General features: G+C 72.9%; 38 protein-coding genes, 1 rRNA gene and 1 pseudogene. 31 read left to right on the top strand and 9 right to left on the bottom strand.

The window, feature by feature from the left end; translation table 11 throughout:
• The 3 genes and pseudogenes from rrf to ACFVXJ_RS09720 all read left to right on the top strand — a co-directional run.
• Nucleotides 1–105: ribosomal RNA gene (gene rrf, locus ACFVXJ_RS09730) — 5S ribosomal RNA — on the top strand; the annotation flags it as partial.
• Nucleotides 106–319: 214 nt separating this feature from the next.
• Nucleotides 320–1,141 (top strand): annotated as a pseudogene (locus tag ACFVXJ_RS09725) (tetratricopeptide repeat protein); the annotation flags it as partial.
• Nucleotides 1,142–1,558: 417 nt separating this feature from the next.
• On the top strand, nt 1,559–2,401 hold the full coding sequence (locus ACFVXJ_RS09720; RefSeq protein WP_389661032.1) for a hypothetical protein: 843 nt from the start codon (nt 1,559–1,561) through the stop codon (nt 2,399–2,401).
• Between the two features lie 80 nt (nt 2,402–2,481).
• Here ACFVXJ_RS09720 and ACFVXJ_RS09715 read toward each other — a convergent pair whose 3' ends face one another.
• A complete protein-coding gene (locus ACFVXJ_RS09715; RefSeq protein ID WP_389660979.1) occupies nt 2,482–3,753 on the bottom strand; it encodes a DUF1015 family protein in 1,272 nt (423 codons plus the stop codon).
• A gap of 110 nt (nt 3,754–3,863) precedes the next feature.
• Between ACFVXJ_RS09715 and ACFVXJ_RS09710 the strand changes: the two genes are divergently transcribed.
• The 4 genes from ACFVXJ_RS09710 to ACFVXJ_RS09695 are packed head-to-tail and all read left to right on the top strand — an operon-like array spanning nt 3,864 to nt 7,894.
• Complete coding sequence (locus ACFVXJ_RS09710; RefSeq protein ID WP_389661030.1) at nt 3,864–4,898, top strand: HAD-IIA family hydrolase; 1,035 nt, start codon at nt 3,864–3,866, stop codon at nt 4,896–4,898.
• Between the two features lie 49 nt (nt 4,899–4,947).
• Nucleotides 4,948–5,994, top strand: a complete 1,047-nt coding sequence (locus ACFVXJ_RS09705) for a FecCD family ABC transporter permease (RefSeq protein ID WP_389660977.1) — start codon at nt 4,948–4,950, stop codon at nt 5,992–5,994.
• Nucleotides 5,991–7,067, top strand: a complete 1,077-nt coding sequence (locus tag ACFVXJ_RS09700; protein WP_389660975.1) for a FecCD family ABC transporter permease — start codon at nt 5,991–5,993, stop codon at nt 7,065–7,067. The genes ACFVXJ_RS09705 and ACFVXJ_RS09700 overlap by 4 nt, the downstream gene beginning before the upstream one ends.
• Entirely contained in the window at nt 7,064–7,894 is an 831-nt protein-coding gene (locus tag ACFVXJ_RS09695) for an ABC transporter ATP-binding protein (RefSeq protein WP_389660973.1), read from the top strand. Before ACFVXJ_RS09700 ends, ACFVXJ_RS09695 begins: the two co-directional genes overlap by 4 nt.
• Before the next feature lie 66 nt (nt 7,895–7,960).
• Here ACFVXJ_RS09695 and ACFVXJ_RS09690 read toward each other — a convergent pair whose 3' ends face one another.
• Nucleotides 7,961–8,308 carry an SCP2 sterol-binding domain-containing protein gene (locus ACFVXJ_RS09690; RefSeq protein ID WP_389660971.1) on the bottom strand — a complete coding sequence of 116 codons (348 nt, stop codon included), beginning with the start codon at nt 8,306–8,308 and terminating at the stop codon, nt 7,961–7,963.
• Between the two features lie 64 nt (nt 8,309–8,372).
• On the opposite strand from ACFVXJ_RS09690, the gene ACFVXJ_RS09685 reads away from it, so the two are divergent.
• The 5 genes from ACFVXJ_RS09685 to ACFVXJ_RS09665 all read left to right on the top strand — a co-directional run bounded on the left by ACFVXJ_RS09685 (nt 8,373) and on the right by ACFVXJ_RS09665 (nt 13,499).
• Nucleotides 8,373–8,624, top strand: coding sequence for a hypothetical protein (locus ACFVXJ_RS09685; RefSeq protein ID WP_389660969.1), 252 nt, complete (start codon nt 8,373–8,375; stop codon nt 8,622–8,624).
• A 7-nt stretch (nt 8,625–8,631) separates the two neighbouring features.
• Nucleotides 8,632–9,447: a TlyA family RNA methyltransferase gene (locus ACFVXJ_RS09680; protein WP_389660967.1), complete on the top strand. Its 816-nt coding sequence runs from the start codon at nt 8,632–8,634 to the stop codon at nt 9,445–9,447.
• Nucleotides 9,444–10,400, top strand: a complete 957-nt coding sequence (locus ACFVXJ_RS09675) for an NAD kinase (RefSeq protein ID WP_389660965.1) — start codon at nt 9,444–9,446, stop codon at nt 10,398–10,400. Before ACFVXJ_RS09680 ends, ACFVXJ_RS09675 begins: the two co-directional genes overlap by 4 nt.
• A 93-nt stretch (nt 10,401–10,493) precedes the next feature.
• A complete protein-coding gene (recN, locus tag ACFVXJ_RS09670) occupies nt 10,494–12,239 on the top strand; it encodes a DNA repair protein RecN (RefSeq protein ID WP_389661028.1) in 1,746 nt (581 codons plus the stop codon).
• Between the two features lie 132 nt (nt 12,240–12,371).
• Nucleotides 12,372–13,499 carry a glycosyltransferase family 4 protein gene (locus ACFVXJ_RS09665; protein ID WP_389660963.1) on the top strand — a complete coding sequence of 376 codons (1,128 nt, stop codon included), beginning with the start codon at nt 12,372–12,374 and terminating at the stop codon, nt 13,497–13,499.
• A 210-nt stretch (nt 13,500–13,709) separates the two neighbouring features.
• Here ACFVXJ_RS09665 and ACFVXJ_RS09660 read toward each other — a convergent pair whose 3' ends face one another.
• The gene (locus ACFVXJ_RS09660) at nt 13,710–15,341 is read right to left on the bottom strand and encodes a PucR family transcriptional regulator (RefSeq protein WP_389660961.1); all 1,632 of its coding nucleotides are present in this window, start codon (nt 15,339–15,341) and stop codon (nt 13,710–13,712) included.
• A gap of 183 nt (nt 15,342–15,524) precedes the next feature.
• On the opposite strand from ACFVXJ_RS09660, the gene ACFVXJ_RS09655 reads away from it, so the two are divergent.
• Nucleotides 15,525–17,060 carry an APC family permease gene (locus ACFVXJ_RS09655; RefSeq protein WP_389660959.1) on the top strand — a complete coding sequence of 512 codons (1,536 nt, stop codon included), beginning with the start codon at nt 15,525–15,527 and terminating at the stop codon, nt 17,058–17,060.
• A gap of 50 nt (nt 17,061–17,110) precedes the next feature.
• Entirely contained in the window at nt 17,111–18,739 is a 1,629-nt protein-coding gene (locus tag ACFVXJ_RS09650; RefSeq protein ID WP_389660957.1) for an FAD-dependent oxidoreductase, read from the top strand.
• 17 nt (nt 18,740–18,756) lie between these two features.
• On the opposite strand, the gene ACFVXJ_RS09645 is transcribed toward ACFVXJ_RS09650, so the two are convergent.
• On the bottom strand, nt 18,757–20,139 hold the full coding sequence (locus tag ACFVXJ_RS09645) for an FAD-binding oxidoreductase (RefSeq protein ID WP_389660955.1): 1,383 nt from the start codon (nt 20,137–20,139) through the stop codon (nt 18,757–18,759).
• 119 nt (nt 20,140–20,258) lie between these two features.
• Entirely contained in the window at nt 20,259–22,064 is a 1,806-nt protein-coding gene (locus ACFVXJ_RS09640) for a glycoside hydrolase family 15 protein (RefSeq protein WP_389660953.1), read from the bottom strand.
• Between the two features lie 473 nt (nt 22,065–22,537).
• On the opposite strand from ACFVXJ_RS09640, the gene ACFVXJ_RS09635 reads away from it, so the two are divergent.
• From ACFVXJ_RS09635 to ACFVXJ_RS09575, 13 genes are all read left to right on the top strand, one after another.
• Nucleotides 22,538–24,208 (top strand): CTP synthase, encoded by a 1,671-nt coding sequence (locus ACFVXJ_RS09635; protein WP_389661026.1) that lies wholly within the window; start codon nt 22,538–22,540, stop codon nt 24,206–24,208.
• A gap of 120 nt (nt 24,209–24,328) precedes the next feature.
• Nucleotides 24,329–24,958 carry an NUDIX domain-containing protein gene (locus ACFVXJ_RS09630; protein WP_389661024.1) on the top strand — a complete coding sequence of 210 codons (630 nt, stop codon included), beginning with the start codon at nt 24,329–24,331 and terminating at the stop codon, nt 24,956–24,958.
• A gap of 141 nt (nt 24,959–25,099) precedes the next feature.
• Entirely contained in the window at nt 25,100–27,064 is a 1,965-nt protein-coding gene (locus ACFVXJ_RS09625; RefSeq protein ID WP_389660951.1) for an AAA family ATPase, read from the top strand.
• Nucleotides 27,065–27,216: 152 nt separating this feature from the next.
• Entirely contained in the window at nt 27,217–28,332 is a 1,116-nt protein-coding gene (ald, locus tag ACFVXJ_RS09620; protein ID WP_389660949.1) for an alanine dehydrogenase, read from the top strand.
• Between the two features lie 449 nt (nt 28,333–28,781).
• Entirely contained in the window at nt 28,782–29,819 is a 1,038-nt protein-coding gene (locus tag ACFVXJ_RS09615) for a ParA family protein (protein ID WP_329194072.1), read from the top strand.
• The gene (locus ACFVXJ_RS09610; protein ID WP_389660946.1) at nt 29,804–30,313 is read left to right on the top strand and encodes a hypothetical protein; all 510 of its coding nucleotides are present in this window, start codon (nt 29,804–29,806) and stop codon (nt 30,311–30,313) included. Before ACFVXJ_RS09615 ends, ACFVXJ_RS09610 begins: the two co-directional genes overlap by 16 nt.
• 749 nt (nt 30,314–31,062) lie before the next feature.
• Nucleotides 31,063–32,196 (top strand): segregation and condensation protein A, encoded by a 1,134-nt coding sequence (locus ACFVXJ_RS09605; protein WP_389660944.1) that lies wholly within the window; start codon nt 31,063–31,065, stop codon nt 32,194–32,196.
• Nucleotides 32,193–32,831 (top strand): SMC-Scp complex subunit ScpB, encoded by a 639-nt coding sequence (gene scpB / locus ACFVXJ_RS09600; protein WP_389660942.1) that lies wholly within the window; start codon nt 32,193–32,195, stop codon nt 32,829–32,831. The genes ACFVXJ_RS09605 and scpB overlap by 4 nt, the downstream gene beginning before the upstream one ends.
• Nucleotides 32,831–34,120, top strand: a complete 1,290-nt coding sequence (locus ACFVXJ_RS09595) for a pseudouridine synthase (protein ID WP_389660940.1) — start codon at nt 32,831–32,833, stop codon at nt 34,118–34,120. Before scpB ends, ACFVXJ_RS09595 begins: the two co-directional genes overlap by 1 nt.
• A 182-nt stretch (nt 34,121–34,302) precedes the next feature.
• Nucleotides 34,303–34,914 carry a nicotinamide riboside transporter PnuC gene (pnuC, locus tag ACFVXJ_RS09590; RefSeq protein WP_389660938.1) on the top strand — a complete coding sequence of 204 codons (612 nt, stop codon included), beginning with the start codon at nt 34,303–34,305 and terminating at the stop codon, nt 34,912–34,914.
• The gene (locus tag ACFVXJ_RS09585) at nt 34,911–36,050 is read left to right on the top strand and encodes an AAA family ATPase (RefSeq protein ID WP_389660936.1); all 1,140 of its coding nucleotides are present in this window, start codon (nt 34,911–34,913) and stop codon (nt 36,048–36,050) included. Before pnuC ends, ACFVXJ_RS09585 begins: the two co-directional genes overlap by 4 nt.
• Nucleotides 36,047–36,778, top strand: coding sequence for an NUDIX domain-containing protein (locus ACFVXJ_RS09580; RefSeq protein WP_389660934.1), 732 nt, complete (start codon nt 36,047–36,049; stop codon nt 36,776–36,778). The genes ACFVXJ_RS09585 and ACFVXJ_RS09580 overlap by 4 nt, the downstream gene beginning before the upstream one ends.
• Nucleotides 36,775–37,824: an ADP-ribosylglycohydrolase family protein gene (locus ACFVXJ_RS09575; RefSeq protein ID WP_389660932.1), complete on the top strand. Its 1,050-nt coding sequence runs from the start codon at nt 36,775–36,777 to the stop codon at nt 37,822–37,824. Before ACFVXJ_RS09580 ends, ACFVXJ_RS09575 begins: the two co-directional genes overlap by 4 nt.
• Before the next feature lie 6 nt (nt 37,825–37,830).
• On the opposite strand, the gene ACFVXJ_RS09570 is transcribed toward ACFVXJ_RS09575, so the two are convergent.
• The 3 genes from ACFVXJ_RS09570 to ACFVXJ_RS09560 all read right to left on the bottom strand — a co-directional run bounded on the left by ACFVXJ_RS09570 (nt 37,831) and on the right by ACFVXJ_RS09560 (nt 39,464).
• On the bottom strand, nt 37,831–38,535 hold the full coding sequence (locus ACFVXJ_RS09570; protein WP_389660930.1) for a DNA polymerase beta superfamily protein: 705 nt from the start codon (nt 38,533–38,535) through the stop codon (nt 37,831–37,833).
• Nucleotides 38,536–38,563: 28 nt separating this feature from the next.
• On the bottom strand, nt 38,564–39,025 hold the full coding sequence (locus ACFVXJ_RS09565; RefSeq protein WP_389660928.1) for a Rieske (2Fe-2S) protein: 462 nt from the start codon (nt 39,023–39,025) through the stop codon (nt 38,564–38,566).
• Between the two features lie 97 nt (nt 39,026–39,122).
• On the bottom strand, nt 39,123–39,464 hold the full coding sequence (locus ACFVXJ_RS09560) for a DUF952 domain-containing protein (protein ID WP_389660926.1): 342 nt from the start codon (nt 39,462–39,464) through the stop codon (nt 39,123–39,125).
• 96 nt (nt 39,465–39,560) lie between these two features.
• Here ACFVXJ_RS09560 and ACFVXJ_RS09555 point away from each other — a divergent pair, with 96 nt between their 5' ends.
• The 4 genes from ACFVXJ_RS09555 (at nt 39,561) to der (ending at nt 43,696) form a co-directional block, all read left to right on the top strand.
• Nucleotides 39,561–40,649: a prephenate dehydrogenase gene (locus ACFVXJ_RS09555; protein WP_361313950.1), complete on the top strand. Its 1,089-nt coding sequence runs from the start codon at nt 39,561–39,563 to the stop codon at nt 40,647–40,649.
• Between the two features lie 159 nt (nt 40,650–40,808).
• Nucleotides 40,809–41,516: a (d)CMP kinase gene (cmk, locus tag ACFVXJ_RS09550; RefSeq protein WP_389660924.1), complete on the top strand. Its 708-nt coding sequence runs from the start codon at nt 40,809–40,811 to the stop codon at nt 41,514–41,516.
• Nucleotides 41,517–41,572: 56 nt separating this feature from the next.
• On the top strand, nt 41,573–42,160 hold the full coding sequence (locus ACFVXJ_RS09545; RefSeq protein WP_389661022.1) for a lysophospholipid acyltransferase family protein: 588 nt from the start codon (nt 41,573–41,575) through the stop codon (nt 42,158–42,160).
• Nucleotides 42,161–42,235: 75 nt separating this feature from the next.
• Nucleotides 42,236–43,696, top strand: coding sequence for a ribosome biogenesis GTPase Der (gene der / locus ACFVXJ_RS09540; protein ID WP_389660922.1), 1,461 nt, complete (start codon nt 42,236–42,238; stop codon nt 43,694–43,696).
• Between the two features lie 26 nt (nt 43,697–43,722).
• Here the strand turns inward: der and ACFVXJ_RS09535 are convergent, their stop codons facing one another.
• On the bottom strand, nt 43,723–44,148 hold the full coding sequence (locus ACFVXJ_RS09535) for a hypothetical protein (protein WP_389660920.1): 426 nt from the start codon (nt 44,146–44,148) through the stop codon (nt 43,723–43,725).
• Nucleotides 44,149–44,319 lie beyond the last annotated feature (171 nt).

Genomic DNA, 44,319 nt, shown 5'->3' with positions numbered 1-44,319 from the left:
AGCGTTAGGGAAACGCCCGGTTACATTCCGAACCCGGAAGCTAAGCCTTTCAGCGCCGATGGTACTGCAGGGGGGACCCTGTGGGAGAGTAGGACACCGCCGAACAATCTTTCAAAGGACCCTTGGTCCAGCGTTCAACGCTGGACCAAGGGTCCTTTTTGTTTTTGTATCTCTTTACGCCGAAGCGCGGCCATGGGTTGGTTGCGCGAGAATGACTAGCGGTACCCCGAAGACAGGAGTCACACCCATGTCCAACTCTCCCGACGATCGTCCGGAGCGCGAGCCTCGTCGCAATGACGGCGGTGACAGGGGCGGCTACCGCGGGGGCCGTGACGACCGTGGCGGTGACCGTGGTGGTTTCCGTCGCGACGACCGCGGTGGCCGTCCGACCGGTGGTGGTGGCGGCGGCTTCCGCCGTGACGACCGCGGTGGCCGTCCCGCCGGTGGCGGTGACCGGCCCTCCGGCGGTGGCTACGCCCGCCGTGATGACCGTGGCGGCGACCGCCCCAGCTACCCGCGTCGTGACGACCGTGGTGACCGTCCCTCCGGTGGTGGCTTCCAGCGTCGTGACGACCGTGGCGGCGACCGTCCGAGCTACCCGCGTCGTGACGACCGCGGTGACCGTCCCACGGGTGGTGGCTTCCAGCGTCGTGACGACCGTGGCGCGGACCGTCCTACCGGTGGTGGCTACCCGCGCCGAGACGACCGTGGTGGCGACCGCCCCTCGTTCCGTCGTGACGACCGCGGTGACCGCCCCAGCTACCCGCGTCGCGATGACCGCGGGGACCGTCCGAGCTACCCGCGTCGCGATGACCGTGGTGACCGTCCCTCCGGTGGTGGTTTCCAGCGTCGTGACGACCGTGGCGGCGACCGTCCGAGCTACCCCCGTCGTGATGACGACCGGGGCGGGCGTCCCAGCTACCCGCGTCGTGACGATGACCGTGGTGGTTTCCGCGGTGGCCGTGACGACCGTGGCGGGGACCGTCCGAGCTACCCGCGTCGCGATGACCGCGGTGACCGTCCCTCCGGTGGTGGCTTCCAGCGTCGCGATGACCGTGGTGGCGACCGCCCGAGCTACCCGCGTCGCGATGACCGTGGTGACCGTCCCACGGGTGGTGGCTTCCAGCGTCGCGACGACCGTGGCGGCGACCGCCCGAGCTACCCGCGTCGCGATGACCGCGGTGACCGTCCCTCCGGTGGTGGCTTCCAGCGTCGTGACGACCGTGGCGGCGACCGTCCGAGCTACCCGCGTCGTGACGACCGGGGCGACCGCCCCAGCTACCCCCGTCGTGACGACCGCGGCGACCGCCCCAGCTACCCCCGTCGCGATGACAGGGGTGACCGTCCCACGGGTGGTGGCTTCCAGCGTCGCGACGACCGTGGCGGCGACCGTCCCAGCTACCCGCGTCGTGACGACCGCGGTGACCGCGGCGGCGACCGTGGTGGCTACCGTGGCCGCGACGACCGTGGTGGCGACCGCGACTTCCGCGCCGACCGCGACCCGGTCAAGCGGCTTCCGATCGACGAGGACATCACCGGTCACGAGATCGACGCCGATGTGCGCCAGGAGCTCCTGAGCCTGCCCAAGGGTCTGGCCGAGGAGGTCTCGCGCAACCTGGTCATGGTGGCCCGGCTGATCGACGAGGACCCCGAGCAGGCGTACGCGTACGCCCGTATCGCCCTGCGCCTCGCCTCCCGTGTCGCCGCCGTCCGTGAGGCCGCCGGTTTCGCCGCGTACGCCACGCAGAAGTACAGCGAGGCGCTCGCGGAGTTCCGTGCCGCCAAGCGCATGACCGGTTCCGTCGAGCTGTGGCCCGTCATGGCCGACTGCGAGCGCGGTCTCGGCCGTCCGGAGCGGGCGCTGGCGATGGCCGGTGAGCCCGAGGTGCAGAAGCTGGACAAGGCCGGTCAGGTCGAGATGCGTCTCGTGGCCGCGGGTGCCCGGCGGGACATGGGCGAGCTGGACGCCGCGATCGTGACCCTGCAGAGCCCCGAGCTGGCGTCGAACTCCGTGCAGCCGTGGACCGCGCGTCTGCGGTACGCCTACGCCGACGCCCTGCTGGCGGCCGGTCGTGAGGACGAGGCCCGCGAGTGGTTCGCCAAGACCGCCGAGGCCGACAAGGACCAGGCGACGGACGCCTCGGACCGGCTCGCCGAGCTCGACGGGGTCGAGTTCGTCGACGCCGCCGTGCCGGACGACGAGGACGGCGACCTCGAAGACCTCGCGGACGACGACGTCGAACAGGACGACGAGGACGACGAGGACGTGGACGACGCCGAGGTGGCGGCTGCCGAGCGCGCCGCCGACCAGGCCGAGTACTACGACGAGGACGACGAGGAGTACGAGCCCGTCGACGCCGCCGCCGACGCGGAGCGCGCCGAGGGCCGCGACAAGGCCTGACGACTGAACTGAAAGGGCGGTACCCCTTCCCGGGGTACCGCCCTTTCGCATGTCCGGGGCCGGTGGCGCCGCGGGCGGGGTCAGTCCAGGCTGCGCAGCACCAGGCCCGTCGCCGGCTTGGGGCCGAAGGACGTGGACTTGCGGGGCATGGTGACGCCTTGGCGGGCCAGGTCGCGGACCACGTCTTCCCGTACGGGGTGCAGCAGTACCGCCGTGCCGCCGTGGCGTTCGGCCATCTCGACGGTGGCGGCGGCGTCGTGGATGTAGGAGATGTGCTCCGGCTCGTCGGGGATCCGCCACAGCGTGTCGAGGAGGGCGGCGTGCAGGACCGTCGCGTCCAGTCGACGCCAGGCCTCGGGGCGGTCGTGGCGGACGGTGCGTTCGATGAGGGCCGGGTCCGGGTCGGTGACCAGGTGGAAGGTGCCGTCGCCGGTGAGCAGGAAGGCGTTGCCGCGTTCCGACGCGTCGGTGAGGGCCTCCAGGGCGAGCGGGAGCGGGCCCTCGATCGGGCGGACGCGGAACGATCCGTCGAGCGCGGCCAGCGCCCGCGGCTTCGGCAGCCGGCGCAGCATCCGGTGGATGGCGCGGACCTGGAGCGGGTAGCGGGCGGTGTCCACGAGCAGTACGAGGCCGAAGTCCCAGGCGGTGGGCGACGGGTGCTCCTGTTGGAGGCGCAGGTACGTCGCCCAGCGGTGGTGTCCGTCGGCGATGAGGGCCTGGCGGTGGCCGAGGTCGGCGGTGACGGCGGCCAGGTCGGCGGGGTCGGTGATGGCCCACAGGCTGTGCCGGAACCCGTCTTCGGTGACCGTGGACAGCAGCGCCTCGCGCTCCGCGGTGCGTTCGATGACCGCGGCCGCACCCGTCGCGGGGTCGCCGCCGCGGTAGGTGAGGAGGAGGGGTTCGAGGTTCGCGGAGGTGGCGCGCATCAGGCCGGCGCGGTCCGTGACCACGTGCGGCATGACGTCCTCGTGGGGGAGCACGATCCCGTCGTCGGCGGTGGTCAGGGCCAGGGCGCCGATGACGCCGCGCTGGAGTACGCCGGGCTTGCGCTGCTCGTAGACGTACAGGGCGGGCTCGGGGTCGGCGCTGAGGACGCCTTCGGCGAGCCAGTGGCGCAGGGTGCGCGCGGCCTGTTCGTTGCGGGCGGCGGGGGTGTCGGCCTGGGGGAGGATCAGGCGGACGATGTTGTGCGGGTCGGCGGATTCGAGGTAGTCGACTCCGTCGGGTCGTACGACCACGTCGTAGGGCGGTGACGTGACGGCGGCCAGGCTGCCGACGCGCTCGGGGTCATAGCGCAGTCCGTGGAAGGGGATCAGGCGCAGTCCTCGGCCCGCGTTACCAGGTGTGGTCATTGGTGCATGGTAAGACGCGTCTCACGGTGCGGGATGATCGGGGGAGTGCCTGGGCAGGGCACATGCAGACGGATTCGATCGAGGATCGAGTGGACGAGGGAGCGGACACGATGACCCGGCAGAGCAGGACCAGTCCCGCGGGCAGTGAGCGGAGTCTGCACCAGGCGTACGACACGGCCCTGCTGGACCTGGACGGGGTGGTGTACGCGGGCGGTCGGGCCATCGCGCACGCGGTGGAGTCGCTGGGCACCGCCCGCGCGGAGGGCATGCACCTCGCCTACGTCACCAACAACGCGCTGCGGACCCCGGACGCCGTCGCCGAGCACCTGTGCGAGCTGGGCATCCCGACCGAGGCGGGCGAGGTGATCACCTCGGCGCAGGCGGTGGCCCGGCTGATCGCCGATCAGGTGGCGCCGGGGTCGAAGGTGCTGGTGGTCGGCGGCGAGGGGCTGCGGGTCGCGCTGCGCGAGCGCGGGCTGGTGCCGGTGGAGTCCGCCGACGAGGAGGGATTGGCGGCGGTCGTGCAGGGGTACGGCGGCCCGGACCTGGCGTGGGGGCGGTTCGCGGAGGCGGCGTACGCGGTCAACCGCGGGGTGCCCTGGTACGCGTCGAACACCGACCTGACGATCCCGGGGGCGCGCGGGATCGCGCCGGGCAACGGGGCGGCCGTGGAGGTGGTGCGGATCGCGACGGGCGCGGAGCCGCAGGTGGCGGGCAAGCCGCTGCCCCCGATGCACCGGGAGACGGTGCTGCGGACCGGGGCCGAGCGTCCCCTGGTGGTGGGGGACCGGCTGGACACCGACATCGAGGGCGCGTTCAACGGGGACGTGGACTCGCTGTTGGTGCTGACCGGGGTGACGGACGCGGCGCAGTTGCTGCGGGCCGAGCCCAGGCACCGGCCGACGTACGTGGACCGGGACCTGCGCGGGTTGCTGACCGGGCAGCCGGAGGTGGTGTCGGCCGGGGACGGGTTCCGCTGCGGTGCTTGGACGGCGGTCGCGTCGGACGGCGTACTCACCCTGCGCGGGGAGGACGGTGACCCGCTGGACGGGCTCCGGGCGCTGTGTGCGGCGGCCTGGACGGAGGCCGGGGAGGGCTCTTCGACGCTGGACGCGGGGAAGGCGCTGGCGCGGCTCGGGCTGTAGGCGCTACCGGGGGGACTCAGCCGGTGCAGGGTAGGCTAACCTAACTTGCGTGTTGGTCGAGAGTCCCCCCGAACCGAGTGCCGCGCCCGTCGCCGCCTCCCGCGCCCGCCATGGCGCCCGCGCGGCCGGTCTGTCGGCCGCGCTCGCGGCGCTGGCGCTGGTCGCGGTCGCGAGCATCACCGTCGGCGCCAAGCAGATGCCCCTCGACCAGGTCTGGCACGGCCTGTTCCACTACGCGGGGACCCCGAGCGACGTGGTGGTGCGCGACCTGCGGGTCCCGCGGACCCTCCTCGGGGTGCTGGTGGGCCTCGCCCTCGGGCTGTCCGGCGCGGTGATGCAGGCGTTGACCCGCAACCCGCTCGCGGAACCCGGCATCCTCGGCGTCAACGCGGGCGCCGCCGCCGCCGTCGTCTCGGCGATCAGCTTCCTCGGTGCCTCCTCGCTCAGCGCGTTCGTGTGGTGGGCCTTCCTCGGGGCGGCCGTCGTCTCGGTCGTCGTGTACGTGCTCGGCGGCAGCCGCGGCGCGACCCCGGTACGCCTCGCGCTCGCCGGTACCGCGGCCAGCGCCGCCCTCGTCGGCTACATCAACGCCGTGCAGCTGATGGACAGCAAGGCCCTGGACAAGCTCCGCTTCTGGACGGTCGGTTCGCTGGCGTCGGCCACCATGGACACCGTCCGCTCGGTCGCCCCGTTCCTGCTGGTCGGGGCGGTGCTCGCGCTGTCGCTCGGCCGGTCGCTCAACGCCATGGCGATGGGCGACGACACCGCCCGGGCGCTCGGCGCGAACCTGACGCGGACCCGGATCGGGGCCATGGTCGCCATCACCCTGCTGTGCGGGGCGGCGACCGCCGCCTGCGGGCCGATCGTCTTCATCGGGCTGATGATCCCGCACCTGGTACGGCTGTTCACCGGCCCGGACATGCGCTGGGTGCTCGCCTATTCCGCCGTGCTGTCACCCGTACTGCTGTTGGGCGCCGACGTCATCGGACGGATCGTCACCCGCCCCGCCGAGTTGCAGGTCGGCATCGTCACCGCGCTCGTCGGCGGCCCGGTCTTCATCCACCTCGTCCGGCGCAAGAGGATGGCCCAACTGTGACGCGGACGACGGTGACGAAGGCCGAGAAGTCCCCGCGGAGCCGGTCGCGGGTGCTGCGCGGACCCGGCGGGACGGCCCTGCGCGTGCAGCCGCGGGCCCTGGCGGCCGGGCTGCTCTTGGCGGCCGTGGCGCTGGTCATGGCGGTCGTATTGATCGGCACCGGCGACTTCCAGATCGCGCCCTGGGACGTGGTACGGACGCTGCTGGGCCGGGGCAGTCCCGCCGACGACTTCATCGTCAACGACCTGCGGCTGCCACGGGTGTCGGTCGCGTTGCTCGTCGGGGCGTCGCTCGGGATGGCCGGCGCCGTCTTCCAGTCCGTGTCCCGCAACCCGTTGGGCTCCCCGGACCTGCTGGGTTTCGGCTACGGGTCGGCGGTCGGCGCGCTCACCGCCATCATCGTCTTCCACGGCGGCTCCACCGCGGTGGCGGCGGGGGCGGTGGTCGGCGGCCTGCTGACGGGCGCCGCCGTCTACCTCCTGGCATACAAGCAGGGCATTCACGGCTACCGGCTCGTGCTGGTCGGCATCGGCGCCTCCGCGATGCTCATCGCCCTCATCCAGTACCTGCTGACCAAGGCGAAACTCGTCGAGGCGACCCGGGCGATGGTCTGGCTGACCGGCTCGCTGGCCGGCCGGGACTGGTCGCAGGTGTGGCCGCTGCTGGCGACCTGCGCGGTGGTGTTCCCGCTCGTCCTCGGGCAGGGCAGGGCGCTGCGGATGATGGAGATGGGCGACGACGCCGCGCACGCCCTGGGCGTCAGGGTGGAACGGAGCCGGCTGCTCTTGATGGCGGCGGCGATCGTACTGACCACGGCCGCGGCCGCCGCGGCCGGCCCGATCAGCTTCGTCGCGCTCGCCGCGCCCCAGTTGGCCCGGCGCCTGACCCGCTCGCCGGGGCCGAACCTGCTCACCGGCGCGCTGATGGGGGCCGTGGTGCTGCTGGTGTCGGACTGGGCCTCGCAGCGGGCCTTCGGGGCGGACCGGTTGCCGGTGGGCGTGGTGACCGGGCTGGTCGGCGGTGTGTACCTGCTCTGGCTGCTCGTCACCGAGCGCAAGGCGGGACGTGTATGAGCGACGCAAGGAGTGGGCAAGTGCAGCAACGGCTGACCGCGCGGAACGTGACCCTCGGCTACGACCGGAGGGTCATCGCCGAGGACCTCTCGGTGGAGATCCCCGACAATTCCTTCACGGTGATCGTCGGGCCCAACGCCTGCGGCAAGTCCACGTTGCTGCGCGCCCTGGCCCGGATGCTGAAGCCGTCGGCCGGGCAGGTCCTGTTGGACGGCCAGGCCATCGCCTCGCTGCCGGCGAAGCAGGTGGCCAAGACCCTCGGCCTGCTCCCGCAGTCCTCGATCGCGCCCGACGGGATCACCGTCGCCGACCTCGTCTCCCGCGGCCGCCACCCCCACCAGGGGCTGCTGCGGCAGTGGTCGCGGCAGGACGAGCGGATCGTCGCCGAGTCGATGGCCGCGACCGGGGTCGCGGAACTGGCCGGCCGGGCCGTGGACGAGCTGTCGGGCGGCCAGCGCCAGCGCGTGTGGATCGCGATGGCGCTGGCCCAGCAGACCCCGCTGCTGCTGCTCGACGAGCCGACCACGTACCTGGACATCCAGCACCAGCTCGACGTGCTCGACCTGTGCGCCGAACTGCACGAGAACCAGGGGCGGACGCTGGTCGCGGTGCTGCACGACCTCAACCACGCCGCCCGCTACGCCACGCACCTGATCGCGCTGCGCGGCGGGGCCGTCGTGGCCGAGGGGCCGCCGACCGAGGTGGTCACGGCCGAGCTGGTGGAGGAGGTGTTCGGGCTGCGCTGCCAGATCATCGAGGACCCGGAGACCGGTACGCCCCTGGTGATCCCGGCCGCCCGGAAGGCGCGGGCGCGGCAGTCGGCCTGAAACGGGGTCCGGGGCGGCGCCGGGCCCGGACGGGGAGCGGGGCTCGGGCCGACCCGGCCCCGGGGCTCAGAGCAGGCTCTTGAGGCGGAGCAGGTCACGGAAGCCGGCCTCCAGCCTGATCCGGCCCGAGGCCCAGGCACGGGCGAACCTCAGCTCGCCCGCGACCATCGCGACCAGGTCGTCGCCCGTCATCGCGAGCCGGATCTCCGCCTTGCCGGCGGGCGGCCCCGGGGTGAGCGCGTCGACCCGGATCCGGCCGCCTTCGAGCCGGCCCGTGAACGTCTGGTCCAGGTCGGTGATGTGGCAGCTGAGCGAGCGGTCGAGCGCGACCGCGCCGCGCACGTCGCCGTCGGCGCCGGCCAGGTTGTCTGAGAGTCGGTCGAGTGCTTCGCGGCACTCCTCGGTGGTAGCCATCGTGATCACGACCGTACCGCAGAGCCATACGTGGTCGCGGGGCGCTTCGCGGTAGCGTCGGAGCATGACCGACGAAGCACCGGAAGCCGCCGCGGACGCCCCCGAGGCCCCCGCCGAGCCCGCGCCGCTGGGCGTCGAACGCACCGCCACCGGCCACGCCGGGGTCGACGGTCTCCTGGAGCGGCTGGCGGCCGTCGACCACCTGACGGCGGACGGACACGTCGAGGTGTACGAGGATGTGCACAGGGGGTTGCGCGACGCGCTGACCGCGCTGGACGCACCGCCCGTCCCCGGACCGTACGAAAACAGGAGCTGAACCGAACGTGGCAGGAGTGGCACGCCGCCGCCTGGACGCCGAACTGGTACGCCGCAGCATGGCACGCTCTCGGGAGCACGCGGCCCAGCTGATCGCCGCGGGCCGGGTGACCGTGGGCGGCACCACCGCCACCAAGGCGGCCACCCAGGTCGAGACCAGCGCGGCCCTCGTCGTCCTCAAGGACGACAGCGACCCCGACTACGTCTCCCGGGGCGGCCACAAACTGGCCGGCGCCCTCGCGGCGTTCCAACCACGGGGCCTGGTCGTCGAAGGCCGCCGGGCGCTGGACGCCGGCGCCTCCACCGGCGGTTTCACCGACGTGCTGCTGCGCGCCGGAGTCGCCCACGTGATGGCCGTGGACGTCGGCTACGGGCAGCTCGCCTGGTCCCTGCAGAGCGACGACCGGGTCACCGTCAAGGACCGCACCAACGTCCGCGAGCTGACCGTCGAACTGCTCGACGGCGCCGCGGTGGACCTCGTCGTCGGCGACCTGTCCTTCATCTCCATCGGCCTGGTGCTGCCCGCGCTCGTACGGTGCTGCGCGCCCGGCGCGGACCTGGTGCTGATGGTCAAGCCGCAGTTCGAGGTCGGCAAGGACCGGCTGGGCAGCGGCGGGGTGGTGCGCAGCCCCGAGCTGCGCGCCGAGGCCGTACGGGACGTCGCGGCGCAGGCGTGGAAGCTGGGGCTGGGGGTGCTCGGGGTGACCGCGAGCCCGCTGCCCGGGCCGTCCGGCAACGTCGAGTACTTTCTGTGGCTGCGGGCGGGGGCACCGGCACTCGACCCGGGGGATGTCGATCGTGCAGTGGCGGAGGGGCCGCAGTGACCGATGCAGCGGGAACGTCAGAAGCGGGTACGTCGGGAGCGGGCGGGACGGGTTCGACGGCGGGGCGCACCGTCTTCCTCGTCGCGCACACCGGGCGGCCGGCGGCCATCCGCAGCGCCGAGCTGGTGGTGCAGGGGCTGCTGAAATCGGGGCTGGGGGTACGGGTCCTCGCCGACGAGGCGGTGGACCTGCCGCTGCCGCCCGAGGTGGAGCTGGTGCCCGAAGGGACGCCCGGGGCCCTGGAGGGGTGTGAGCTGCTCATCGTGCTGGGCGGCGACGGGACCCTGCTGCGCGGTGCGGAGTTCGCGCGCGGCTCGGGGGTGCCGATGCTCGGCGTCAACCTGGGCCGGGTGGGATTCCTCGCCGAGGCCGAGCGGGACGACCTGGACAAGGTCGTGGACCGGGTGGTGACCTGCGCCTACGAGGTCGAGGAGCGGATGACCCTCGACGTGCTCGTGCGGACCAACGGCGACGTGGTCCACCGGGACTGGGCGCTGAACGAGGCCGCCGTCCAGAAGGTGTCGCCGGAGCGGATGCTGGAGGTGGTCCTGGAGATCGACGGGCGTCCGGTGTCCGGCTTCGGCTGCGACGGGATCGTCTGCGCGACGCCGACGGGCTCGACGGCGTACGCCTTCTCGGCGGGCGGGCCGGTGGTCTGGCCGGAGGTGGAGGCGCTGTTGATGGTGCCGATCAGCGCGCACGCGCTGTTCGCGAAGCCGTTGGTGACCTCGCCGAACTCGGTGCTGGCGGTGGAGGTGCAGACCGGCACCCCGCACGGGGTGCTGTGGTGTGACGGACGGCGCACCCTGGAGCTGCCGGCCGGGGCGCGGGTGGAGGTCCGGCGCGGGACGGTCCCGGTGCGGCTCGCCCGGCTGCACCACGCGTCCTTCACCGACCGGCTGGTGGCCAAGTTCGCCCTGCCCGTGTCGGGCTGGCGCGGGGCGCCGCATTAGCCCGTCATTAGCACATCCGTTCGGGGAACTCTCGGAGGGTGACGTCACATGGCACCGATGAAACCTCGGTATCGTCGTCCCGTGCTTGAGGAGATGCGGATACGGTCGCTCGGGGTCATCGACGACGCGGTGGTCGAGCTGTCGCCCGGTTTCACCGCGGTGACCGGCGAGACCGGCGCGGGCAAGACGATGGTCGTCACCAGCCTCGGGCTGCTGCTCGGCGGTCGCGCCGACCCGGCCCTGGTGCGGATCGGGTCCAAGGCGGCCGTGGTCGAGGGTCGCGTCGTGCTGCCGCCGGGCGCCCCCGCCGCCCTGCGGGCCGAGGAGGCCGGGGCGGAACTCGACGACGGCGCACTGCTGATCAGCCGGACCGTCTCCGCGGAGGGCCGCTCGCGCGCCCACGTCGGAGGACGCTCCGTGCCCGTGGGCCTGCTCGCCGAACTCGCCGATGACCTCGTCGCCGTCCACGGACAGACCGACCAACAGGGACTGCTGCGCCCGGCCCGGCAGCGCCAGGCGCTCGACCGGTACGCCGGGGACGCCGTCGCCGTCCCCCTGGAGAAGTACACCGGTGCCTACCGGCGGCTGCGCGCGGTCGCCGTCGAGCTGGAGGAGATCACCACCCGGGCCCGGGAACGCGCCCAGGAGGCGGACCTGCTGCGGTTCGGTCTGGACGAGATCGCGGCCGTCGAACCGCTGCCCGGCGAGGATGCCGAACTGGCGGCGGAGGCCGAGCGGCTGGGCCACGCCGAGTCGCTGGCCTCGGCCGCGCAGGCCGCGCACGCCGCCCTCGCCGGCAACCCCGAGGACCCCGAGGGCATCGACGCCAACACGCTGGTCGCGGGCGCGCACCGGGCGCTGGAGTCCGTACGGGCCCACGACCCGGCGCTCGGCGCGCTCGCGGAACGCATCGGTGAGCTGGGCATCCTGCTGGCCGATGTGGCCGGGGAACTCGCGGGGTACGCCGACGACCTCGACGCCGACCCGCTGCGGCTGGCCGCGGTGGAGGAACGCCGGGCGGCCCTCACCCAGCTCACCCGCAAGTACGGGGACTCCGTCGACTCCGTTCTCCAGTGGGCCCAGCAGGGCTCCGCGCGGCTGCTGGAACTGGACGGCGACGACGAGCGGATCGCGGAGCTGACCGCCGAGCGGGACGGCCTGCGGACCGAACTCTCCCAGCTCGCACAGGCGCTGACGGACGCCCGGGTGGAGGCCGCCTCGCGGTTCGCCTCCGACGTCACGGCCGAGCTGGCCTCGCTGGCGATGCCGCACGCCCGGGTCACCTTCGACATCCGCCAGACCGAGGACCCCGAGGGGGTCGAGGTCGACGGGCGGTCCGTCGCGTACGGGCCGTCGGGCGCGGACGAGGTGGAGCTGCTGCTGGCCCCGCACCCCGGCGCGCAGCCCAGGCCGATCGCCAAGGGCGCCTCGGGCGGTGAGCTGTCGCGGGTCATGCTGGCGGTGGAGGTCGTCTTCGCCGGGTCCGACCCGGTGCCGACGTACCTCTTCGACGAGGTCGACGCGGGCGTCGGCGGCAAGGCGGCCGTGGAGGTCGGGCGGCGGCTCGCGAAGCTGGCCCGCTCGGCGCAGGTCGTCGTGGTCACCCACCTGCCGCAGGTGGCGGCCTTCGCCGACCGGCAGCTGCTGGTGGAGAAGACCGTCGACGGATCGGTGACGCGCAGTGGGGTCACCGTCCTGGAGGGCGAGGACCGGATCCGCGAACTCTCGCGGATGCTGGCCGGCCAGGAGGACTCCGAGACGGCGCGCGCGCACGCCGAGGAACTGCTGGCGGCTGCCCGCGCGGACGGCCAGGGGGTGTCCGGCCCGTCACGGGCGTAGCCCGTGTGGGTGAGGCTGGGGGGCGTACGGCGGTATCTCCGGCGGGATCCGCACCCGTATGGTCCCGGAACGCGCGTGCGGACTGGCATTCTGGGCGACGTCTCTGACTCCCTCACCCTGGAGCTTCGGCCCGTGAGCAGCTCCCCGGTTTCGCCACCCGCCCCCGCGCAGCCGTACGGGCGGGAACCGCTGCGTACCGTCCAGGTCCTCGGCGGCGCGGGCGCGGGGAGCTGTGCGCACGTGCGTTCCCTCGCGACCGGGCTCGCCGCCCGGGGCGTACGGGTGACGGTGTGCGCCCCCGTCGAGGCGGAGGGCACGTTCGACTTCACGGGCGCCGGGGCCGAGTTCACGCCCGACGCGGCAGCCGCCCTGCGAGCCGCCTGCGCGGGGGCCGACCTGGTGCACGCGCACGGGGTGCGGGCCGGGATGCGGGCCGCGCTGGCGCTGCGCGGGGACCGGCGGGGGCGACGGGTACCGCTGGTGGTGACCTGGCACGGCGGCGCCCCCGAGCCGGCGGGCCCGCTCGGGCGGGTGAGCCGGCTGCTGGAACGGCACGTGGCGCGGGCGGCGTCGGTGGTGCTGGGCGCCTCCTCCGACCAGGTGGACCTGGCGCGGTCGCGCGGGGCGCGGGACGCACGGCTGGCGGCGGTGGCCGTACCGGCGGCGGCGGGGCCGGAACCGGTGGAGCCCGAGAAGATCCGGGCGGAACTGGGCGCGGTGGAGCGGCCGTTACTGATCGCGGTGGGCAGCCTGGTGGCGCGGCGCGGGTACGGGTTGTTGCTGGAGGCGGCGCGGGAGTGGCGGGCGCTGGACCCGGTACCGCTGCTGGTGATCGCGGGGGAGGGGCCGTTACGGGCGGAACTGTCCCGGCGCATCGAGGCGGAGGCCCTCCCGGTGCGGCTGCTGGGGCGGCGTCGGGACGCCGACCGGCTGCTGGCGGCGGCGGATGTCGCGGTGCTCCCGAGCCGCTGGGAGGGCCGGTCGCTGCTGGCGCAGGAGGCCCTGCGGGCCGGGGTGGCACTGGTGGCGACGCGGGTCGGGGGAGTCCCGGAACTGGTGGGCGACGCGGCGGTGCTGGTGCCGTTCGGGGACGCGGGGGCGCTGGCGGACGCGGTGACGGGCCTCCTCGCCGACCCGGGCCGCCGGGCGGGGCTCGCCGAGGCGGGGCGGGTCCAGGCGGCGACGTGGCCGTCCGAGGACGAGACGGTGGCGCAGGTCCTGTCGGTGTACGACGAGCTGATGGACCGCCGGCGGCCCTAGCCGGCCGGTGCGGGTGCGGGTGCCCTGCGGGGCTGTCCCCTACCCGCCCTTCCACCGTTCCCCGGGGCTCCGCCCCGGACCCCGCGCCTCAAACGCCGGCGAGGCTGAAATGGCGCCCCCGCCGGACGGAGTCCCGCGCCTCAAACGCCGGCGAGGCTGGAATGGCGCCCCCGCCGGACGGAGTTCGGGTCACGAAGGCGCGGGGGCGCGTCAGGAAGAGGCCGGCGTGGCCACATGGCGGCGGGCGCGGAGGGCGAGGCTGAGGGAGAGGACGGTTTCGGGGTCGTCCAGGTCCGTGCCCAGGAGCTCCGAGATGCGCGCCAGACGGTTGTAGAGCGTCTGACGGTTCAGGTGGAGCTCGCGCGCCGTCTCCGCCTTGCGGCCCGCGTGGGCCAGGTACGTCTCCAGCGTCGGCAGCAGCGGCGGGCGGGAGGCCGCGTCGTGGACCCGCAGCGCCCCGATCGCGCGGTCCACGAACGCCGCCAGGTCGGGGTGTTCCCGCAGCCGCCACAGCAGCAGGTCGATGTCCAGGCGGCGGGCGTCGTACCAGGGTCGGGCCGGCAGGCCGTGGGCGGCCGTGGCCGTCTCCGCCGCGTGCCGCAGGCCCGCCGAGGCCGCGGTCCAACCGCCGGGCACGCCGACGACCACCGCCGGCGGCGCCCCCGCCCGGTCCAGGCCCGCGCGTTCCACGCCCGCCCGCAGCGCGGCCGCCACCCGGTCGGCGACCGCCGTGCGCTCCGACTCGGCCCGCAGGGACACCAGCAGCGGCACCCGGCCCTCCACCGGCCGCACCCCCAGCAGCACCGGCACGCCGACCGCCGACAGCTCCTCCAGCACCGCCCGGGCCAGCACCGCCCAGTTCCCCGACGGGCCCAGGTCGGAGGAGAGCCGCATGACCACCGGCAGGAGCGGCCCCGCCCCGGGCTTGAACCCGAGGACGCGGGCCTGGGCCGGGGCGTCCTCCGCCGAGATCCGCCCCTCGGCCAGGTCGGTCAGGAAGTCGCCCCGGCCGCGCGCGGCCAGCTCGTCCTCCTGACGGGCCTGCATCAGGACCACCGCCAGCACGCCCGCCGTCCGCTCCGCCGCCATCCGGTGCACCGGCAGCAGCGGCGACGAGACGCCCAGCAGGACGACCCGCGCCCGCACCGAGCCCGTGCCGGGGCCGCCGCCCGGGACGTCGACGACCACCGTGTTGGCGGACGGCTGCGCCTCGCGCTGACCGCGCAGGCCCTCCCACACCTGGAGCGGGTCCGCGGCGGCGTCGCCGCCCGCCGGACCGGCCGCGTACAGCAACTGCCCGTCCGGGGTCTCCAGGAAGACGGGGTTGGCCGTGAAATCGGCCAGGATGCGCAGCACCTGGGGGATCCCGCCACCGCCCAGCAGCGCCTCCGTACATCGCCGGTGGACTTCCTCGGCGCGCTGGAGCAGGGCGTAGTGGCCGTTGACGATCTCGGTGTGGACCTCCTCCGTCACCGTCACGAAGGGGACTTCCCGGTGGAGCTGGACGAGCGGCAGACCGGCGACGCGGGCGGTCTCGACGATCGTCGCGGGCAGCCGGCTGAACCGCGGTCCCAGCTCGACGACGAGCGCGGCGATCCCCCGGTCCGCGAGGCGCCGTACGAAGGCGCGCTGCTCGGCGGGCCGGGTACCCAGGCCCAGGCCGGTGGTCAGCAGCAGTTCCCCGCCCTTGAGCAGGGACGCGATGTTGGGGACCTCGCCCGCGTGCACCCAGCGCACCGTACGGCCCAGGCGGTCGGCGCAGGCCACGACCTCCGGCAGTCCGCTGCGCAGTCCCGGCAGTTCCAGCGCCCGCTGAACCGTGATGCCGCCCTGATTGTCCATATCGCGGGACGGTACCGCCCGCCGCGTTCCGGGCACATCACCGGGCGGTTTCGAAGCCCGATCTGTCCCCTTCCGGCCCGACAACTCGTATGACACGCAAGGAGATTATCGGACCGCTTGCCGATTGTGGTGTGCGTCACTCGCCGACAGAGTGGCGCCCCACCCGACAGGAACGAGGACGGCATGAGCAAAGACCTCACCGGCACCCCATCCACGGCCGCCGCGGCACCCCAGGTCCAAAGACTGAAGGCCAACTCCGTCGGCTTGGTCGGGGTGGTCTTCATGGCCGTCGCCACCGCCGCGCCGATCACCGCGATGACCGGCAACCTCCCCATCGCGGTCGGCTTCGGCAACGGCACCGGAGCCCCCGCCGGCTACCTCTTCGCGACCGCCGTGCTCACCGTCTTCGCCGTCGGCTACGTCGCCATGGCCAAGCGGATCACCGCCGCCGGCGCGTTCTACGGGTACATCTCGCACGGCCTCGGCCGGATCGCCGGGATGGCCTCGGGCATGCTCGCGGTCCTCGCCTACATCGTCTTCGAGGCGTCGATCGTCGGGGTGTTCTCCTACTTCGCCAAGACGACCGTCCACGACCAACTCGGCGTCGACCTGCCCTGGGTCCTCTACGCCGCCGCGATGCTCGCCGTCACCGCCGCCCTCGCGCACTTCGACATCAACCTCACCGCGAAAGCCCTCGGGGTGATGCTGGTCGCCGAGATCGCCGTGCTCTTCGCCGTCGCCACCGCCGTCCTGCTCGCGGGCGGCGGCCCCGACGGCATCCCCGTCGAGCCGGTCAACCCGAAGAACGCCTTCACCGGAGCCTCGGCCGGCCTGGGCCTCTTCTTCGCCTTCTGGTCCTGGGTCGGCTTCGAGTCCACCGCGATGTACGGGGAGGAGTCCCGCGACCCGAAGCGGGTGATCCCCAAGGCGACGCTGATCTCCGTCGTCGGCGTCGGCCTCTTCTACATCTACGTCTCCTGGATGACCATCGCCGGCAACGGCCTGGCCAAGTCGGTGGAACTCTCCGCCTCCGCGAGCCCGCTGGACCTGTTCTTCGCGCCCACCGAGACCTTCATCGGCGGCTGGGCCGTCAGCGCCTTCCAGTGGCTGCTGCTGACCGGCTCGTTCGCCTGCGGCATGGCGTTCCACCAATGCGCCGCCCGCTACCTCTACGCCATCGGCCGTGAGGGCTTCCTGCACCCCGCCCTCGGCCGTACGCACGTCAAGCACGGCTCGCCCTACATCTCCTCGGTCGTGCAGACCGCCATCGCCACCGCGTTGGTCGCGCTGTTCTGGCTCACCGGCCAGGACCCGTACATCCACCTCTACACGCTGCTCGCCATCCTCGGCACGATGGCGATCCTCATCGTCCAGACGCTGTGTTCCTTCGCCGTGATCGGCTACTTCCGCAAGAACCACCCCGAGGACCGGCACTGGTTCAAGACGTTCACGGCGCCGCTGATCGGCGGGATCGCGATGGCCGCCGTGGTGGTCCTGCTGGTGGTCAACATGGAGACCGCCGCCGGGCTCGCCGCCGACTCGTTCTTCTTCACCCTGATCCCGTGGATCGTCGGCGTCGTCTTCTTCGGCGGCCTGGGCCTGGGCCTGTGGCTGAAGATCAAGGCCCCCGAGCGCTACGAGATCATCGGCCGCGTCGTGCTGGAGGACGCCGCCGAACGCGCCGAAGAGGCCGCCCCCGCCGCGGTGACCGTCCGCTGACCGAAAGCGTCGCCCACCCCAGCGCGCCCCACCGACAAGGAGCCCCCGCCATGGCCCGTACGCCCCAGATGCACGCGCTCCGCCGGCTCGCCGCCGAGCACGCGGCCGCCCGCCGCCTCGCCCTCCCGGTCGAGGAGGTCCGCGGCCTCGGCCGCCGCGAACTGCTCGGCCGCGCCGCCGCCCTCGGCCTCGGAACCGTCCTCGCCTCCTCCGCCGGCGCGTACGCCGCCGAGTCCGCCCCCGCCCCGAAGCCGCCCGTCTCACCGGCCCGCGTCGCCGTCGTCGGCGCCGGCATCTCGGGCCTCACCGCGGCCCTGACCCTCCAGGACGCGGGCGTGGCCTGCACCCTCTACGAAGCCAACCCGAGCCGGGTCGGCGGCCGCATGTACAGCCAGCGCACGCACTGGGCGTACGGCCAGACCTCCGAGATCGGCGGCGAGCTGATCGACACCAGCCACAAGAAGATCCTGGAGCTCTGTCGACGCTTCGACCTGCCCGTCGAGGACTTCCTCGGCGGCGGACCGAACGGCGCCGAGGAGATCCTCTGGCTGAACGGCACCTACTACCCGCGGACCCAGGCCGACGAGGACTTCAAGGCCGTCTACCAGGCGCTGCACCGCGACCTCCAGGACGCCGGCGAGGTGTCCTGGAACTCCGCGACCCCCGCCGGCGTCGCCCTCGACGACATGACCCTCTACGACTGGATCGAGTCCCGCGTCCCCGGCGGCCACTCCTCGCAACTCGGCCGTTTCATCGACGTCGCCTACAACGTCGAGTACGGGGCCGACACCACCCGGCAGTCCGCCCTCGCCCTGGTCCTGCTGATGGGGTACCAGTCCAACCCGGGCAACTTCAACGTCTGGGGCCTGTCCAACGAGCGCTACCACATCATCGGCGGCAACGACCGGCTCCCCAACGCCATCGCCCAGGCCCTGCCCGCCGGTTCGCTCGTGATGGGGCGCGAACTGCTCGCCGTGAAGGTGGCGGCCGACGGCACCCAAACGCTGACCTTCAACGACTCGGGGTCCGTCCGCACGGTCGTCGCCGACCACACCATCCTGTGCGTGCCCCTGCCGATCCTCCAGCGCGTCGACCTGTCCGCGGCGGGCTTCGACCCGCTGATGAAGAACCTGCTGCGCGACGCCCGCATGGGCTACTGCACGAAGCTGAACATGCAGTTCACCGCCCGGCCCTGGCGCGGCACCGGCCCCTGGCCCGGCGTCTCGGCCGGCGACTGCTTCACCGACTCGCCCGTCCAGCAGGTCTGGGACACCACCAAGGTCCAGCCGGGCACGGGCGGCATCCTGCTCCAGTACGGCGGCGGCAGCCTCGCCGGGGCGCTCACCCCCGGCTCGCCGTTCGCCACCGAGACCGACCCGTACGTGCGCGATCTCGCGGGCCGGGTCCTGACCGGCGTCGACGCCTTCTTCCCCGGGACCAAGGCCGTGTGGAACGGGCGCGCCCAATTGTCGGCCTGGCACAAGAACCCGTACTCGCTGGGCGCCTACTCGTACTGGCCGACGAGCTACCTGCACCGGTACGCCAAGTACGAGGGCACGGCGCAGGGCCGCGTCCACATCGGCGGCGAGCACTGCAGCTACGACTTCCAGGGGTTTATGGAGGGCGGCGCCACCGAGGGCGAGCGGGCCGCGCGGGAGGTGATCACCGCCCTGTCGTAGCGACTTCGCACGGGCCCCTAGGTCGGCCTGATGTTGTGGTTGAAGCGGAAGACGTTGTCCGGGTCGTACTCCCGCTTCACCGCACCCAGTCGGGCCAGGTTTTCCGCGCCGAGGCCCGCCGCCACCCGCTCGGGACCCTCGTCGCCGGTGAAGTTGAGGTACACCGCGCCGGTGCTCCACGGCCGGGCCCCGGCGCGGACGTCCTCGACCCACTGCCGGCACCGCTCGTCGTCGGCCGGGTCCTCCCAGATGCCGAAGGGGTGCACGGCCCAGGGCGCGTCGCGGTACGGCACCGGCCAGTCCCGCGGGCCGGAGGCGACGGCGCCGCCCTGCGGCAGGACCAGGTGCTGACTGCCCGTCGGCACCGGCATGGACTCCCCGGCGGCGCAGAAGACGTCCACGAACTCGTCCGGCAGCCCGGTCAGGTACTCCGCCGACCAGTAGTTCCGCATGCCGGGGGGATCGTCGATCATGCACTGGAGATCGGCGTACGGGATGGCCGTCACCATCTCGACCTCGTGCGGGATCGCGAGCAGCGGTTCGGCGAGCTTGCGGACCTCGTCCTCGGGTCCGGTGTAGGTCACCAGCGCGCCCGCCAGCAGTTGCCCGACCAGGTGCGGCGGTACGAACTCCGCGGGCGGCCCGGTCAGGTAGACCGCCGCCCCGCTCACCTCGGGGGGCCCGGCCTCGACGACGTCGCGGAACGCGCGGAGCACCGCGTTCCCGTGCTCGGGCAGGTAGAGCAGGAACGCCATGGACATGACCGGCAGGTCGTGCAGGCGCAGGGTCAGCGAGGTGGCGACGCCGAAGTTCCCGCCGCCGCCGTGCAGCGCCCAGAACAGCTCGGGGTTCTCGTCGGCGGTGGCCTCCACCACGCTGCCGTCCGCCGTGACCAGTTCCGCGCCCAGCAGGTTGTCCACGGCCAGCCCGAACTTCCGGTCCAGCCAACCGCTCCCGCCGCCCAGGACGAAGCCGCCCACCCCGGTCGTGGAGGCCCGGCCACCGGTGGTCGCCAGGTCGTACGGCGCACAGGCCCGGTCCAGGTGGCTCATCGTGGCCCCGCCCTCGACCCGTACGGCCTTCGCCGCCGGGTGGACGGTCACCTCGTGCATCCGGCGCAGGTCGATGACCACACCGCCGTCGTTGACGGACATCCCGGCGACGCTGTGACCGCCGCCGCGCACCGCGACGTGCAGGTCCAGGTCCCGCGCGAAACGCACGGCGGTGACGACGTCCGAGACGCTCTCGCACCGGGCGATGACCGCCGGCCGCCGGTCGATCATCGCGTTGAAGACGATGCGGGCCTCGTCGTAGCCCGGATCGCCCGGGGCGAAGACCTCCCCGGCCAGATCCTCGCGGAGTGCGGCGAGCGCGTCGGCCGCCTTGGAGAAGGGTGCCATGACCCACCCCTCCTTCCCTGGAGGGCGAAGAGGGCGAAGAACGCTTCCAGCCTAGGCGGGGGCCATCGTCCCGGCGCGGCGGAGCGCGCCGGTACGGACGGAGCGCGCCGGGCCGGGCGTCAGCCCCCGTAGGCGCCGCTGGCCGTCAGCCGCAGCGCCGTGTCGATCAGCGGGACGTGGCTGAACGCCTGGGGGAAGTTGCCCACCTGCCGCTGGAGCTTGGGGTCCCACTCCTCGGCCAGCAGACCCAGGTCGTTGCGCAGCGACAGCAGCTTCTCGAAGAGCCGGCGGGCCTCGTCGACCCGGCCGATCATCGCGAGGTCGTCCGCCATCCAGAACGAGCAGGCCAAGAACGCCCCCTCGTCGCCCTCCAGGCCGTCGACGCCGGCGTCCTCGCCGGCCGTCGGGTAGCGCAGGATGAAACCGTCGGGGGTGGACAGCTCGCGCTGGATCGCCTCGATGGTGCCGATGACCCGCTTGTCGTCGGGCGGCAGGAAGCCCATCTGCGGGATCAGCAGCAGGGAGGCGTCCAGTTCCTTCGACCCGTAGGACTGGGTGAAGGTGTTGCGCTCCTTGTCGTAGCCCTTCTCGCACACGTCGGCGTGGATCTCGTCGCGCAGCTCGCGCCAACGCTCCAAGGGGCCGTCCACGTCCCCGCTCTCGATGAGTTTGACCGTGCGGTCCACCGCGACCCATGCCATCACCTTGGAGTGCACGAAGTGGCGGCGCGGGCCGCGCACCTCCCAGATGCCCTCGTCCGGCTCGTTCCAGTGCGTCTCCAGGTAGCGGATCAGCTTCAACTGGAGCACCGACGCGTAGTCGTTGCGGGCCAGGCCCGTCATGTGGCCGAGGTGCAGGGCCTCGGTGACCTCGCCGTACACGTCGAGCTGCAGCTGGTGGGCGGCGCCGTTGCCGACGCGCACCGGGCGGGAGTTCTCGTAGCCCGGCAGCCAGTCCAGCTCGGTCTCGCCGAGCTCCCGCTCGCCCGCGATCCCGTACATGATCTGCAGGTTCTCCGGGTCGCCGGCGACCGCGCGCAGCAGCCAGTCCCGCCAGGCGGAGGCCTCGTCGCGGTAGCCGGTGCGCAGCAGCGAGGAGAGGGTGATCGCCGCGTCCCGCAGCCAGGTGTAGCGGTAGTCCCAGTTGCGGACGCCGCCGATCTCCTCCGGGAGGGAGGTGGTCGGCGCGGCGACGATCCCGCCCGTGGGGCCGTACGTCAGCGCCTTGAGGGTGATCAGGGAGCGGACCACCGCTTCCCGGTAGGGGCCGTGGTAGGTGCAGTGTTCGACCCAGTCCCGCCAGAAGTCGGTAGTGGCCTCCAGGGCCGCCTCGGCGTCGGGACACTCGGGCGCGCCCTTGTGGGAGGGCTGCCAGCTGATGGCGAAGGTCACCCGGTCGCCCGGGCCGACGGTGAAGTCGGAGTACGTCGTGAGGTCCTTGCCGTAGGTCTGCGCCTCGGTGTCCAGCCAGACCGAGTCCGGGCCGGCGACGGCCACGGTGCGCCCGTCCACCTTGTGCACCCAGGGCACGATCCGCCCGTAGGAGAAGCGCATCCGCAGGGCGGAGCGCATCGGGACACGGCCGCTGACCCCCTCGACGATGCGGATCAGCTGCGGGGCGTGGTCCTCGCGGGGCGGCATGAAGTCGATGACGCGGACGGTCCCCCGCGGCGTGTCCCACTCCGATTCCAGCACCAGGGAGTCACCGCGATAGCGCCGGCGGTTGGCCCGGGGGGCCGGGGTGCCGGACGGGACCGCGGGGCCGACCCGCCAGAACCCGTGTTCCTCGGTGCCGAGAATGCTCGCGAAGACAGCATGGGAGTCGAAGCGTGGCAGGCATGCCCAGTCCACGGCCCCGTCCCGGCAGACCAGAGCCGCGGTCTGCATGTCGCCGATCAGTGCGTAATCCTCGATGCGCCCGGACACGTTGCATCTCCAGTCGAACAGCCACGTCCGCCCCTGAGGGCGCTTGCAATGCGCGGATGCGCGGTCTCTTGTGTGTAGGGATCCCCGCGTCGAGCCTAGATTGCCGGATGTGGCGTGGTTACACCGTAGGCCGGACTGCTCGGCGGCGATGTGCAGCGATATTCGAGCAGGATATGTCGGCAGACTAGTGATCTCCTTAAGCCCCGGGACAATACGACTCGGCCGAATGGGTGACCAGGGCGGATACCCCGGTCGGGCGGGTCCCAACCGGGGGCGGCGAGGGGTCGGCGGGCGTCGCCGGAGGCGGACCGGTCCGGGCGCTGATAGGCTGGTACCCCGTGGACCGGTGGTCTGCCTGTGCGAACCAGGAGCCCCGAAACCGCAGCTTCGGCGCCCCCTGAGAACCTTCCGGATCTCCGCGGGACGGCGCCGGACGCACCTCACCTCGCGACCACGGGAGCCCCCTCTTGGCTATGCCGCCCGCTGCTTTTCGAAACAGCACAGCCATGACGACCAAGCACATCTTCGTCACCGGGGGTGTCGCTTCGTCCCTCGGCAAGGGCCTGACGGCCTCCAGCCTGGGTGCGCTGCTGAAGGCGCGCGGCCTGCGGGTCACGATGCAGAAGCTCGACCCGTACCTGAACGTCGACCCGGGCACGATGAACCCCTTCCAGCACGGCGAGGTGTTCGTCACCAACGACGGCGCCGAGACCGACCTGGACATCGGCCACTACGAGCGTTTCCTCGACGTCGACCTCGACGGCTCGGCCAACGTCACCACCGGCCAGGTCTACTCGCAGGTCATCGCCAAGGAGCGGCGCGGCGAGTACCTCGGTGACACCGTGCAGGTCATCCCGCACATCACCAACGAGATCAAGCACCGCATCCGGCGGATGGCGACCGACGACGTCGACGTCGTCATCACCGAGGTCGGCGGCACCGTCGGCGACATCGAGTCGCTGCCGTTCCTGGAGACCGTCCGGCAGGTCCGCCACGAGGTCGGCCGCGACAACGTCTTCGTCGTGCACATCTCGCTGCTCCCCTACATCGGCCCGTCCGGCGAGCTGAAGACCAAGCCGACCCAGCACTCGGTCGCGGCGCTGCGCAACATCGGCATCCAGCCCGACGCGATCGTGCTGCGCGCCGACCGCGAGGTCCCGACGTCCATCAAGCGCAAGATCTCGCTGATGTGCGACGTCGACGAGGCCGCGGTCGTCGCCGCGATCGACGCCAAGTCGATCTACGACATCCCGAAGGTGCTGCACACCGAGGGCCTGGACGCCTATGTCGTCCGCAAGCTCGACCTGCCCTTCCGCGACGTCGACTGGACGGTGTGGGAGGACCTGCTGGACCGGGTCCACAACCCCGACCACGAGGTCAAGGTCGCGCTCGTCGGCAAGTACATCGACCTGCCCGACGCCTACCTGTCGGTGACCGAGGCGCTGCGCGCCGGCGGCTTCGCCAACCGGGCCCGCGTCCAGATCAAGTGGGTCACCTCCGACGACTGCAAGACGCCGGAGGACGCCGCCGCGCAGCTCGGCGACGTCGACGCGATCTGCGTGCCCGGCGGCTTCGGCGACCGGGGCGTCAACGGCAAGGTCGGAGCGATCACCTACGCCCGCGAGAACAAGATCCCGCTGCTGGGCCTGTGCCTGGGCCTGCAGTGCGTGGTCATCGAGGCCGCGCGCAACCTGGCGGGCATCGAGGAGGCGAACTCCACCGAGTTCGACGCCTCCACCCCGCACCCGGTCATCTCGACCATGGAGGAGCAGCTGGCCTTCGTCGAGGGCGCGGGCGACCTGGGCGGCACGATGCGCCTGGGCATGTACCCGGCCAAGCTCGCCGAGGGCTCGATCGTGCGCGAGGTCTACGGCGACCAGGCGTACGTGGACGAGCGCCACCGCCACCGCTACGAGGTGAACAACGCCTACCGCGGCGAGCTGGAGAAGAAGGCCGGCCTCGTCTTCTCCGGAACCTCCCCGGACAACAAGCTCGTCGAGTACGTCGAGTACCCGCGTGAGGTCCACCCCTACCTGGTGGCCACCCAGGCCCACCCGGAGCTCCGCTCCCGCCCGACCCGGCCGCACCCGCTGTTCGCGGGCCTGGTGAAGGCCGCGGTGGAGCGACAGCAGTCGGCGAAGTGATCGCTTGAGCGCATAACGTAGGCAGCCGGGGCACGCGATCGTGCCCCGGCTGTCGCGTTTCTGCGGAAGGTACTGGGCATGGGAACGACCATGGGCAACGACAACGGCATCGGCACCGGCATCGACATCGCGGACACACCGGAGTCCTGGGAGGTCGTCGCCTCGCGGACCCCGTTCCAGGGCGCGAAGACGGCGGTCCGCTCGGAGCAGGTGCGGATGCCGGACCGGGCGGTGGTCCGCCGCGACTACCAGGTGCACCCCGGCTCCGTGTGCGTCCTCGCCGTCGACGAGGAGCAGCGCGTCCTGATCCTCAGGCAGTACCGGCACCCGGTGCGGCACAAGCTGTGGGAACTGCCCGCGGGACTGCTGGACGTGCCCGGCGAGAACCCGCTGCGCGCGGCGCAGCGGGAACTGTACGAGGAGGCGCACGTCGAGGCCCGGGACTGGCGGGTGCTGGTCGACTTCTTCTCCAGCCCCGGCGGCTCCGACGAGGCGATCCGGATCTTCCTCGCCCGGGACCTCACGCAGTCCGCGGGGGAACGCTTCGAGGTGTCCGAGGAGGAGGCCGACATGGAGTTGGCCCGGGTCCCGCTGGAGGAGCTGGTGGACCGGGTACTCGCGGGCGAACTCGGCAACCCCGGCCTGGTGAGCGGGGTCCTCGCCCTCTCCGCCGCCCTCGCCCGAGACGGCGGGATCGACGCGCTGCGCCCCGCCCTCGCGCCCTGGCCGGCCCGCCCGTTCCAGGCGTAGGAAGCGGTCGCTGGGCCGGATGGGCCGCTGATGTGACGATCGGCTGATCCGATCGGGCGATCCACCCGCCGCGCTCCACACGGACCGTCGCTCTGCGTGAACTACGCTCGGCAACCCTAGGGCAGGGAGAGGAGCGGATCCGTGACGGATTTCGTCGGGCGGCGGCGTGAGCTCAAGGAGCTGCGCGAGGACATCGCGCGGACCGGACTCGACACCCTCTCGGGCCGCAAGGCCAAGGCCCCGCGCGCGCGGGTGCTCCTGATCGCCGGACGCCCGGGTTCGGGACGCACGGCGTTGGCCGAGGAGCTGGTACGGGAGGTCCGCGACCAATACCCCGACGGACTGCTGAAGGTACGGCTCACCCTGCCCGGCGGCGGCACCGTCGCCACCGAACGGGCGGTGCGGACCCTGCTGGAAGGGCTGGGGCGGCCCACCCCGCCCGGAGCCGGCGAGGACGACCTCAGCTCCGCCCTGCGCACCGCGCTCAAGGGCAAGCGGGCCGTCCTGCTCGTCGACGACGCCGCCGATCCGCACCAGGTCGACGCGCTGCTGCCCGACACCCCCGAGTGCCTGGTCGTCGTCACCGCCCAGGGGCCCCTCACCGGAATTCCGGATGTCCGCCCCTGCACTCTCGGAGGGCTCGACACCCCCTCGGCGGTCAAGATGCTCGCCGGTGGCATCCGGGACACCCGGATCACCGTCGATCCGCTCGCCGCCGAGGCCCTCGCCCAGGAGTGCGGCGGTCAGCCCGCCGCGCTGAAGCTGGCCGGCGGCTGGCTGGCCGCGCATCCGCAGGCATCCGTCGCCGACGTGGCCAAGCAGCTCCACGACATGCCGCCCGGCACCGACGGACAGCTCGGCCGGGCCTTCCGGCTCGTCTACGAGTCCCTGCCGCAGCCCGCCCAGCGCACCCTGCGGCTGCTTCCGCTCGCGCCCGCCGGGATCATCGACTCGCACACCGCCTCGGCCCTCGCCGGCTGCTCCGTCGCCGCCGCCCAGTCCACGCTGGAGGACTTCGCCGGGCTGGGGCTCGTACGGCACGCCCAGGACGGACTGTTCCTGCTGCCCGGTTGCCTGGCGCCGCTGCTGCGGGCGCTGCTGGAGACCAAGGAGCGTCCGGCCGAGGTGCAGCTGGCCCGGGCCCGGATGCTGGAGCGGACCGTACGGTTGCTGGGCTCCTGCCGGGCGATGGCCGCGGACGACGAGGACCACCTGCGGGAGCGGCTGGACGGGCTGCCCCGTGCGCTGCGCTTCCCCGACCGGCGGGCGGCGGCCACCTGGCTGGACACCCGGCTGCCCGCCCTGGTCGCCTCGGCCTCCCTCGCGGTGGCCGACGGAGAGCTGGACACCCTCGCCCGGCGGCTGGTCGCCGCCCTCGTGCGGGCCCTGGCCGAGCACCGCGGCACGGCCGCCGCCGCGCCCGAGCTGTACGGGCTGCACCGCCTGGTCCTGGGCGTCGCCGAGCGGCGCGGCCTGCACCGGGAGCGGGCCGCGGCGCTGCTGAACCTGGCCGATCTGGACGCCGAGACGGGCCGCACCCAGGAGGCCCTGGAGCGGTATCGGGCCGCGCTGGACGCCGGAAAGGCGGCGAACGACCCCTACGCGACGGGCCGCGCGATGGAATCCGTAGGGGGTGCCTACCAGGAGCTGGCGGACTGGCACCGGGCCTGCGACTGGTTCGGCCGGGCCCTGTCCCAGGCACTCGCCCGGGGGGAGCGCGCGGACGAGGCGAGGCTGTACGGCCGGCTGGGCAACGTACACACCTACGCGGGCCGGTACGGGGACGCGCTGCGCAGTTGGCGGGCGGCCGCGGCGGGGTACCGGAAGCTGGCCGATGTCCCGGGCCAGGCAAAGGCGTTGAGCGAGATGGCGCGCATTCAGGAGTACGCCGGCCGGCCCGCGGAATCGCTGCACACCTGCCGTGCGGCGGTGGAGCTGGCGCGCAAGGCGGGAGACCTGCGACTCCAGGCCGCGCTCCAGGTCCGGCTGGCCGACACGCTCGACCGGCTCGGCGACCCGGCCGCCGCCCGACTGCACAGGTCCGCGGCTGACAGATTGCTGGGAGACGACCCCGCAGCCTGCGAAATCCGCAGTGATTCCGACTAAGATTATTTGTTTGCAAGGCTAGACAGCGCCTCATCCTTCATTAGACTGGCTTCACCACGTCATCTCGTGGTGCATCCCGTTGCGCGTTCTTGTGGGCGGGTATGTATGGAAGTGCCCGGTAATATCCCCTGAGTCAAGGACCGTGATCGACGATGAAGGTCGGCATCCCCCGCGAGGTCAAGAACAACGAGTTCCGGGTCGCCATCACGCCCGCCGGCGTGCATGAGCTGGTCCGTAACGGCCACCAGGTCTTCGTCGAGCAGAACGCCGGTGTCGGCTCCTCGATCACGGACGCCGAGTACGTCGCCGCGGGCGCCGAGATCCTCGGTACCGCCGACGAGGTCTGGCAGACCGCCGACCTGCTGCTGAAGGTCAAGGAGCCGATCGCCGAGGAGTACCACCGCCTCCGCAAGGACCAGACCCTCTTCACGTACCTGCACCTGGCGGCCTCCCGCGAGTGCACGGACGCCCTGCTGGAGTCCGGCACCACCGCCATCGCGTACGAGACGGTCGAGCTCGCGAACCGCGCGCTCCCGCTGCTCGCCCCGATGTCCGAGGTCGCGGGCCGGCTGGCCCCGCAGGTCGGCGCCTACCACCTGATGCGCTCGGCCGGCGGCCGCGGCGTGCTCCCCGGTGGTGTCCCCGGCACCCACGCCGGCGAGTGCGTGGTCATCGGCGGTGGCGTCTCCGGCTGGAACGCCGCGCAGATCGCCATCGGCATGGGCTTCCACGTGACCCTGCTCGACAAGGACATCAACAAGCTCCGCGAGGCCGACAAGATCTTCGGCACGAAGATCAAGACGATCGTCTCCAACGCCTACGAGCTGGAGAAGGCCGTCATCGAGGCCGACCTCGTCATCGGCGCGGTGCTGATCCCGGGTGCGAAGGCCCCCAAGCTGGTCACCAACGAGCTCGTCGCCAAGATGAAGCCCGGAAGTGTCCTTGTCGACATTGCGATCGACCAGGGCGGCTGCTTCGAGGACTCCCGTCCGACCACCCACGCCGAGCCGACCTTCCAGGTCCACAACTCGGTCTTCTACTGCGTCGCCAACATGCCGGGCGCCGTGCCGAACACCTCCACCTACGCCCTCACGAACGCGACGCTGCCCTACATCGTGCAGCTCGCGAACCTCGGCTGGGTCGAGGCGCTGCGTCGTGACCCGGCGCTCGCGCTGGGCCTCAACACCCATGACGGCAAGGTCGTTTACGGCCCGGTCGCCGAGGCCCACGGCCTGGAGATCCTGCCGCTGCACACGCTGCTCGGCTGACCCGTCAACGACTGACGTCAATCTCACGTCTCCGGCCGGACCTTGCCCGCAAGGTCCGGCCGGACGCGTTTGCGCGGTGTGCGGGGACGCCGTTCAACTCGCCTCGAACGTAACCCTTTAACCCTTTCGCGCACCCGCGAAACTTCGTAGTGACAGCTCGTACGCCCTTGACAGAGTGGTGTTCGGTTGCCGACACAACGCGGCGGGTCCGGCGGATTGTGTTGCCGCTGAGTGGTGACACGCCATAGAGTCGCCAACCGTCGGCATGGTGCCACGCTGACCTATCGATAAGTGTCCTGGTCACGTCCGAGGAGGTAAGACGACTTGTGAATGAGTCGACATTTGCTCCTGGGGGTGGTCGAGCAGGAACGCCAGAGCGGGGCCGAGGTTCCGCCGGGACCGAGGCTGTCGGCTCGGTCGCAGTCCGCACCTTCGCAAACCACCAGCACATGACGACGCCCCGAAAGAGCATGGACGGCCTAGACGTGAACTCCAGGGCCGGCGACCCGAGCGGCGAACAGCCCGTGGGATTCGCCGACTACGACCAGGTGCCCGAAGGGCACTTCTACGACCCCGACGCGGAGTACGAGCCCGACCCCGAGTACGCGGCCACTCTCGCCCCCGACGCTGCCCGCCAGCGCCGCGAGCGGATCGGCCCGACCGGACGGCCGCTGCCGTACTTCCCGATCCCGGGCCCGCTGACCGACCACGGTCCCGCGACGATCATCGCGATGTGCAACCAGAAGGGCGGCGTCGGCAAGACCACGTCGACCATCAACCTGGGCGCCGCGCTCGCCGAATACGGGCGCCGCGTGCTGCTCGTCGACTTCGACCCGCAGGGCGCGCTGTCCGTGGGCCTCGGCGTCAACCCGATGGAACTCGACCTGACGGTCTACAACCTGCTCATGGAGCGGGGCATGTCGGCCGACGAGGTGCTGCTCAAGACGGCCGTTCCCAACATGGACCTGCTGCCGAGCAACATCGACCTGTCCGCCGCCGAAGTGCAGTTGGTCAGCGAGGTCGCGCGCGAGTCCACGCTCCAGCGCGCGCTCAAGCCGCTGATGCAGGACTACGACTACATCGTGATCGACTGTCAGCCGTCGCTCGGCCTGCTGACCGTGAACGCCCTGACGGCGGCTCACAAGGTCATCGTGCCGCTGGAATGCGAGTTCTTCGCGCTGCGCGGTGTGGCGCTGCTGACCGAGACGATCGAGAAGGTGCAGGAGCGGCTCAACCCCGAGTTGGAGCTCGACGGCATCCTCGCCACGATGTACGACTCCCGTACGGTGCACAGCCGTGAGGTGCTGGCGCGGGTCGTCGAGGCGTTCGACGACCACGTCTACCACACGGTCATCGGTCGCACGGTGCGCTTCCCGGAGACCACGGTCGCCGGTGAGCCGATCACCACGTACGCCTCCAACTCCGTCGGCGCCGCCGCCTACCGCCAGCTGGCCAGGGAGGTGCTCGCCCGGTGTCCCGCCGAGTGAGTCTGCCCGGAGCCGACGAACTGTTCCGTACGACCGGGGGGATGGCGCTCCAGTCGTCCTCGCCGAGGCGGGGTGTGGAGGAGCCGGCGACGACGGGTTCACCTTCGCCTTCGTCTTCGCCCTCGCCGGAGCACACGGCGGGCGAGGGCCGGGGCGGCCGGGAGGCCGGGGAACCCGCGGTGGGCCCGCAGCGGCGGGCGCAGGAAGGTTCTGCCACCGCCGCCGGGGCGTCCTCGCCCCGGGCCGGCAAGGGGCAGGGCCGGGGCGCGAACCGGCGCCCCAGCGGGCGTGAGCGGCACGACGAGAAGATCACGGTCTACGTCTCCGCCGAGGAGCTGATGGACCTGGAGCACGCGCGGCTGGTGCTGCGCGGGGAGCACGGCCTGGCGGTCGACCGCGGGCGCATCGTCCGCGAGGCGGTGGCGGTGGTCCTGGCCGACCTGGAGTCCCGCGGCGACGCCAGCATCCTGGTCCGCCGCCTCCGCGGTCGCTGAGCCGACCTTCGCGGGGCGTCGGCCCCTGACCGTGGCGGGCCGCCGCGTGCCGCTCTGACGTCGGCGAGACGGCCCCGAGCCCCACACCCGGCCAGCCGGCTGGCGCCCTTCGCCGCTGCTCCGCTTGCTGCGGCTGCCCGGCCCGGGGCGTGGACGACCGGCTCCGGTCTCCTCGGTGTCGGCGGTTGCTGCCCCGGTTCGGCCGAGGGCGTCGTCTGTGTCGGTCCGTCGCGATGCCTGGACGGCATCCGTGGCGGTGGCGCGGCCACGTGCTCGCCGGCCGCGGCCGGGCGGCCCTGCTTGGCCAGGACCGTTGGGGGCCGGCACCCGGTCTGCCTTCACGCGCGGGCGCTGCCGCCCGTCTGGCGTCCGTGCCGCCCTCCGGGGCCGGCCGGCGGCCGCCCGGGCGTTCGGGCGCCGGGCCCCCTGGGGCCCGCGTGGCGGAGCGTGACCGCTCCGGCCGGGGTGCGGCGGTTTCCGCGGGTCCGGGCGGTGCCCGGATCTCGCTGCGGCCGGGGCCTCGTCGTGAGCCGGTCCGCTGTGGCCCGTACGGCGTCCACGTTCCGGGGCGGCGGCTTGCCGCGCCGACGTAGCCGGCAGCGGGCCGCGCTTCGTACGCGGCGCCGTTCAAGGCCCCGCCGCGGCGCCGAGGCGCCCGGACACGGACCGGCCGGTCGCCGGGGTGGGGGCGGGGCGGTGGCTAGGCTGCTGGCACGCTCGTCACCGCACCACCGCGAACCTGGATCCCGATGCCCTCTCCCGCCGAACCCGGCCGCCCGGCCCGCCGCCACTTGGGGCGCGGACCCGATGATCCGGAGACGGGCGGTACGGAGCCGCCCGAGGCCCCGGACGCGGGCCCGTACGGCACGGCAGTCGCGCCCGGCCGGGAGCCCGGCCCTCGTGGCGCCGAAGCCCCCACCCGGCCCGGGGCCGAGGCGCCGGACGACCTCCACCGCCTCGGGCCCTCCCGCCCGGCGGGCGCGCGCCGCACGGGCGCCGAGCCGCCCGGCCCCGGGGTGCCCGCCGCCCCGGTGGCGCGGGAAGACGGAGCCGGCCGGCCGGAGCCCATCGCGACGGACGGCGCGGAGGAGCGGCGGTTCACCCTGAGGTTGGCGAACTTCGAGGGGCCGTTCGACCTGCTGCTCCAGCTGATCTCCCGGCACAAACTAGATGTGACCGAAGTCGCCCTCTCCCAGGTCACCGACGAATTCATGGCGTACATCCGCGCCATGGGCCCCGACTGGGACCTCGACCAGACCAGCGAGTTCCTCGTCGTCGCCGCGACCCTCCTCGACCTCAAGGCCGCCCGCCTGCTCCCCGCCGCCGAGGTCGAGGACGAGGCCGACCTCGCCCTGCTCGAAGCCCGGGACCTGCTCTTCGCGCGGCTGCTCCAGTACCGCGCGTACAAACAGGTCGCCGCGCTCTTCCAGGACTGGTCGCGGCAGGAGGGCAAGCGGTACCCCCGTACCGTGGGCCTGGAGCCCCACCACGCCGAGCTGCTGCCCGAGGTCGTCATCGGCATCGGCGCCGACGGGTTCGCCCGGCTCGCCGTCCAGGCCATGCGGCCCCGCGCCGAGCCCCAGGTGTACGTCGAGCACATCCACGCCCCGCTCGTCAGTGTGCGCGAGCAGGCCGGCCTGGTCGTCGCCCTGCTCAAGGCGCGCGGCGAGGCCACCTTCCAGGAGCTCACCGAGGGCGCGGCGGACACCCTCACCGTCGTCGCGCGCTTCCTGGCCCTCCTGGAGCTCTACCGGGAGAAGGCCGTCGTCCTCGACCAGGACGAGGCCCTCGGGGCGCTCACGGTGCGCTGGAGCGGCGGGGACGGAGACGGCATGCCGAGGGTGACGGACGAGTTCGATCAGATCGTGGAGGCGCAGGAATGACCGAGCCGGTCCGGGAGGCGGGGGTGGCGGGGCTCGCCCTCAAGGGCGCCCTGGAGGCCGTCCTCATGGTCGTGGACGAGCCCGCGACCGAGGAGCACCTCGCCAAGGTGCTGGAACGCGGCCGGCGCGAGGTGGCGGACGCGCTGCGCGAGCTCGCCGACGACTACACCGTCCAGGGGCGCGGATTCGAGCTGCGGCCCGTCGCCGGCGGCTGGCGGTTCTACAGCCGCGCCGAGTACGCCCCGGCGGTCGAGGCGTTCGTCCTGGACGGGCAGCAGGCCCGCCTCACCCAGGCGGCCCTGGAGACCCTGGCGATCGTCGCGTACCGCCAGCCGGTGAGCCGGTCGCGGGTCTCGGCGGTCCGCGGGGTCAACTGCGACGGGGTCATGCGGACCCTGCTCCAGCGCGGTCTGGTGGCCGAGGCGGGGACGGAACCCGAAACAGGTGCGATCCTGTACAGGACGACGAACTACTTTCTGGAGCGGATGGGCCTGCGCGGCCTGGACGAGCTCCCGGAGCTCGCGCCCTTCCTCCCCGAGGCGGACGCGATCGAAGCCGAGACGCAAGAGGGTGTTCCGTCGTTCGATCCGGATGCACCGGATACCGATGAAGACGACAAGACGACGGAACTTTGATGCGAAGCAGCGGTAACGGCAACGGCGGCGGCAACAGGAACAGCGGCGGCGGTGGTGGCGGACGCGGGAACTCCCGCGGCGGCAGCTCCGGCGCGGGCGGTGGCTACCGCGGCGGCGGCTCGGGTGGCAGCGGTAGCGGCGCGGGCGGTGGCTACCGCGGCGGCGCCGGCTCCGGTTCGAGCGCGGGCGGCTTCCGCGACCGTGACCGGGACCAGGCCCCCCAGCGTCCGCGCAACCCCCGTCCCGAGGAGCGGCGCTACGACGTCGGCCCCGAGGGTGAGCGGTCGGGCCGCAGCGGCCCGAAGGCGGGCGGCGGCGGTGCCCGCGGCGCCTCCGACGGCGGCCGGGGCGGTGCGCGCGGCACGGCCGCGCGCGGCGGCGCCAAGGGCGGCCCCAAGACCTCCAAGACCCCGGGTATCGGCGGGGCCGGCGGTCCGCGCCGCGGTCCCGGCAGCCGCAGCGGCCAGTCGCGCCCCCGCGAGCTGGACGCGCGGATCGAGGAGCGCGTGCGCGACCGGTACGCCGACAAGCCCGTGATCAAGACCCCGAAGACCTTCCCGGGCGCCGAGGAGGAGGGCGAGCGTCTGCAGAAGGTGCTCGCCCGCGCCGGCATGGGCTCGCGCCGCGCGTGCGAGGAGCTCATCGAGCAGGCGCGCGTCGAGGTCAACGGCGAGATCGTGACGGAGCAGGGCAAGCGCGTCCAGCCGAAGGACGAGATCAAGGTGGACGGCCTGACCGTCGCCACCCAGTCGTACCTGTTCTTTGCGCTGAACAAGCCCGCCGGTGTCGTCTCCACCATGGAGGACCCGGACGGCCGCCAGTGCCTGGGCGATTACGTCACCAACCGCGAGACGCGGCTGTTCCACGTGGGTCGGCTCGACACCGAGACCGAGGGCATCATCCTGCTCACCAACCACGGTGAGCTGGCCCACCGCCTCACGCACCCCAAGTACGGCGTGCAGAAGACGTACGTCGCCGCGATCACCGGCTCCCTGCCCCGGGACATCGGCAAGCGCCTCAAGGAGGGCATCGAGCTGGAGGACGGCTACGCCCGCGCCGACAACTTCCGCGTCCTGGACCAGGTCGGCAAGAACTACATGGTCGAGGTGACCCTGCACGAGGGCCGCAAGCACATCGTCCGCCGCATGCTGGCGGAGGCCGGCTTCCCGGTCGACAAGCTCGTGCGCACCTCCTTCGGGCCGATCGAGCTCGGCGACCAGAAGTCCGGCTGGCTGCGCCGTCTGACCAACACCGAGGTCGGCATGCTGATGCGCGAGGTCGGCCTGTAGTCCGTCGTCGTCCCGCACGGCAGTCCGTCCCGGACGGCCGTCGGCCACATCTTCGAGAGAACCCGCGGTGCCTTCGGGCGCCGCGGGTTCTCTCGTTCGCGGCTGTCCGCCGCGGCTTTTCCCTTGCCCGCCGACGCCCCGATGTTTATAGTCATCATGACCATAAAGGGAGTGGGGCTGTCATGGGCTGGAACACGAGCTGGACCGAGATCCTCGGGTCGGCCACAGGTGCCGCGTGCGTCTGGCTGGTGGCCCGGCAGCACATCGCCAACTGGCCGCTCGGCATAGCCAACAACGTCTTCTTCATCGTGCTGTTCGCCGGCAGCGGCCTCTACGCCGACGCCGGCCTGCAGTTCGTCTTCATCGCCCTCGCCGCGTACGGCTGGTGGTCCTGGACCCACGGGGGTGGACCAGGAACCGCCGGGGCCCTGCCGGTGCGCCGCACCACGCGCGCCGAATGGGCCGTGCTCGCCGCGGCGGGGGCGGTGGGGGTGCTCGGTCTGACGCTGCTGCTCGGCCGGGTCACCGACTCCACCGTGCCTTTCTGGGACGCGCTGACCACCGTGCTGTCCCTGATGGCCACCTACGGACAGTGCCGCAAGCTGCTGGAGTCCTGGTGGCTGTGGATCGCCGCCGACCTCGTCTACATCCCGCTGTACGTCTACAAGGGGCTCTACCTGACCTCCGTCCTCTACGGCGGCTTCCTCCTCCTGTGCGTGGCCGGGCTGGCGGGCTGGCGCCGCGAATCGGTGACCGGCCCTGGCGCCCGTACGGCGGCGGAGGCGACGGCGTGAGCGGCGGAAAGCGGTACGGGCACGGGCTGGTGCTGGGCAAGTTCTACCCGCCGCACGCCGGCCATCACCACCTGGTGCGCACCGCCCAGGACCAGTGCGAGCGGCTGACCGTCCTGGTCTGCGCGGCCTCCGTGGAGTCGGTGCCGCTGGCGGACCGGGTGGCCTGGATGCGCGAGGAACACCCGGGCGCCCAAGTGGTCGGCGCGGTCGACGACATCCCCGTCGACCTGCACGACCCGAAGGTCTGGGACGCCCACATGGCGATCTTCCGGGCCGCGGTGCCCCGGCGCGTGGACGCCGTCTTCACCTCGGAGGCGTACGGGAGCGAACTCGCCCGGCGCTTCGGCGCGCACGAGGTCCTGGTGGACCCGGAGCGGACGCTGTTCCCGGTCTCGGGTACGGCCGTACGCGCCGACCCGGCCGGCTGCTGGGAGTTCCTCGGGCCGGGCGTACGGGCCGCCCTGACCCGGCGGGTCGTCGTCCTGGGCGCGGAGTCCACGGGCACGACGACGCTGTCCCGGGACCTGGCGGCCCACTACCGGCGCCGCGGCGGGGTGTGGTCGAAGACCGGCTGGGTCGCCGAGTACGGGCGCCGGTACAGCGAGGAGAAGCTCGCCGCGGCGCGGGCCGCGCACCCGGACGCCTCCTGGGCGGACGTGACGTTCGCCTCCCGGGAGTTCCCCGTGATCGCCCGACGCCAGGACGCGGAGGAGGAACGGGCCGCGCGACTCGGCTCGCCGGTGCTCTTCTGCGACACCGACTCCTTCGCCACCGGGATCTGGCACGAGCGGTACCTGGGCGAGCGCGACGAGGAGGTCGAGAAGATCGCCGCCCTGACCCGGCGCGACCTGTACCTGCTCACGGACGACGCGGACGTGCCGTTCGAGGACGACGGCCTGCGCGACGGGGAACACCTGCGGCCGTGGATGACGGGCTGGTTCCGGGCGGAACTGGAGCGGACCGGCAGACGTTTCCTCGTCATGCGCGGCGACCGCGACGCGCGGCTGGCGGCGGCCGTCCAGGCGGTGGACGAACTGCTCGCGGAAGGCTGGTACTTCGCGGACCCGCTGCCCGAGAACGTCCGGCCGGCCGCGAACGTACGGCGGCCCGACGGCGTGGGTGCGGAGGACCGGTGACCGCGGCCTACGACCCGTACGCCTTCGAGCCGTTCGCCGTGACGGTCGACCTCGCCGTCCTCACCGTGCGCGGCGGCGCCCTGCACGTCCTGCTGATCCGGCGCGGCCGGGAACCGTACGCCGGTGCCTGGGCGCTGCCCGGTGGCTTCATACTGCCCCGCGAGTCGGCGGAGACGGCCGCCCGCCGGGAACTCGCCGAGGAAACCGGCCTCCCGCCCGACCTGGTGGCGGCCCTGCACCTCGAACAGCTCCGCACCTACAGCGAGCCGGACCGCGACCCGCGCATGCGGGTCGTCTCGGTGGCGTTCACCGCGCTGGTCCCCGACATGCCCGAGCCCGCGGCCGACGGCGGCGGGGACGCCGACGGCGCCCGCTGGGTGCCCGTGGACGAGGCGGTCGGTCTCGCGTTCGACCACGCGGTGATCCTCGCGGACGCCCGCTCCCGGGTGGGCGCGAAGCTGGAGTACACCTGTCTGGCCACCGCCTTCTGCCCGCCCGAGTTCACCCTCGGTGAGCTCCGGGCCGTCTACGAAACGGTCTGGGGCACCGCCCTGGACCGCCCCAACTTCCGCCGCAAGGTCCTGGCGACGCCCGGCTTCGTCGAGGCCGTCCCCGGAGCCGCCCGACTGACCGGCGGCCGGGGCAAACCGGCCGCGCTCTACCGCCCCGGGCCGGCGACGAACCTGCACCCGCCCCTGCTCCGCCCCACGGAAGGACCCCAGCGATGACGCAGACGACGACCGCGACGCCGGCCAAGGCCCCGGCGACGAAGCGTGCCGCGACCGGCGCCCTGATCGGCCTGGCCCTGGGTGACGCCCTGGGCTTCCCGACGGAGTTCCACGACGTGCCCTCGATCCTCGCGAAGAGCGGCCCCTGGCGGGAGATGGCGCTGCCCCGCCCGGCGCTCGTCACGGACGACACCCAGATGACGCTGGCGCTGGCGCGCGGCATCCGGACGGCGACGGACCGCGGCCCGATCGGCCCGCTGCGGCTGACGCGCCCGGTCCGGGAGGAGTTCGTCGACTGGTACCACTCCCCGGAGAACAACCGCGCCCCCGGCAACACCTGCCTGCGGGCCTGCCGGCTGCTGGACGAGCCGGAGCGGGACTGGCGCGACGCGAGCCAGATCGGCTCCAAGGGCTGCGGGGCGAACATGCGGGTCGCCCCCGTGGGCCTGGTGCCCGGCTGGACGGCCGAGGAGCGGGCGGGCGCCGCCCAGCTCCAGTCGGCCCTCACGCACGGCCACCCGACGGCGCTGGCCGCCTCCGACCTGACGGCGCACGCCGTCCACCTGCTGGCGCGGGGCGCCGAGCCCACGGGACTGGTCGGCCTGCTGCGTTCCTACGCCCTGGACAACCGCACCCGCTACCACGAGCGCTGGCTGGGCGACCTGTGGATGCGCACCGCCTCGGACGCCGGCCCGGAGTCCTTCATGGCGCGGGGCTGGGACGAGTGCCTCGCCGTCCTCGACCGCCTCGCCGCGGCCCTGCGCGACCCGTCGCCCGAAACGGATCCCTGCCTCACCACGGGCGACGGCTGGATCGCCGAGGAAGCCCTGGCGACGGCCCTGCAGTGCTTCCTCCTCTTCCCCGACGCCCCGCTCCTGGCCCTGCGCCGCGCCGCCTGCACGCAGGGCGACTCGGACTCCCTCGCCTGCCTCGCCGGCGCCTTCGCGGGCGCCCACCTCGGCGCTTCGGCGTGGCCCGCCGACTGGCAGGACCGGATCGAACACCGGGACGAACTCTTGGAGTTCGGCGCGCTCTGGGACGCCTGAGCGGCGCTACCCCACCGACGCGCGGCGGGCACGGTGCAGGAAGTCCGCCACCCGGGCGGTGTCCGGCTCGGCCGGAAGCGGGCTGGTGGCCAGGGCGGACTCGCACTCCTGCGTGAGGCGGGACATCCAGGCATCGGTCTCGGCCCAGCTGAGCTCGCCGCGCTTGACCGCGAGGAGCCGGTCGCGGTGCGGGCCCGCGTCGATGGTCAGCCGGCCCGTGCGCAGCAGGTCGCGGCAGGACAGGAGCAGGCGCAGCAGGTGCATGGCGTGCTTCCGGCGCGGGACGCCGTGGACGCGGACGTCCGCGAGGAGCTTGCGGTGCTGACCCGCGGCATAGCGGGTGAAGCTGGTGTGGGCCCGGCGGGAGAGGAAGGCCGGGCGCAGGGACAGCAGTTCCTCGCCCACCGGGGAGAGCCGCTCCACCAGCGGGGAGTGCAGGCACTCCAGGACGTTCGGATTGGCCCGCAGGGCCAGTTCGCAGAAACGTTCCAGCTCCCAGGAGAACTCCTCGTCCCGGGGCCCCTCCACATGGCTGGGCGGCTTCTCGAAGCGCCAGAACAGCGGCGTCGGGGCGAGGTAGACGCCGCGCCGGTCGGTGTCGCTCGCCTCCGTCGCCAGGCCGAACGCCCGGGAGCCCATGACGCACGCGTACACGGTGTGGTCGCGTACGAGGGCGAGACGGGTCTCCTCGGGCGTGGTCGGCTCGTTCATCCCCGGAGCGTAGGCGGGGGCGGGCCCCCTACGCGAGGGAGATATTGCCGTCCGGGGCCACGGTGATCTTCTGTTCGGGGAGCGGTCGGGTCGCCGGGCCGTGGGCCACCGCCCCGTCGGCGATCTCGAACTTGCTGCCGTGGCACGGGCAGTCGATGGTGCCGTTCGCCACCGTGCCCACGATGCAGCCCTGGTGCGTGCACACCGCGGAGAAGCAGCGGAAGGAGCCCGCCGTCGGCTGGGTGACCACCAGCTTCTCGGCCTTCAGGATGGTCCCGCCTCCGACGGGGACGGCCGAGGACTTCAGCAGGGGCTTGGCGGTGCCTCCCGAGGAGGGCGCGGGCGAGGCGGCGCCGTCGCCGGCCGGGGAGCTGCCGGTCTGTTCCTTCGGCTTGTCCTCACTGCCGCAGGCGGCCAACGCGCCGCCGGCCAGGACCACTGCCCCCGCCGCCAGAACGGTGCGCCGGGCGGTGGGTGTGGGGTCGCTCATGAACGTTCTCCTCGCTTCGTGGCCGCTGGGCGAGCAGCATCCTGGCGTGTGCCGGCCCCCAGGAGAAGCCCGCCGCGCCATGCTGTCCGCCCCGCCCTCAGGTTCCCGGTCGCCATGGGGCCAGTGAGGCGGGACGGCCTGGTGTGCGTACGACTTCCCACACGCGGCCCACCGCGTCCCGGTTCAACGGTCCGTGGACGTGCGGATAGCGGCCGCCGGATTCACCCGCACGGCGGACCTCCGGGAGCAGCGCGCCCTCGTCGAGCTCCACGGCCAACAGCGTCCCGGGCGTCTCCCGGTAGTGGGAATCGACGATCGCGAGGGCGGTCGCCCGGTCCGCGGAGCAGTGCACGAACCCCTCCGAGGCGAGCGAGGGCGGGGCGTACGGCACGTCGGGAGCGGCGGTCCAGTCGGCCAGCGGGACGATGTGGAAGATCATGCCGCCCGTTCTACCGCAGCGGGCGGCGGGTCCCGTCCCGCCGGGGCCGGCTACCCTGAGTCAGGCCCGCCGTCACGCGATCACCCTGGAGCACCCGTGAGAACCGCCGTCGTCATCGGAACCGGACTGATCGGGACCTCCGCGGCGCTCGCCCTGACCGCCCGGGGTATCACCGTCCACCTCGTCGACCACGACCCGGCACAGGCCCGGACGGCCGCGGCCCTGGGCGCGGGCACCGACGAGCCCCTCGAAGGCACGGTCGACCTCGCGATCGTGGCCGTGCCGCCCGCGCACGTCGCGGCGGCGCTCGCCGACGCGATCGGACGCGGCCTCGCCCGGGCCTACGTCGACGTCGCCAGCGTCAAGGGCGGCCCGCGACGGGAGCTGGCGGCGCTCGGCGCGGACGTGTCGGCGTACATCGGTACCCACCCGATGGCCGGCAAGGAGCGCTCGGGTCCCCTCGCGGCGACCGCCGACCTGTTCGAGGGCCGGCCCTGGGTGCTCACCCCGACCCGGGACACCGACCACGAGGTGCTGAACCTGGCGCTGGAACTGGTGGCCCTGTGCCGGGCCGTCCCGGTGGTGATGGACGCGGACGCGCACGACCGGGCGGTGGCCCTGGTCTCGCACACCCCGCAACTGGTGTCGAGCATGGTGGCGGCGCGGCTGGAGGAGGCGGACGAGACGGCGGTCCGGCTGTGCGGACAGGGCATCCGGGACGTGACGCGCATCGCGGCCTCCGACCCCCGGATGTGGGTGGAGATCCTCTCCGCGAACCCGGGGCCGGTCGCCGACGTACTGGCCGGGATCGCCGCCGACCTGGAGGAGACCGTCGAGGCCCTGCGCGGACTCCAGTCCGGCGACGAGGCCAAGCGGCGCGGCGGCGCGGCCGGCATCGAGGACGTCCTCAAGCGCGGCAACGCCGGCCGGGTCCGGGTCCCGGGCAAGCACGGGGCCGCGCCCATGGCCTACGAGACGGTCGGGGTGTTCATCAGCGACCGCCCGGGCGAGCTGGCCCGCATCTTCGCCGACGCCGGCCGGGCCGGGGTCAACATCGAGGACGTACGGATCGAGCACGCGACGGGCCAGCAGGCGGGCCTCGTGCAGCTCATGGTCGAGCCGCGGGCCGTGCCCGTCCTGGAGGCCGAGCTGCGCGAGCGCGGCTGGGCCCTGCGCCAGCAGTAGCGCACGGGTCGGCCGCGACCCACGGGGACCGTGGGGCGCCGTCCCCGCGGGGCGGCCCCCGGCCGGGCGGTGGGGGCGCGGGAAATGCCCGGTAACCTGGGGGAGGGGCGCTCTTGGCGCGCCCGGACACGTACGCGCAACCAGGAAGGTGCCCGCACCGTGGAAACCGCAGCTCCGGCCGCCGTGATCGTCGCCATCGACGGTCCCTCCGGCACGGGCAAGTCCAGCACGTCCAAGGCCGTGGCCGCCAAGCTCGGGCTGCGCTACCTGGACACCGGTGCCCAGTACCGGGCCATCACCTGGTGGATGATCACCAACGGCGTCGACACCGACGACCCGCACGCGATCGCCCTCGCGGCCGGCAAACCGGCCATAGTCTCCGGTACGGACCCCGGCGCGCCCACCATCACCGTCGACGGCCTCGACGCCTCCGGCCCGATCCGCACCCAGGAGGTCACCTCCAAGGTCAGCGCGGTGAGCGCGGTACCCGAGGTGCGCGCCCTGATCACCGACCTCCAGCGCGCCATCGCGGCCGAGGCGGCCCGCGACGCCGACGGCATCGTCGTCGAGGGCCGGGACATCGGGACCACCGTCCTGCCCGACGCCGACATCAAGGTGTTCCTCACCGCCTCCGCCGAGGCCCGCGCCGCCCGCCGCAACGGCGAGCTGCGCGGCAAGGAGGCCGCCGACCTCGCGGCGACCAGGGAAGCCCTGATCAAGCGGGACGCGGCCGACTCCGGACGCAAGACCTCCCCGCTGGCCAAGGCCGCCGACGCCGTCGAGGTGGACACCACCGAGCTGACGCTGGCGCAGGTCATCGAGTGCGTGGTCACCCTGGTGGAAGAGAAGCGGGCGGTACGCAGGTGAGCGATACGCCCTCCCTCAAGGGTGCGGCGATCGGGCGGCGGATCGGCATCGGCCTGATGTACGGGCTGTGGAAGCCGCGCGTACTGGGCGCCTGGCGGGTGCCCGCCACGGGCCCCGTGATCCTCGCCGTGAATCACTCCCACAACATAGACGGGCCCATGGTCATGGGCACCGCGCCGCGACCCCTGCATTTCCTGATCAAGAAGGAAGCGTATGTCGGCCCCCTCGGCCCCTTCCTGGACGGGATCGGGCAGGTGAAGGTGGACCGGAGCGGAACCGACCGGACCGCCGTCGGCCGCGCCCTTGGCGTCCTGGAGAACGGCGGCGCGCTCGGGATCTTCCCCGAGGGCACCCGCGGCGACGGCGACTTCGCCTCCCTCCGCGCCGGACTCGCGTACTTCGCGGTCCGCAGCGGCGCGCCCATCGTGCCCGTCGCCGTCCTCGGCAGCACCGAGAGCCGCGGCAGGCTCGTGAAGGGACTCCCCGCCCTCAAGAGCCGGGTGGACGTCGTCTTCGGCTCCGCCTTCGACGCCGGGGACGGCACCGGCCGCCGCACCCGCACCGCGCTGGACGGGGCCACCGTACGCATCCAGGACCGGCTGACCGCCCACCTGGCCGACGCCAAGCGCCTCACCGGGCGCTGAGCGAGACTTGACCTAGTAGTGGAACCGCGCTGCGCGGTTGCCACCGACCACCACGGACGACGAGGAACGGACTTCATGAACGACCAGCACGACCACGGAGCACTTGGCGACGCCGAGTACGCGGAGTTCATGGAGCTCGCCGCGGAGGAAGGCTTCGACCTCGAAGACGTCGAAGGCGCGATCGAGGAGGCCGGCCACGGCCCGCTCCCCGTCCTCGCCGTCGTCGGCCGCCCGAACGTCGGCAAGTCGACCCTGGTGAACCGCATCATCGGCCGCCGCGAGGCGGTCGTCGAGGACAAGCCGGGCGTCACCCGCGACCGCGTCACCTACGAAGCCGAATGGGCCGGGCGCCGGTTCAAGGTCGTCGACACCGGCGGCTGGGAGCAGGACGTCCTCGGCATCGACGCGGCCGTCGCCGCCCAGGCCGAGTACGCCATCGAGACCGCCGACGCGGTCGTCTTCGTCGTCGACGCCAAGGTCGGCGCCACCGACAGCGACGAGGCCGTCGTCAAGCTGCTGCGCCGGGCCGGCAAGCCCGTCGTGCTGTGCGCCAACAAGGTCGACGGCCTGAGCGGCGAATCCGACGCCGCCTCCCTTTGGTCCCTCGGCCTCGGCCTGCCGCACCCGGTGTCCTCCCTGCACGGTCGCGGCACGGGCGACATGCTCGACGCCGTCCTCGACGCGCTGCCCGAGGCGCCCGCCCAGACCTTCGGCGCCGCCCCGCTCGGCGGGCCGCGCCGCATCGCGCTGATCGGCCGCCCCAACGTCGGCAAGTCCTCGCTCCTGAACAAGGTCGCGAAGGAGGACCGCGTCGTCGTCAACGAGCTGGCCGGCACCACCCGTGACCCGGTCGACGAGCTGATCCAGCTCGGCGGCGTGACCTGGAAGTTCGTCGACACCGCAGGCATCCGCAAGAAGGTCCACCTCCAGCAGGGCGCCGACTACTACGCCTCCCTGCGCACGGCCGCCGCCGTCGAGAAGGCGGAGGTCGCGGTCATCCTGATCGACTCGACCGAGACCATCAGCGTCCAGGACCAGCGCATCATCACCATGGCCGTCGAGGCGGGCCGCGCCATCGTGATCGCGTACAACAAGTGGGACGAGCTCGACGAGGAGCGCCGTTACTACCTGGAACGCGAGATCGAGACGGAGATGCAGCAGGTCTCCTGGGCGCCCCGGGTGAACGTCTCGGCGCTCACCGGTCGCCACATGGAGAAGCTGGTCCCGGCGATCGAGACGGCCCTCGCGGGCTGGGAGACGCGCGTCCCCACCGGCCGGTTGAACGCCTTCCTCGGCGAGGTCGTCGCGGCGCACCCGCACCCGATCCGCGGCGGCAAGCAGCCCCGCATCCTGTTCGGCACCCAGGCGGGCAGCAAGCCGCCGCGGTTCGTCCTCTTCGCCTCCGGCTTCCTGGAGCACGGCTACCGCCGCTTCATCGAGCGCCGGCTGCGCGAGGAGTTCGGCTTCGAGGGCACCCCGATCCACATCTCGGTCCGGGTGCGCGAGAAGCGCGGTGCGCAGTACAAGAAGAAGTAGGCGTACGCGATGACGTGCCGCCGGGGTCAGTAGCCCCGGCGCGGAGCGGGCGGCAGGGCCGCCGGGATGTGGTGCATCCCGGTCTGGTACTGCCGCCCGCCGCCGTTCGCCTCGTAGCCGCCGGAGCCCGAGCCGCCGTCGCTCCCGGCGTACGCGTACGAGGGCTGGGGCAGCGGCTGGGGGGCCGGGGCGTACGCGGGCTGCCAGCCGTCCGCCGGCTGCCAGGAGGAACGGGTCCAGCCGCTGCCGTACAAACCGCCGCCGGCGCCGCCGGAGTACGAGGCGCCGGTGGAGGTGCCGCCGTAGCAGAACGAGGTGAAGCCCAGGTCCTCCTCGCCCGACCGATCGCCCGGCAGGGCCCGGAAGGCGCGCAGGTACTCCGAGTACAGCAGGTCGTAGATCGGGGTGTGCGAGGCGGCCGGAGCGGCGTCCGGGTCCCGGGACGGGCGCATCGGGGGGACGCTGCTCGAAAAGGACGGGGCGCGGGAGGGGTCGTATGAATGCACGTATCAGCCAACGAACCCGAAGCCCTGCGGATGCGGGCTGACCGGGGCGAATACGCGGCTCGCCGGTGGGGTGCCCCTACGCCGCAACGGCCGCCCGGCCCCTGGGGAGAGGGGCCG

The organism is Streptomyces sp. NPDC058279, assembly GCF_042881255.1.
In the GTDB taxonomy this organism is placed as follows: domain Bacteria; phylum Actinomycetota; class Actinomycetes; order Streptomycetales; family Streptomycetaceae; genus Streptomyces.
Note: the sequence above shows the minus strand (reverse complement) of the source record. Positions and strands in the feature narration are given on the sequence as shown.

Coding starts and splice junctions, on each gene's coding strand:
- ACFVXJ_RS09685 (WP_389660969.1), top strand. CDS start 8,373: ATGACCGACGAAGCACCGGAAGCCGCCGCGGACGCCCCCGAGGCCCCC.
- ACFVXJ_RS09645 (WP_389660955.1), bottom strand. CDS start 20,139: ATGGCACCCTTCTCCAAGGCGGCCGACGCGCTCGCCGCACTCCGCGAG.
- ACFVXJ_RS09605 (WP_389660944.1), top strand. CDS start 31,063: ATGCCCTCTCCCGCCGAACCCGGCCGCCCGGCCCGCCGCCACTTGGGG.
- ACFVXJ_RS09650 (WP_389660957.1), top strand. CDS start 17,111: ATGGCCCGTACGCCCCAGATGCACGCGCTCCGCCGGCTCGCCGCCGAG.
- ACFVXJ_RS09595 (WP_389660940.1), top strand. CDS start 32,831: ATGCGAAGCAGCGGTAACGGCAACGGCGGCGGCAACAGGAACAGCGGC.
- ACFVXJ_RS09710 (WP_389661030.1), top strand. CDS start 3,864: ATGACCCGGCAGAGCAGGACCAGTCCCGCGGGCAGTGAGCGGAGTCTG.
- ald (WP_389660949.1), top strand. CDS start 27,217: ATGAAGGTCGGCATCCCCCGCGAGGTCAAGAACAACGAGTTCCGGGTC.
- ACFVXJ_RS09535 (WP_389660920.1), bottom strand. CDS start 44,148: ATGCGCCCGTCCCGGGACCCGGACGCCGCTCCGGCCGCCTCGCACACC.
- ACFVXJ_RS09690 (WP_389660971.1), bottom strand. CDS start 8,308: ATGGCTACCACCGAGGAGTGCCGCGAAGCACTCGACCGACTCTCAGAC.
- ACFVXJ_RS09570 (WP_389660930.1), bottom strand. CDS start 38,535: ATGAACGAGCCGACCACGCCCGAGGAGACCCGTCTCGCCCTCGTACGC.
- recN (WP_389661028.1), top strand. CDS start 10,494: ATGCGGATACGGTCGCTCGGGGTCATCGACGACGCGGTGGTCGAGCTG.
- ACFVXJ_RS09635 (WP_389661026.1), top strand. CDS start 22,538: ATGCCGCCCGCTGCTTTTCGAAACAGCACAGCCATGACGACCAAGCAC.
- ACFVXJ_RS09545 (WP_389661022.1), top strand. CDS start 41,573: ATGTACGGGCTGTGGAAGCCGCGCGTACTGGGCGCCTGGCGGGTGCCC.
- ACFVXJ_RS09655 (WP_389660959.1), top strand. CDS start 15,525: ATGAGCAAAGACCTCACCGGCACCCCATCCACGGCCGCCGCGGCACCC.
- pnuC (WP_389660938.1), top strand. CDS start 34,303: ATGGGCTGGAACACGAGCTGGACCGAGATCCTCGGGTCGGCCACAGGT.
- ACFVXJ_RS09565 (WP_389660928.1), bottom strand. CDS start 39,025: ATGAGCGACCCCACACCCACCGCCCGGCGCACCGTTCTGGCGGCGGGG.
- ACFVXJ_RS09715 (WP_389660979.1), bottom strand. CDS start 3,753: ATGACCACACCTGGTAACGCGGGCCGAGGACTGCGCCTGATCCCCTTC.
- ACFVXJ_RS09695 (WP_389660973.1), top strand. CDS start 7,064: ATGAGCGACGCAAGGAGTGGGCAAGTGCAGCAACGGCTGACCGCGCGG.
- scpB (WP_389660942.1), top strand. CDS start 32,193: ATGACCGAGCCGGTCCGGGAGGCGGGGGTGGCGGGGCTCGCCCTCAAG.
- ACFVXJ_RS09660 (WP_389660961.1), bottom strand. CDS start 15,341: ATGGACAATCAGGGCGGCATCACGGTTCAGCGGGCGCTGGAACTGCCG.
- ACFVXJ_RS09615 (WP_329194072.1), top strand. CDS start 28,782: ATGACGACGCCCCGAAAGAGCATGGACGGCCTAGACGTGAACTCCAGG.
- ACFVXJ_RS09575 (WP_389660932.1), top strand. CDS start 36,775: ATGACGCAGACGACGACCGCGACGCCGGCCAAGGCCCCGGCGACGAAG.
- der (WP_389660922.1), top strand. CDS start 42,236: ATGAACGACCAGCACGACCACGGAGCACTTGGCGACGCCGAGTACGCG.
- ACFVXJ_RS09560 (WP_389660926.1), bottom strand. CDS start 39,464: ATGATCTTCCACATCGTCCCGCTGGCCGACTGGACCGCCGCTCCCGAC.